This is a genomic window from Bacillus cereus group sp. BceL062 (genome assembly GCF_051780025.1).
Lineage (GTDB): Bacteria > Bacillota > Bacilli > Bacillales > Bacillaceae_G > Bacillus_A > Bacillus_A toyonensis.
Window position 1 is genome coordinate 1 of sequence record NZ_JBPWGY010000022.1, and the last position, 43,893, is coordinate 43,893.

Genomic DNA, 43,893 nt, shown 5'->3' on the forward strand with positions numbered 1-43,893 from the left:
CGTTGGTGGTATTGGTGTTATGAACATTATGCTCGTATCTGTAACAGAACGTACGCGCGAAATTGGAGTACGTAAAGCACTTGGAGCGACGCGTAGTAAAATTTTATTACAATTTTTAATTGAAGCAGTTATGTTAACGCTTCTAGGTGGTTTAATCGGAATTGGTCTTGGCTATGGCGGGGCATATATCGTTTCCACATTTGCGAAGTGGCCACCGCTCGTTTCATGGGAAGTTGTCGTTGGAGGAGTACTATTCTCTATGACACTTGGTATTGTTTTTGGATTAATTCCAGCAAACAAAGCTGCGAAATTAGATCCAATTGAAGCATTACGTTATGAGTAATTAATAGTGTAGTAGAACTACACATTACCGTTCTAGTGGGCGGTTCGTAGCCTCTTACAATGAGGAAGTGAACCGCCCGTTAGAACGGGTTATATAAATAGAAGGAGGCGTTATAATGGAAGCGAATTTGAATACGCAAAAGGTTGGCGGAGAGAAGCCATCATTATTTGGAATGATTACTTCTCCTGGTGTGCAGTTTGAGAGAATGAAGGCGAGCGAGAAAGTTTGGGGTATGTTCTTTTTAGTTGCGTTGTTACAAGGGCTTGTAGGTGGTTTGACAACATATGTTGTGAACACGTCACCTGAAATGGTTAAAATGCAGAAAGAATTAGGTGAACTTGCTGGTAAGGGTTCAATAACATCAGAAGTTATTTATGGAATTGGATCTGGTTTTGTTGGAGCGATGATTGGAGCGCTATTTGTCGCAGCTATTTATAAAGTATTTATGATGTTCTTTGGAAATGATACGTCTTATAAGAAGTTATTAACGATTGTTGTATATACTAATATTATTCTTATTATTGGTGGACTTATTAATGGTATTATAGCCCTAATTTTAGATGGTGGAGCAACCCAGTATACAAGTTTAGGACCATTATTTGATCAAGGTTCACTTGCATATGGAATAGGTAATACAATTGAATTGTTCTATTTATGGAATTTAGTTTTAATTTGGTTAGGATTACAAGTTACAGCTGGATTAAGTAAAGTGAAAGCAGCTATTCCAATTATTGTTTTATTCATTATTAAAGCGGCATTCTTAGCTGCATTTGTTGTGTTAATGGCAAAAATATTACCAAATATTCCTGTATAATATGATCTGACAAAAAAGGTGGCTCTCTAGAGTCACCTTTTTTATTTTTGCCCTTACTTCAAATACCACCAACAAAATTTCAAATACTGCCTAGTGTAATTTCAAATTCCTTCGGTAGTATTTGAAATTACTCACAGTGAAGTCTCTTCTTTATTTTTATATTGTAAAGGTACCGCGGAATAACAAAGAGGTATACCTTTTAGAAATAGGTACTATGTGAAGCCAGCGACTTTTACAGAGACGGTTGTTTTGTATGAGGGAATGATTGTAAATCAAATAAAAAAGTTAAGTATTTATCAAGATCATGAAGAGTATTATCAATGTGGTTTAATTGGTCTTTGGTATGCGTATGAAAGATATGAGGAGGGGAAAGGAAGTTTTCCTGCTTATGCGGTGATAACGGTACGTGGTTATATATTGGAAAGACTAAAGAAAGAATGCGTAATGCAGGAGAGGTATGTGTGCGTCGGAGAGTACGATGAACAATTTGAGTCTGAAGAAACGGGAATGAGAGCACAGGATTTTATGAGTGTGTTAAATAAGAGGGAGAGACACATTATTTCAGAACGATTTTTTGTAGGGAAAAAGATGGGAGAGATAGCCTGTGAAATGGGAATGACATATTATCAAGTGAGGTGGATATACCGGCAGGCACTTGAGAAAATGCGAGATAGTGTAAAAGGATAAAGAGAATAAATAGAATGGAAGATAAGAGAAAGATCACCTTCCATTCTATTTGTTTTAAGATAGTAAATGTGGCATGAGGTTTTATGAGTGTAGTGAATCTTGCATGTTCATTTGGGATAAGACATATCCAGCTTTCCATAATTGCTGACTTAACTTATGGGAACTAATTTGTATCGTTACGGTAAATCCGTTTGAGAAATGAATTTTAGCTTTTTTAGTTTTTTTGAAAAACTCTATTGTATGGATATGCTTGTAGAACAACCAAATACAGTTTGGAAAAGCGCAAATATATTCCTTATGATTAATTGGAATCGGAACGTTTTGTTTGAATTTAAAGTTTGCTTGGACTGCATTACGTCTGCCCTGATAAGTAGAATAAACATCTGTTAGACAAGATTTCTGTATGAGCTGGAGAGCGGTTTGGCGGGAGTAAAGATGCTTCCCGCTACTGTCGATAATTTTTGTACGGTAAGAGGGGTGCTTACATGGCTCTAACATCATTGTAGAACTAGAAATAAAAATATCATTTTCATTGTTCATTAGTATAATGCCTCCCTTGTAATTTTTATTCTGAATATAATTATATATAAATTTTGTAAAGTCACTATTAATATTCTGTTTTATATTGTAAATTTTAGTTATTCGTTTACAATCAACAGATGATAGTCTTTCTAATTTGCATCGCTTGTACATATATATGAAAATAGAAAAGAATAGGCGGTGATATAGCATGAAGAAAAAGTATATTATTATAGTTCTAGCTGTTGTTCTCCTAGTTTATTTAGCGAATAGTAATCCGAGTAAAGGAGAATATACGGATTGGGCAGCGAAGCAGTTTATGAAACGTAATGATGTAAGTAAGAAGCTAGATGAGGTTCAAAAAGAAAATGAAGAGGGTCTTCTTGGCGATTTAGCATCGGCAGGTAAGAAGTTGGCGAAAAAGTATGTTGAGCCACAAGTTGGATTATTAATCGACCATTATACAAAGCGAAATGATTATATTTTCTTCTCAACATATACGACTGATTTCGATTTAGGTGGAGAAAATTATAAATATGTATGCGTCGGTTTTTCAAAGATTTTTATTCCGATTGAAATGCCGAAGAAAAAAGACGAATCTGCAAAATAATGCAGATTCGTCTTTTTCGTTTATTCCGCTGTTTGTGGGCAGTCAGACTCCTATCTCAAAATTCGGCTGGAGAGAAGAAGTTAGTTGGGAGCCTTACTGCCTGTAACTGCCTGATTGGTGAAGGTTAATAATCAGTAGGGATGAACAAAATCCCCACTGATTAAAGTTTTACTTTATAGAGTAATTGGAACTTCGGATACATTTTTTTCTACGAGACGAGCTCCTTTTTTTCGGGTATTTTCATCAATTGATGAAAATACAGATGACGCAAGAATGGTATCCATTACTTGATTTACGACTTGTGCATCGACGGGTGTGATGGGCTTATCGATAGAAAAAACAACTGTTTTTCCATCTTCTTTCGTGAAAATCAATTCGAGTATTTGCATGCTTTATTCCCTCCTTATTATTTATACGTTAGCAAGATCTGAAGTACTTACAAGTTGTACAGCGTGAAGTGATGATTCTTGTAAGGAAGCAAGGGCACGAGCTACGTTGTGTACTTGCTCTAAGTTTGCATTTGTTTTAACGCGTTTAAATTGTTTGTTCTTCAAAGTTGTTTTTCCATTCTTATCTAATCCATTGTTTAATACAAGACGTAGAGTTAAATCCATTACGATTGTTTCAACTGCCATGTTTATCACCCCCTTTCACTTTATAAATAGGGGGCAAATGTCATGTTTTGGCGTGAAATTTTTTCTTTTTTTTGGTACTCTTAAAAGACTAAGAGAGGGGTTTCGGAAGAATGAATCGTAAATGGTTATTTTGGATTCCTGTATTACTATGGATGGGGCTTATCTTCTATTCCTCAGCACAACCATATAAAAAACAGGATATGCGCTCGGATATTGAACAATATGTAAATGTTGAGTTTGTGAAAGAGCATTTTTCATGGGTATCTATCGATTATGGTGGAGGTACACCTGTTAGTATTGCAAATAAAGGTGTGGGCGGATTTGTTGAATTTTTCCTTCGTAAAGGTGCTCATTTTATGGTGTTCTTCATGCTCGGTTCTTTGACGTATTATGCTTTTCATCGATCGGGTTGTTCGAGAAAAAGATGCTTTATATATGCCCTTCTTTTCGTTGCAGGGTATGCAACATTGGATGAAATCCATCAATGGTTTACGGGAGACCGTACACCGATGTGGCAAGATACATTACTTGATACGTGCGGCGGATTGACAGGAATTATAATAAGTAATTGGTTTTGGAATAGAAAAAGGAGCTAATCTCATTTCGAGATTTGCTCCTTTTGTTTATACACCAAGTAATTCTTTTAATTCGTCTGTTGATAGTTCAGTCATCCAACTATCACTTGTAATGACAGCATTGTTTAGTGATTGTTTTCGTTCTAACATTTCATCAATTTTCTCTTCTAATGTTCCTGTTGTAATAAGTTTGTGAACATGAACGAATCGTTTTTGACCAATACGATATGCACGGTCCGTTGCTTGATTTTCTACAGCTGGATTCCACCAACGATCGTAGTGAATGACATGATTAGCGGCAGTTAAGTTTAAGCCTGTTCCGCCAGCTTTTAAGGATAAGATGAAAATGTCATACGTTCCGTTTTGGAACTGTTCGATCATCTTATCACGCTCTTTCTTCGGCACACTGCCGTTTAAGAAGAGGACGCGCTGACCAAATGTTTCCTCTAATATGCTCTTTAGCATGTTTCCCATGCTGATGTATTGGGTAAAGATTAAACAGCTCTCATTCTGATCTTTAATATTTTCGATTAGTTCCATTACCGTTTTTGTTTTCATAGAACGTTCAACGATATCTTTCGGCTCTGTTTCTTTTAAATAAAGAGCAGGGTGATTGCAAATTTGTTTTAGTTTATTCAACATTAGTAATATGAACCCGCGACGTTCAATCCCGCTTAGCCCTTCAACATTTTGTAATGTATCTTGAACAAGTTGCTCGTATAAGGAAGCCTGTTCACCAGTTAGTGGGCAGTAAGCTTTCTGTTCCTGTTTATCTGGTAAGTTTAATGCGACTGTTTGATCTTTCTTCGTTCGACGCAGTAAAAATGGTGAGATAAAGCGTTGGACTTGTTGGATTTTTCTTTCATCACGGTCTTTTTCAATCGGTGTGACGAAGCGGCGCTGGAATTGTCCTAAACTGCCAAGATATCCATGATTAATAAAGTCGAAAATGGACCAAAGCTCGGCAAGTCGGTTTTCCATCGGTGTACCAGTTAAAGCAATTTTATGATTTGCCTGCAAGTTGCGTACTGCTTTCGACTGTTTCGTATGCGGGTTCTTAATATTTTGTGCTTCATCCAAAATAACAGCGTCCCAGCATAACGAAGTAAGTTCTTCCTCGTCAAGTTGAGCTAACGCATAAGACGTTAATACAACATCTGCTGATTGAAGAAAATCTTTAAATGAATCTCCCTTATCGCGGTTACTTCCATAATGTAATTGAACGCGTAAATTTGGTGCAAAACGCTCAAATTCTTTTTGCCAATTTCCAAGAACGGATGTCGGCGCCACGATTAATGCAGGACCTGTTTTGAGCTTGTTTTCTTTTACATATAGTAAGTAAGAGATCGTTTGAATACTTTTCCCAAGTCCCATATCGTCCGCTAATAATGCCCCAAATCCAAGTTGTCGTAAATATAATAACCATTCAATGCCGTGTTGCTGATACGGACGAAGTGTTGCGTTTAGTGAAGTAGGGACATCTACTTTTGGAATATCTCCAATATGGAGCAGCTTTTGGAATAGCTCTTCATAATATCCGTCTAGTTCGATTTCAATATCAGTAAACGGACTATCTTCTTCTACAATTTCTGTTTCAGCAGTGTTTGATAAATGTTGCTGGAGGACATCTTTCATTTCTAGTCCGTATTTATCGGCACGGTTCATTAGTTTTCTTACTTCTTCAATAAAGGCTGGATCCAGTCGCATCCATTGACCATTTATATTGAATAATCGTTTGTTTTGTTCAATGAGTTCGAAAAATTCGCTTTCCGATAAATCAATTCCGTTCGTTGAAATGCGCCAATCAAAATTAACGAGCGTATTCATGCCGAAGAAAGATTGTGTTTGTGCTGTGCTTTGCTTCAGCTGTACACGTAGCTTCGGTTTTGCTGCTTTTAAATTTTGCCACCATGATGGTAATAAAATTGTAATACCAGCTGCAAGTAACTCGTCACTTGCTTCTGTTAAGAAATTCCAAGCTTCCGTTTCAAACAGTTCTTTTCTGAACGTATCCCCTTCTTTTAGCCACGGCACGAGCTTACTAAAGCCTTCTTGCGTTTCCGTAATACGCTCTTCGTAATCGTGCCATCTTTTCGGTAAGGAATCGATGTTTTCATATACATATATGCGATGTGCCCCGCGCTTTGGTGCCACAATCGTTTCAAGCTTCCACATTTCAAATTCCTCTTGTGGTTCTTGCAGTCTTAGTCCAATTGTAAAGGGAAGGTCATCTTCAATGTAACCGATTTTTCGAAGCCAATCTTCTTCATGTAGCGCTGTTTCCAGCTGTCTTTTCGTAAAGTCGTAATGTTCGTATAGTCTCTTTGCATCTTCCCATCCGTCATTTGATCGGTTATCTTGCAATATACTTTCATTTACCGAGGTTGAGAAAAGCGTTGCTAATGTGTCATCTTCGATTGGTGTATTTTGAACTTTCCAAGATGGTTGTTTGGACCAACGTTCCATATCGGGTACGAAGCTACCGCTTACGAAGGCATCCCATAATTCATTTGCATCTTTCGTAAGTGCTGTAATAGGATCGTTCATTTGAATATGTGCAAAGGAGTTCATTGGTTTGTTTGCGATGTATTCAAATGCTTGTGCGTTTGTTAGCATAACACCTTGTTTCCCTTCAAAGGTTGCTTCTTTTAGAAACGTGCCATAGAAGGAAGTGGCGTGCCATGTAAATGCATTTCGTTTCCAACTTGTTACGGATAATGGAGTACCGCTGTCATCTTCGCCCCAAAGGAACCAACCTTGACTAACATGCTGGAGCCTAATTGTTACTTCAGTTTGATTGATCATCGATTAATTTTCCTTTCCGTAATTCCTCTTGTAGTGCACGAAGGCGTGAATGTAGATTGGCGATATGAATAATGAAAGCATCCCATTCATTGGTGCGTTTTAAACGTTTATATAATGTACGTAATTTCTTTAAGTAGCGAACTGCACGTCTATATGATTTACGGTTTCGTTCTTCAATGGCCTCTACAGCAGCAAGATGATAAAGAGGAAGTGCCGCTTCTGGCGCTTCTTTTTCAATATCTTTCAATGGCTCTTTCAATAGTTCAATTGCTTCAAATCCATATAAGAGATGAAGTTCGGACCATGTACGATACTGCTTCTTCGCGAGTACGTATTGTTCGTAGTTTGTGAAACTATACGGTAATAGTTCTTGTAAAATCATTTCGAATCCAGCCTGTTCATTTGTATGCGTTGCATATGTTTCGTACATGATTACAAATAACCGAACGATATCTTTTATGAAGATTGTATCCTCGTGCTCATGTATGGTTTTCTTTACTTGTTTATACGTAAACGAAAGCCAGTTTTTTCCGCGATCCCACTGCATGGCGCTTAATAGCTCTTCTAACCAATAGAAATAAAGACTTACAACAGAAGCAGGCTGTTTTTTTAGTAAGTCCATTGCTAGTAGGTCTTCGTCATTTAAAAAGAATAGATGAGAAGATGCTAATGCTTTGGAAAGTGGATTTATTTTCGTGTCAATTCGTTTTTCTTCTTCTTGCAGTTGATCTTTATTGTTTAACAGTTCACTCCATATGTGACGATAAATGAAAAATCGCTCTTGCGTATAAGAGTCGGTAGAGAAGAATACTTCATGAACGAGACGAGCTGTTTCTTGCAAAATGATTTCAGACTCTGAAGGAATCGCTTCTGATTGTAAGTCCCGAACGATGGATTCCACTTTATCTACAAATAGGCGAACGACGTTAACAGGTTGGTGATAAGAATACGTTTTATTTACTTCGAATGCCTGAATTTCTTCTAATAATTTTTGAAAGCAATAAAGTGCCGCGTGTAGTCTGAACAATTCATGTATTGCAATGATACGCGGAGCTTTCCGCTCGAGTTTCGTATAGAAGTCTGTAAAAATACTCATAAGAAAATACATTTGTTTATAAGTAAGCCGAGCTTGTTCTTTTTTAAATGATTCAAATTCGTTGTCAAAATATGATTGCCAACTTTTATAATCCGTTTCTTCAAAAGCTGATGATTGCAATACTTGTCTTGCAGTTCGAATAGGAGGAAGAGAAGGTTTCGTATTATTTTTAAATAAAGTTAATACATCTCCTACTTGCCCGAAACTAGACGCTGCAGATAGTAACACAGCGAGCATATGCTCACATTGCGTTGGTGCGAAGCAATCGCAATAGCTTTCAGCGACGTTACGAATCGGGATATGAACGCTATATACGCTGCCTTCAGCATCTACAGTTCCTGATAGCGTGTAACCATCAAAGTCAACGTTGTAGACAACACCACTACGATATAGGTGCCGAGCTGTAGCGACATGTTCCTGATCAGCTGTTTGCTGTGGATCTAGTCCTTGAACGAACTCATTCGCAATCATCATAATTTCATCTTTCGTAATTGAGTGTTGCAGCATAATATTCCTCCGTACACATATTTCTTTCCTTTACCATTATAAACAAAAAATGCTCAAAACAGAAAAAATGAAATTTAGATTATCATATTGTAACTGTGAATGGGAAGATGCTGTATCATTCTTTTGGTACAAATAATACGTTGAAACCAGGGGAAGTATCTGGTCCGACTCGTTAACGTAAGAAAGACTATCTCTTGTAATTGAGATAGTCTTTTTGCGGTCAGAAGCGTGTCTGCTTTAATGTCGCTTGTACATACGGATCATTTACTATTTGTTCGACTAGCGGTAGCATTGCTTGTTCGAATGGAATATCGATAGGAAATGGCTTTTGTGAGCCTGGTTTTATCCCGTATTGTACAATTTTGTAATGTATATTTCCTTCATGGCCGAGCACAATTAATTTATAGCGATTGTCATCGCCGGCGAGTGAAAAATCAATGGAAGTAGCATCATATGTTACTTCGTCTTTATATATATAAGGTTTTGGTGTACCAATCCAGTCTACTTTTGCTTGTACATTCATGATAATAGCCTCCTCATAGCTATTATAAATAAATAAAAGCCAGCTCTCAACAAAGAGAACCGGCTGTAATTTAGCAGTCATTGGTTATTTTAAAATTTTCACTTTAACAGTTTTGCGTCCCCATTTTTGGGCAGCGCTATCTGATCCAAGTAGAATGTCGATACGGTTACCTTTAATTGCACCGCCAGTATCTCCAGCGATAGCTTCTCCATAACCTTCAACCCATACTTTAGATCCTAATGGGATTACTTTCGGGTCAACAGCGATCATTTTCATGTTTGGATTCGCAGTTAAATCATGACCCATTGCAGTTAATACACGGCCGCCATATGTGCCACCGTTTTCGCTCGGGTGAGCTGTATATGCTGTAGCTACAACTGTTAACTCACGACCACCAGAAGGTTCGCTAGTTTCAGCAGCTTTCACAGCAGGCTTAGTAGCTGGTTTTGCTTGTGCTACAGGTGCTTGAGCTTTAGCTGGTGCTGCAGCTTTAGCAGGAGCTGGTGTTTCTTGTTTCTCAATAACAGGTGCTGTACCTGTTAAGAAAGGAACATGAACATAAGCTGTTTTCCCGTTATATTCAAATTGTAACCACTCATTTTGTACTTGGTTCGTTGTTTCGATCATATCGTCCTTCTTCAACGTTCCAAGAATTTCTGAGTTTGTGTTCGCTTCAGCACGTACGTTTAATACGTTAGCTGTTACGTAGTAGATGCTTTTTGTGAACTCTGCACTTACGAATGCGTCTTTACCATCTAAAGTGATTTTTGACCATCCGTTCTCTGTATTTAGAACATCTATTTTATTACCGTTTAGTAATTTACCGACAACTTTTGATTCAGTAGTAGGGTTTTCGCGTACGTTTAGTACGTCTGTTGTTACAACAGTTTCTGCATTGGCAGATGATGTGAAAATCCCAAGACCAAAAACTGCTGCTGTTGCTATACCAATTAATTTTTTCATGATAGCCTCCATTGCGTTTGTTTTCGTGTCCTCATTATAGCAACAGATTTTTTCGGATTTGGGGAAAACACACAATTACAAACCATTCGTAATCAGTCGTTAACATCCTGTAATATAACAAAAAATATAGGAAAGCGTTTTTCATTCTATATGATTAGTAGGTTTCTAGTTATATTCAAAATATTTAATACAACATATTTTTTTCGGTGTAAATAAAAATGTTACGACAGTATTACAAAACGTTTACTATACAGTTACATTCCTTGAGTATTTTACCGTTTTATGGGTAATATAGTTATATAAACATAAACATTTCGTTTGTGAAGCTATAAACATGTGCTATATACTAGTAAAAAAACCGCATAATTGTTACAAGAAGAAAAGGTTGCAAGGAAGGAATTTGCCCTTTTTTACATATGTAACACATCCTTTTTTGGGAAAATACATTCCCATCCGCATTTTTCTCGCACAATTTGGCAGCAGTATTTCTACCTTGTAGCTCTTGCAGAGTGAAAAGGTTATACGGAAGGTAAGGCTGTCTATAAGAATTCTAATTGGTGAAGGTGAAAGTAAGAGATTTGAAAGAAAATCACCGCAAAAATTATAGTTTTCTATCCGATTTAACATATCGGAATTTATGTTATTTACAAAAGTGAAACCTACGAAGGGGGATTTGATGAGGAAACTGACAAAGACATTCATCGTTTCATTAACATTATGTATTGCATTTACAATTTGGGGGATTATTCCCGAATCTATTATTGGACAAGGTAGCCTAGGACATGTAACAACTGCAATTCAAACTGCACTAGTTAGTAAGTTTGGATGGTTTTATATTATTTCTGTTTCTATCGTTTTAGGTGTGTCCATCTTTTTAATTGTCTCGAAATACGGTTCTATTCGTTTAGGTAAAGATGATGACGAACCTGATTATAGTTATATGACATGGTTTGCTATGTTATTTAGTGCTGGTATGGGTATCGGTTTAGTTTTCTGGGGTGTTGCGGAACCATTAAACCATTTATACGCACCTCCGTTTGGAGATGGTGCAACTGAGGAAAGTGCGCGTCTTGCACTGCGTTTTTCATTTTTCCATTGGGGATTACATCCTTGGGGACTATATGCGTTTGTAGCGTTATGTATTGCGTACTTCACTTTTAGAAAAGGAAAAGCAAGTACAATTAGTGCGACAGTAGGTCCGTTATTTAAGGGCGGGGAACATGGGCGTATTGCTCATTCATTTGATGTGTTAGCTGTGTTCGCGACTGTGTTTGGTGTTGCGACATCATTAGGTCTTGGGGCAAAACAAATTGCAGGTGGTGTTAGCTATTTAACATCTATCCCTAATTCATTAACGACACAGTTAGTTATTATCGCAATCGTAACAGTTCTTTTCATGTTATCTGCGCAAACCGGTCTTGATAAAGGAATTAAATATTTAAGTAATACGAACATTATTTTGGCATTTGCACTTATGATAATTGTATTATTTGCAGGTCCAACAAACTTTATTATGAATTACTTCACTTCAACGATTGGTTCTTACATTCAGGAATTGCCAGGCATGAGTTTCCGTTTAAGTCCATTGGATGAAGGCGGAAATCAATGGATCCAGTCTTGGACAATTTTCTATTGGGCATGGTGGATTGCATGGTCACCATTCGTAGGTACATTTATTGCTCGTGTGTCACGAGGGCGTACGATTCGTGAGTTTGTTATTGGTGTGTTACTTGTTCCGACCGTAATTGGTGCACTTTGGTTCTCTGTTTTCGGCGGGACTGGTATTCATATGGAGCTGTTTGGTGATGCGCATATCTTCGACAAAGTGAAAGAGATGGGAACAGAAGTAGGATTATTCGCTATGTTCGATCAGATGGGTAGCTTTGGATCAGCTTTATCAGTTTTAGGTATTCTACTTATTGCAACATTCTTTATTACATCAGCAGATTCTGCGACGTTTGTTTTAGGAATGTTAACGACGCATGGTAGTTTAAATCCACCGAACCGCATTAAAATGGTTTGGGGGATCGTTCTAGCCGCGATAGCTTCTACCTTATTATATGTTGGCGGATTAGAAGCATTGCAAACGGCAGCTATTATTGCGGCATTCCCATTCGTCTTTGTTATTTTCTTTATGATGGCAGCATTATTTAAAGAATTGCAAAAAGAAGGACGTATGAAGCAACATAAATAATAGAAGGAAAAGGGCTGATTTCATATCAGCCCTTTTTTATCCCTCTATTTGTGGCAGTAAGACACCCACCTCAAAATTCAGCAAAAGCAAAGAAGTTAAGTGGGGGATGAACAAAGCCCCACTGATTAAAGTTTCATTTTATATAGAAGAGATTTTAAATACAAATCAGGGAAATAAAATACTGTACTATATAAGTAGTATGCCTTTTATACGAAGAAAAAATGATAACTTTCGACAACATTCGATATTTTATGAATTCTTTTCATATTTTTGTCAAAAATATGTCGGAAATGTGTTGTCACTTTTATGTATATGTGCTATATTATTTCCTGTAAGCGATTTCAAATAGTTTTAAAGCGCATTCAAGGGGGACATCTAGAATAATGAAACGTTACGAAAGAAAGTGGAAGCATATTTGTTTGAAACGTGTGGCACATCGAAATGTGCAAGAAAGCACGGAACCTAAGACTGAAACGCGCAAAGATCAGCAAGAGAAGCAATTGGTTCTACAAAAATAGCAATCACTTTTTCGTATATAAATGAAGGTCGATCGTTCGTTGGGGGATGGACGTGAAATTACTTTCAGCTAAGGGGTATTGTCTGATATATAATTTATACGGCAATAAATAAGCACAGAGCATACGGCGCTCTGTGCTTATTTTTATTATTTATCTTTTTTGAATCGAACGGTTTTATCCCAGCCGATGACTTGTTTCTTGCTCTTTGCACGTAAGTATAAGATTAGACTGCGAATAAATAAATACGTGAAGAGCTGTGCGTACGTAAAGTACATGATGACGCTAATAAAAATATTCGTCGGTGTAAAGGTTCGTTCGACGCTCTGGGCACTAAATAATTGCGAAACATATGTAATATATGCAACATACCACATAAATAGTAACGGAATACTATATTGAATCTGGAATATCCCGAGTAGTCCAATGACAAACCAAACGTTTGAAATGATTAAAAATAGCCAAAATACGACATATACTAACACTTGCTGTAAGGAATGGACAAGAAGTTTCCCTTTAAAGAAACTTAATGAAGAAAACATCTTTTCTAAAATATAGAGATTTCCTTGGAGCCAACGTGTACGTTGTTTAATAAGAATTTTTAAATGCTCAGGTTCTTGTTCCCATGTAATCGATTCTGGAACGATTGGTAAGAGATAGCCTTTTTGTGTAATTCGTAATGTTAATTCAGCGTCTTCTGCAATTGCATAAGGATCATAGCCACCAAGCTCTTCTAAGGCAGAGCGACGAAGAAGCATGTTCGTTCCTGTTAGTGAACCTGTTTGGAATAGTAACCAGCGTCCAGATTGCATAAGGAGCTGGAAGATTTGAAACTCTAGTGAAATCATTCGTGTCAGCCAGTTTCTGTTTTCATTGACTGTACGAACGTGTCCAACAGCCCCAACGGCATCTTTGGTTGTTTCAGCATGTTCGACAAGCATTCGCAGAGCATGTGGTTCAGGTTGATTGTCTGCATCGTAAACGCAGAAATATTCACCATTCGAAATACTAAGCCCATAGTTTAATACACGTGATTTTCCTTTTGGTTCACCAGGCGGGACACGAATGTGACGGATATGAGCATAAGCTTTGTCAAAGTCGTCACCAATTTCAGGTGTTTCATCCTGAGAATTATCGTTTAATAAATAAACAGTTAGTTTGCCTGGATATTCAATCTTTGCCATCGCCTCTAATGTATCTTTAATAACGACCCCTTCATTATGGGCGGGTATTAAAATATCAACGCTCGGATAATGTTCTAGCGTACGATCTTTTCGTTTACTATTTCGGTGAATTAAGCCTGCGAGTGTTAAGAAAGAATAATAAACGAGTAAGCCAGAGAATAGAAAGGCTGTAAAAATAAGTACGTATTTAATTGAAAATGCGATGCTAATCCAAAAAACGAGTACACAGAATAAAAGAAATAAAAGGAGTATAACAAGCGTCATCATAATAATGTCGGTCCTTTACTTCCGATTTGCTCTCGCGAAATTTTTATATCTTGAATTGCTTCAGCAGCAAGCCATTGCCCCATTTTTGGCTGTAGGCGGTTCATTACGATGTTAGCACCGGCTTCATTTGTGTTTTGTAGTAAAATAACCAGTGTATTGCTATCGTATTCAGCAGCAAGGTCAAAGTCATTTCTTATCGTTTCAACTAATAATGAAGCTACACGGTCCATGACGCTTTTTTTCGTGTATTTACTAAAGGAAGCGAAATCGAAGTAAATGATAATACCTGATTCATTGCGACGATTCATTGCATTTATTAATAATGCTTGTCTTCTTTCGAATTCTTGTCTCGTTAATAATTTTGATTCTCCAATGTATTGTTCTAGCGTTCTCACACGTTCAGTTAATTCTTTATTCTCATGAATAACTTTCTTTAATAGATGTGTTGAGATATAAACGATGAAGAAGTTTGCTACCATCAGGAAGTGAGTAATAATGTACTCCCATTGATCTGATGTACTCCATAAGTAAAGCCACGCTTGATAGAATAAATAGAATACCGAAATAATGGTTCCCAATATGAAGAAAACAAATGCGGTTTTATCAGGCAAAAATAGAAATAGTACATTAACGATTACATATATAATTGTAAAAATGAGAGCATGCTCATAATGCGTCACATGTACAGTTGTAAAATAAAATAAAATTTGTAAAATCCACATAGAGAAGACTTTATAGAAATTATTTTTCACAAAACTTTCCTCCTTAAAGGTAATTCAGGCAAGGATACTTGTAGTATGCGCAATTAATAAGAATTAGACCATGTAACTGCAATTCTTTTTTAATAGAACAAAATGAAGTAGTATCTCCCTTGCACAAGAAAAAATAAACAGACTTACTAATTATTGTATCATAATGTTTTTATATTTTATCATAAAGTATTTTATATATATAAAAAATACATTTATACATGCAAAAAAATCTCCTCTTTGGAAAGAGGAGATTTGATATAAATTTATAGGAACATCATACCTGCAACTGCTGCGTTTAAGAAGTTCGCTAGTGTACCAGCGATAACTGCTTTAATCCCTAATTGTGCAATTTGTTTACGGCGAGTAGGAGCTAACGTTCCAGTTACACCTAATTGAATTGCAATAGAAGAGAAGTTTGCGAATCCACAGATTGCGAATGTTAAAATCAGATTTGTTTTTGCAGAGAACTCTGCCATATGTGGTCCTAAGTTTGCATATGCAACGAATTCGTTGATTGCAAGTTTTTGACCGATAAAGCTTGCTGCTTGTATAGCTTCACCTGGAGAAACCCCGATTAAGATTGCAAATGGTGATAATAAGTAACCAAAGATTAAATCTAGGCTAAGTTTAATATCGAACCAAGAACCAACCCATCCTAATAATCCATTTAATAAAGCGATTAATGCGATGAAAGCCATTAACATTGCTGCTACGTTAATAACAAGTTGCATACCTTCAGATGCACCACGTGCAGCTGCATCAATAACGTTTGCGTCTTCACGTTCTGTAGAAAGCTCAACGTTATTATCTACTTCTTCTGTTTCTGGCATAATTAATTTTGCAATTAATAAACTTGATGGAGCTGCCATAATTGCTGCTGCTAATAAGTGTTCTAACGGAATTCCCATCGCTGCATAGCCGACAAGAACTGACCCGGCAACAGCCGTCATACCACTTACCATAATAGTGAAGAACTCACTATTTGTTAAGCGTGCTAAGTAAGGTTTGATTAAGATTGGTGCCTCAGTCTGTCCTAAAAATACAGTTGTTACTGAGTTTAAACTTTCTGCTTTAGAAGTTCCAAGAAGTTTACTTAATGCACCACCAACGACACTAACAAATTTCTGCATAATACCGAAATGATATAAGATTGCTACTAATGAACTAATAAATACAATTGGAAGTAGTGCTTGAATAAAGAAGACAAATCCCCAAGGGCCTTTTGCGTTGACTAAATCCCCAGCAACGAACTTAATTCCCTCGTAAGAAAAATTAATTAATCCTTGAACACCATCAGCAGCGTGTTTTAAACCTGCTTTTCCGGCATCCCATCGTAATACGATAAATGAAAATGACATTTGTAATGCTAGCGCGATTAAAATTGTGCGCCAATTAATAGCTTTGCGGTTGGAAGATAGTAAAAAAGCAATTGCTAATACTCCAATCACGCCGCCAATTCCCCATAAAAGATTCATGCAGTGTATGCTCCTTCCTCATAGTAAAAAAGTGTATAAACCAGTTGTCTATACTTTTGCGAATATAACATCTTAAGTAACTTATCATAATGGACATCGGAGGTCAAACGTCTAACGAAAAGTTTAAATAAAAAGAAAATTCTTCAAAAAAACACATATGAAATGAATAGACATGAAATAGGTTATGTTTTTTGTGGGAATATATTCATTGTGATAACGTTTTGAATGATTTTTATAGAATATAGTGTACGAAATAGGGAAATGAACGCATAATTTTTGTGTGGAGAGAGAACGAAAGGGGATTACTATATTGAGTTCTTTAAAAAAGAGCCTTCTAGTAATCTAGAAGGCTCTGAAACTATAACTTAAGGTGCTTTCGTATAACCTAAGAAGTGACTCTTCCAATAAGAGTTACTTAGTGAAGCGATTGCTACCCCTTTATCTCCAGCTTGGATAAATGATCCGCCCCCAAGATAAATACCGATGTGAGAAGGTCCTGCTGTATAAGTATTTTGGAAATAAATTAAGTCACCGGGTTGTGGATTTGAAGTTTCCGGTAAGCTATTCCAATATCCTGCAACATTTGTACGGCTAATTTTATGACCAAATTTCTTATATACGTGGTAGATGTAACCACTGCAGTCAACACCGTTAGCAGAACTACCGCCCCAAACGTATGGTACGCCTTGCATTGATTTTGCATATGCAAGAATGGCAGAAACATCACCGCTATTATTGCCTGTATTGTTGTTATTGCTTGTATTATTGTTATTTTGATTAGTATTGTTGTTAGGCTTATTATCTACTGCGCCACCAACTGGTGTTTTAGATAGGAAACGTGTTCCGATATAACCATTTTGGCCATTGTAGTTAATTTTGCTCCATCCAGAGTTTTCAGAGATTACTTGAACCTTCTGTCCTTGTGGAAGTGCACCTAGGATTCTATAATTTGTACCTTCGCCACTACGTACATTTAGTGCAGAAGCATTAATGTAGTAGTCACCAATTGCACCTTGGTTAGGCTTTTCAGGTTGTTTCGGCTGTTCAGGAGTAGTAGTGCCACCTTTAACGAACTTTACAAATTCGCTACTAACAAAGCCAGTGTTCCCTTGATAGTTTACTTTGAACCATCCGTTTTCAGATCCAACTACGTTTAATGTTGTACCGTTTAACACGCCACCAATTACACTATGGTAAGCTGCAGGGCCTGTACGAACGCGTAAAGATGTTGCGTTAACAACGTAAGTGCCACCAGTTTGAACAGTTACGTTATTGTTTTGATTATTATTTTGGTTGTTGCCTTGTGTAACGTTTTCGTTAGAACCGCCTTTTGTTAAGTAGTCTTTGCTTACGTAAGCAGCTTGCCCTGCATAATTGATTTTGAACCAATCTTGAACTTCGCCAACAACTTGTACTACTTGTCCTTTTGTAATAGAAGCTATAGTTGTGTGAGAAGTGCTAGGACCTGTACGAACACGAAGGGAAGATACATTTACTGTATAGTTTCCGCTTGCTGGTTGTACAGTTTGTTGATTCGTATCGTTTGTAGCTCCTGTATTTGCAGAAACACCTGATACGAATTGGCCACTAACGTAACCAGTTTGTCCATTGTGGTTGATTTTCACCCAACCATTTTCTTGACCAATTACGTTTAATGTTTGTCCTTCATATACACGTCCTGAAACAGAACTAGAAGTGTTAGGAGCTGTACGTACACGTAATACATCGGCAGTAACTTTATTCTTTCCACCTGTTGTACTTACATTAGAATTACTTGCTCCATTTTTTGATACAAATTCGCCACTGACAAAGCCAGTTTTTCCATTATGGTTAATTTTGAACCAACCATTTTCTTCGCCAATCACGTCTAATGATTGACCGTTATAAACACGAGAGATGATATCGTGAGAAGTGCTTGATCCTGCACGAACATGTAATACACTAGTATTTACCGTGTAAGATGAAGTGTTAGATGCAGAAGCTTGTACAGTTTGTGTAGCAGCTTTTTGTGTATTTTGTTCCGGGGCAGCTTGCACGCTATCAAGTGTAGGGGCTGCTCCTCCTGCTACAGACACTGCCGCAAGACCGGCAAGGTATTTTTTCATAGTTTGTCGATTCCTTTCTGTCTGTAATGTAGTGAAGAAAAATTTACCAACTATTAAAAATTCTAAAAGGCATGTCGACTACTGTCAAGACTTATGCGGGAAACTGAATGTGACAAAAAGATTACAAGAAAAAAATCAAGGCATGAATTTCTACCTTGATTTTGATTTAAATACATATATTAACATTAGAGGGGATGGTAATTATTCGTATTTAAGAAGATGGTGTGTTCGATTTTAAAAGGCTTTGAGAAAATGATTTTTGTATTGTTTTTGTAATGGGGCCAACTTGACCATCTTGAATCGCAGCTCCATCAAGGTGAGTCATCGGTAAGATTTCAATCGTCGTGCCTGTAAAGAAACATTCATCGGCTTGGTAAACGTCACGAATGCTAAAAAGTTCTTCTTGTACAGGAATGTGAAGAGTATTAGCTAAAGAAAGGACATACTGACGAATAATTCCGTTTAAAATAAGATGATTGGCTGGATGTGTGTAGAGTGTTCCATTTTTAATTAAAAAGAAGTTGGAACGGCTACCTTCAGTTACAATACCATTTCGTACGAGAAGGGCTTCTTTACAACCTTTGCGTTCAGCTTTCGTAGCAGCTAATACATTTGGTAGTAAATTTAATGATTTAATATCACAGCGAAGCCAGCGAGTATCTGGTTCTGATATAGCACGTACACCATATTCAATCCATAAAGCCGGTCTTTCCTTTTTTGTGATATAGGCATAGATTGTCGGGGGAATGTCATATGAGAATGCATGAGTACGAGCTTGTACACCGCGAGATACTTGCAAATAAATGGTTCCATCTTCGTAGAAATTATTACTTTCAATGAGTTTGTAAAGTAAGGTGATGAGCTCTGCTTTTGAGAAAGGGAGCGATAATTCTATTTCTTCTAGGGAGCGATATAGTCTTGTTATGTGCGGATCTAATAAGTGAAAGTTTCCGTTGTAGAGCCGCATTACCTCGTAGACACCATCTCCAAATTGCAAGCCTCTTTCTTCTAGTTCTATGTATGTTTTTTGTTTTGTTGTATCAATAACTGCATCATTCCAAAGTACAAATCTTTCATATGCCAATTTCCATCCCATCCTTTCGTAAGTACTGAAGTAAGGTGAAACTTTGATTAATCGAGCTTATACGGTTAGACCACCCATATGATTTTTGAATCCGGCCAAATTTTGAAGTGGGATTCCTATTGCTAGTTAACGCGGCATAAAATCGCTATAGTAATTTTTATGTTAGCAATACTCTACATATGACGTATATGTATTTGTAAATAATAGGGAAGTAATAGAGATTTATAGCATTTTGTATATACAAATTCGAAAATAAGAAATAATAATCCTGCCTATAAATAAAAAAAAGCAACATTCATATGGAATGCTGCAAAAGGAGGGTAGCTATCTTTCATAGGGATATCATCTTATTGAAGGTTTTGTACATGAGAACAAAACACTTTAAAAGACAATTAAAAGAAAGTAGAAAACAAACGGTTCGCATATTTCTTTAAGGGATCTTATTGAAGATGAGAGATAAGAAATATGTAGAACCTCGTTTGCATATTTTATTATAGAGATGTTTCGTTAATGTGGTGTGAATATTTGGTAAAGGTTATGTAATTTTAAAGTTAATGAATAGGAGAAGAAGGATAGCGGAAAATAAAAAAGAGGCTGAGATTACTCAGCGCTCTTCTTTTCTTCTTTAATAGCTGTTTTTACTTCACCAGTTTTAATCTTGTTACTTTCAGAGAAGCGAAGTAAGTCACCTTCAATGAGTTTGTCTGACATGTTCAATTCATTTTGGGCACGATCAATGAGTGGTTGAGATTCTTCTTTCGGTAATTGTACAACTTCGCCAGTAGCACGGTCGTAGAATGTACTGTTCGTATACATGTACTTATCTGTAATGAAGCTACCGTCACGAAGAACAACGAATCCTTTATTATCAGGTGAGAATACGTCATGGCCAAATTGAATTTGATTCGTAGAATCTACACCAAGTAAGTTTAGAATAGTTGGTTTAATATCAATTTCACCAGTTGGTTTTGAAATTGTTTTACCTTCTTTTTGACCTGGAACGTGAATAAACATCGGTGTTTTTTGTAAGTTCATATGGTCAAATGCAGTAATTTCTTCTTTTCCTAAGAACTGTGCCATTGCACGGTTATGGTTTTCAGAAATACCATAGTGATCACCGTAGAATACGATCACAGAGTTGTCGTAAATGCCTTCTGCTTTTAGACGCTCAATAAAATGTTTCATTGCTTCGTCTAAATAGCGAGCAGTTACCATGTAACGGTCAAACACGCCATCACCAGAATTATATTCATCAATTAATTTCGTGTTGTCATCATAAGTGAATGGGTAATGGTTCGTTAAAGTAAGGAAGCGAGTATAGAATGGTTGCTTCACTTCTTTTAACATATCAATAGATTGATCGAAGTATTCGATATCTTTTAATCCCCAATTTAATTTTGTTTCTGGCGTAATCTTGTAGTCAAGCTCGTTGTAGTAACGATCATAACCAAGTGCCGGATACATAATGTTACGGTTCCAGAATGTTGCGTTGTTCGCATGGAATACCGATGTGTGGTACCCTTGCTGGCGTAAAATTTCTGGAGTTGCTGTGTATTCGTTGTTACCGTGTGTGAAGAATACAGCACCACGGTCTAGTGGATATAAAGAAGTATCTACTAAGAATTCAGCATCAGATGTTTTACCTTGCCCAGTTTGATGGAAGAAGTTATCAAAGTAATAACTTTCTTTCGTAAATTGGTTTAAGAATGGTGTAACTTCTTGTCCGTTAACTGTTGCGCCAATTAAGAATGTTTGTAATGACTCAAGAGAGACAACAATTACGTTTTTTCCTTTTGCAGTACCGAACATATTTGGATCTGGTTTACTTTGTGTTGTTTTCACATAGTTTTCTGTTTCTTGTAATTTACTACCGTCGGCAAATGCCTTTTGTGAACTTGACTTCGCTTGTAAGCCAAGATCGTATGCTTGGTGTACATATAATCCTAAGTTTTTAACAAGCATAACGCGGTCGAATGAACGTGTTAATAGTTCTGGACGTTCAGCTTCTGCAAACCCTAGGTTTACGAAGAAAATAGCAACTGTTGACACGAAGTATAGAGAACGCATCGGACGTGCTACACGCTCTGTCGGTGCAAAGTTTTTCTTCTTCTTCAATAAGATGAAGAATACGATAATATCCGCAAATGCAAGGATAATTTTGTAGTTAAATAATTCTTTCACACTAGAACCTAAGCTTCCAAAGTTAGAAGTTTGCCCTAGTACTGGTAAAGTAACGAAGTCATTGTAGAATCCGTAGAACATTACGTTACCAACAAGAATGAACGTTAAAACAAAATTAATTCCAAGTGCTATATAGTTACGTTTTTTTCCTTTTGCAAATAATGCAAGTCCCACAAACAGTAATGATGCTGCTAATGGACTAATGAATAAAATGAATTCTTGCATGAAAGATTCAAGTTTTAAATCAAAGCTTGTGCGTGTAATAATGTAGGTTTTCAGCCATACGGCTAAAGCTACGAATAAAGTGAAACGCACATTTTGAAATTGTGATTTCAAGGTTTCTTTCATTCATTTCCACCCTTTCTCTATCAGGCTTGGTCGATTTTGGAGCGAAAAATGTTAAAATAAAAAATACATAGTTTCTTTTGCCATAATTAGAGCTTCTATATTCACCCATATACGACTTTAACTATGCATACCCTTTTTTGGTTTCTTTTGCTGCTCATAAGTATAACGTCATTTCTGTATTATACAACAAAATTCATTTCTGAGAAACACTATAACATTTTACATTTTTTGTATGTGTTTTGTCACTACCAGAGAAAACTTTATCATTCGTTTATATGTCCGTCAACTAGAAAATATAACAAAGATAGAGAAGAATGTTAAGTGAAAGTGAAAATTTTCATGGTTGAGAAATAAGAAATGGAAATATGTAATGGTTTGTCTAGAAAACTATTATATGAAGGAAAGGGTATGAAAATTAACGAACACTTGTTCTTTTTAGGTTTGTTTGTTAAAATAAAAATTCATTGATAGATTATGTGTAATTTTGATGAACTTTTACTGGTAATATATTGTAGCTTATTTCTTTTGAAAAATAGGGGGTCTTTTACATGAAACAAAAATTTTCAGTTGAAGCGTTTTGGAAAAAAGTAAAACATGTTGCAAAGCAAGCCGGACAGTCGGTCATTTATGCCAGTTTATTACTGTTTTACGTTTTGCAAAGACCTGATGTTCCAAAGCGGGTGAAAATTATTGTAATTGGAGCACTTGCTTATTTTATTGCACCGATTGATGCCATCCCAGATTTCATTGCTGGAGTTGGTTATACGGACGATTTAGGGGCATTAACGGCCGCACTAATACAGGCGTCATTATATGTCAATGAAGATGTGAAAGATAAGGCACGAGTGAAGTTGGCAGAATGGTTTGGTTCGGATATAGACACATCATTTATCGATCAGAAATTAGATCAATAGGTGAGAACTGTCATAGAGTGACAGGGCGAACGTAAGCGAGGAAGTGCATTATGCCATCAGGAAAAACGCATACGAAAATAAACTTAATATCCCTTCCGGTTGTTTTGTTTCTGCTCTTTTCGTATGGATTAACAAATTTTGATTTTTTATTAACTTTTGCAATTGGCTTTTTAGTAGGTACTTCATTTTTAACACCTGATTTAGATACGTACAGTAATGCGTATAATAAATGGGGATTCCTGCGTATATTTTGGTATCCGTATAAGAAAGTAATGCCACATCGTTCCTTTCTTACACATACGATTATACTTGGTGATGTAATTCGTATTGCGTACATGTTAATCGTATTTTCTCCGTTTTTATTTCTATTAAATGTAATAGCACTGGACGGGAACTTAATAGAAATTGCGAAAAAACATGAGGTGGAAATTAAAACGTTCCTAATGGGAATTGTTGTGGCGAGCACGCTTCACATTATAGCGGATAAAACGAATACGCGCCGAAAGAAAATGATGAGAAAAAAGAAGAAACGAAGAAGATAAAGTGAAACTGTAATCGGTAGGGGCACCCCCCGCTAATTATTAGCTCACACTAATCGGGAAAAGGACACTTGCAAATTGCAAGTGTCCTTTTTTTAAACAAACGTTTGTTTAAAATTAAGCTTTCAGCACTTTAATTCCTTTTACAATGTTCCAGATGAAGTAGTATAAGCTGATGATTCCGCAAATAGCTAAGACAATCATTGCTCCAATTCCAAGTGTTACATCTGGTTGGTCCGATCCGATGCCCATAATTCCTAAAATGGCTACGCCGATAAATGTAGCTATACTTGGAATAATATGTGTCCATAGAGCACGTTTTGCATGTGGCTTTGTTTCAGCATCCCCCACAATCCAAACGATGATTGGGAATAAGATAGGGGCAAATAGTACACTAAAGTATGATAAAGCAGCTAGTATTTTGTTTCCATTCATATATATCACCTCATAAATAATGTCCGTTGTTATACTATTATTATGCAGTAATTTTTGCAAGCTTACTATCGATGAACATTACAAGAACGTGACGATTTTGTAAGATTTTTTCTTTAAATAATAAAATTTTCAAAAAAATCTTTTTTTATGGAAAATGCTGTGATAAAGTATAAATGGGATCAGATGAAAACGTTTTCTTAAACGTTTTTTATTTTTAGACTTAAAGGTATGATGACCTGATAGTCTATTGATGAGGTTATTCTATTTAAAAGGGGATTCTTTAGGGGGAGAGAACAATGAACACATGGACACAAGTTTATGATCCGTTCGGTAACATTTGGATTTCGGCAGCAGTGGCACTTATTCCAATCATCTTTTTTTTCTTAGCTTTAGCAGTTTTCCGCATGAAGGGGTATGTGGCAGGGTTTATTACAGTTGTACTTACAATTTTAGTAGCGTTATTCGCTTATAAAATGCCGTTTGCGATGGCGATGGCAGCAACCGGATACGGTTTTTTATACGGACTATGGCCAATTGCTTGGATTATCATTATGTCGGTATTTTTGTATAAAATTTCCGTAAAAACAGGTCAATTCGATGTCATTCGTGCATCTGTATTATCTATTACAAACGATCACCGTTTACTCGTTATTCTAATTGGTTTTTCATTCGGAGCATTTTTAGAAGGGGCTGCGGGATTCGGTGCACCAGTAGCAATCACAGCAGCGCTTCTAGCAGGTCTCGGATTAAATCCTTTATATGCGGCTGGTCTTTGTTTAATCGCAAATACTGCACCGGTAGCATTCGGAGCGATGGGAATTCCGATTACAGTTGCTGGGCAAGTAACGGGTATTGATCCACATAAAATCGGACAAATGGCTGGACATCAGTTACCGTTTCTATCATTATTTGTTCCGTTCTTCATCGTATTTTTAATGGATGGATTTAAAGGGGTAAAACAAACGTGGCCTGCGTTACTTGTAGCAGGTAGCTCGTTTGCAATTACACAGTTTATTACAGCAACGTTTCTAGGGCCAGAGCTTCCGGATATTACGTCAGCACTTGTAAGTTTAGTGAGTTTAGCGCTGTTCTTAAAAGTTTGGCAGCCGAAAGAAATCTATCAATCTAAACAAGCAAATAGTGAAGTAGCGGCAACAACGACGACATCTATGCCAACACTCACAATAGGAAAAGTAGTGAAAGCATGGTCTCCGTTCATTATTCTAACGGTTATGGTAGTTGTTTGGAGCCAAAGCTTCTTTAAATCCTTATTTGCTCCAGGAGGTGCTTTAGAAAGTCTTGTATTTAAGTTTGAAGTTCCAGTCTTACACAATTTAGTAATGAAAGCAGAGCCGATAGTAAATAAACTAACGCCTTATGAAGCAATTTTGAAATTAGATGTTTTATCAGCGACTGGAACGGCAATTTTAATTGCTTGTATTATTTCTATCTTTATTTTGAAAATGAGTGCAAAAGATGCAGTAGCGACATTTAAAGAAACGTTAAACGAGCTTAAGATGCCAATTCTATCTATCGGATTCGTATTAGGATTCGCATTTATCGCAAACTATTCTGGTCTATCTTCTACATTAGCGCTAGCGCTAGCAGGAACTGGCGGACTATTCCCGTTCTTCTCACCATTCCTAGGTTGGATTGGTGTATTCTTAACAGGATCTGATACGTCAGCGAACGCACTGTTCTCGAATTTACAAGCAATTACGGCGCAGCAAGTTGGCGTATCTGAAGTACTTCTCGTTGCGGCAAATACAACAGGTGGTGTAACAGGTAAGATGATTTCTCCGCAATCGATAGCAATTGCTTGTGCGGCAGTTGGACTTGCCGGAAAAGAGTCGGATTTGTTCCGTTTTACAGTGAAGCATAGTTTGTTCTTCGTTATTATTGTTGGGATTATGACGTATGTTCAGGCTTATTATTTAACTTGGATGATTCCGTAAGCGGAAAATAAATAAACTTTGCATTTTTCAGATTATCGTGTATGATGGGAAAGTATTGAAAATTAAATCAGTGATAAACTAGGGGTGCCTAACGTATGCGTAGGCTGAGAGAGAAGCGTGTGAACTTCTTAACCCTTTGGACCTGATCTGGCTCGTACCAGCGTAGGGAAGTTAACGGCTTTACATAATGATGTCTTTTATGAGCCAGGTCCTTATTTTTTTATGGACCTGGCTCTTTTTGTTTTGGCATACGCTGGCCATATCTCGTCCTTGTCACGTACAGGGGGGCAACAAAGGTTATGAAACAATCTGTTTCAGCTGAGCAAATTGAATTGAAATCGAGTTTACCAGGAAGTAAGAAAGTGTATGTAGATGGACCACGGGAAGGTATGAAAGTACCGATGCGTGAGATTGCACAAAGCGATACGAATGGTATCCAAAATCCGCCCATCCGTGTGTATGATACGAGTGGACCTTATACAGATCCTGAGTATAAAGTGGAGCTGGAAAAGGGGTTGCAGGCGCCGCGTCATTCTTGGATCATGGAGCGCGGGGATGTAGAGGCATACGAAGGGCGTGAAGTAAAACCAGAGGATGACGGTGTGAAAGTGGCTTCGAAACATACACCTGTTTTCCCGCAAATGGATCGTAAGCCGCTTAGAGCGAAGGAAGGTGCAAATGTTACGCAAATGCACTATGCGCGTAATGGCATTATTACGTCTGAGATGGAGTATGTTGCGATTCGTGAAGGAGTGGAGCCTGAGTTTGTTCGTAAGGAAATTGCAGAAGGTCGTGCGATTTTACCAGCGAATATTAACCATCCGGAAGCAGAACCGATGATTATCGGACGTAACTTTCATGTGAAGGTAAATGCAAATATCGGAAACTCTGCTGTATCTTCTTCTATTGCAGAAGAAGTAGAGAAGATGACATGGGCAACGCGCTGGGGTGCAGATACGATTATGGATTTATCTACAGGTAAAAATATTCATACGACGCGCGAATGGATTATTCGTAATGCTCCTGTACCTGTCGGAACTGTGCCCATTTATCAAGCACTTGAGAAAGTAAACGGAATTGCAGAAGATTTAACGTGGGAAGTGTACCGTGATACGTTAATTGAGCAAGCGGAGCAGGGCGTTGATTACTTTACGATTCACGCTGGTGTATTACTTCGTTACATTCCAATTACTGCAAAACGTACGACAGGTATCGTTTCACGCGGTGGTTCGATTATGGCACAGTGGTGTTTATTCCATCATAAAGAAAACTTCCTATATACTCATTTTGAAGAGATTTGTGAAATTATGAAGCAGTACGATGTTTCATTCTCGCTTGGAGATGGATTACGTCCAGGTTCGATTGCAGATGCAAATGACGAAGCGCAGTTCTCGGAGCTTGAAACGCTTGGTGAATTGACGAAAATCGCTTGGAAACATGATGTGCAAGTTATGATTGAAGGACCTGGACATGTACCGATGCACTTAATTAAAGAAAATATGGAGAAAGAACTTGATATTTGTCAGGGCGCGCCATTTTATACACTTGGGCCGCTAACGACAGATATTGCACCAGGATATGACCATATTACATCCGCAATTGGAGCAGCAATGATCGGCTGGTTTGGAACGGCGATGCTTTGTTATGTAACGCCGAAAGAACATTTAGGTTTACCAAATAAAGATGATGTTCGAGAAGGGGTTATAACGTATAAAATTGCAGCACATGCGGCTGATCTTGCGAAAGGGCATAAAACGGCTCATCAGCGTGATGACGCACTTTCAAAAGCACGTTTTGAATTTCGTTGGCGCGATCAATTTAATTTGTCTTTAGATCCTGAACGTGCGATGGAGTATCACGATGAAACGTTACCAGCAGAAGGAGCGAAAACAGCTCATTTTTGTTCAATGTGTGGACCGAAGTTTTGTAGTATGAGAATTTCACATGATATTCGTGAATATGCGAAAGAAAATGACTTAGAAACGACAGAAGCAATTGAAAAAGGAATGAAAGAGAAGGCGAAAGAATTTAAAGATACTGGTAGTCATTTATACCAATAACACGTTACACCTCTTTACTTGATTGATCACACTGTAGTACCTAACTTAATTATAGAAAAAGCCCCCTTTGCTAAGACGGTAGCAAAGGGGGCTTCTGTTTTCTTTATAAGGCAAAGAAGAGGTGTACCCAGTAGTATAAGAGGAATAATGTGACGACTGTTGTGAGAGGAATAACGATGAGAGATACGCTTAAATAATCTTTCCATTTTACTTTAATTTTGTTTTGTTTCAGAATATACATCCAGATGAGGGAAGCTAGTGTACCGATTGGTAATAATAGTGAACCGATGTCACTACCAATAATATTTGCGAGGTAGATTGTTTTTAATGTGACTGGATCTAGCCCCATTTCTGTTAATGTGATTGTACCAATCATAAGGGCAGGGTGGTTATTGAAGACGTTAGAGAGGATGGATACAAGTCCGCCCATTGCAAAGCTAGCATAGAGTAAATGCTGACTTACAAGTGGCTCGAGCCATTGCACAAGTGCGGCTGTTAATCCTGCGTTGTGAAGCCCGTAAATAATGACGTACATAGAGAAGGCGAAGATTAAAATGTGCCACGGTGTCTTTTTCAAAATATCGACAGGGTTTGTTCGTAAGTAGTACCATCTCCAGATAAGAAGAACGAGGGAACCGAGCACCGCAACGATTTCGATTGGGATAGATAAGAAGGATGCAACGAACAGAAGACAGCGCATAAGGAAGACGAAACCTAATACTTTTAACATGAATTTTGTACGTTTTTGTTTCGTATCAACAGAATTGTTTCCTTTTAACGGATGGAAGTTTTTCGTGAAGAAAATTTCTTCAATATCATATGAAGAAACCGGTAATTTCTCTGGTAATTTTTTCTTTAAAACAGTGTACATGAGCCATGACATAAACAATAATCCTAATGTTGCAGGTACAAACATCATAGCAGTATGCATATAAAGAGTCATATTAACGATATTTAATGCGATTAAGTTTACGATATTACTTACACCGATTGGTGCACTAGAAGCAGTGGCGATTAAAGCACCGCTTAATAAATAAGGAATTTGTTGATGAGGCTTTAATTGAAGATTTTTCAGAAGAAGGATTAGAATTGGGGTTGTAATCAAAATACTACCGTCATTATTAAATAAAAGAGTCATAAGAAAGCATAGTAATTGAATATACCAGTATAGGCGACGTCCAGAACCTTTCGCTAAATTTGCGAGTTTTGCTGCAGCCCAATGGAAGAAGCCGAAGCTTTCTAATATAACTGCCATAACGATGGTCGCCAATATCGTTATGGAAGCGCCTCCGATTTTACTTATAATGTCTATGACATCTGGCCTTGAGACAAGTCCAGTAATGAGGATAATACCAGCGCCAATTCCTGCTGGCCATGCCTCATTTAAGCCACGAGGTCGCCAAAAGATAACAATCATCGTTAAGAAGAATACAATAATAGTAATCCATATCTCAATGCTCATATTTTACCTACCTTTCTATTTTTCCTTGAATCAATGTAGCTTGTCTCAAGGTCTGTATTGGTAGTATATTCGAAAAAGAATAAGAGGAACTAGACGTATAATAGAAGAAAGTGAATATGTGTTTTTCAAGCTATAGGACAAGTATACATACTAGTGAAATAACTATTAGGAGAGGAGTCTAATAAATGAGGGGCATTCTATGTACGAATGCCCCTCATTTATTCCGCTATTTGTGGGCAGTAAGACTCCTACCTCAAAATTCGGCGGGAGCAAAGAAGTTAGGTGGAAGTCCTGCTGCCCGTAAACGCCTGATTGGTGAAGGTTAATAATCAGTGGGGATGAACAAAACCCTTACTGATTAAAGTTTCACTTTGTTATTTTTCCTTCAAAAAAGTTCGATCCTTCAAGAATAAATTCCAGAAGAAAATGAATCCGGGTAGTAAAATTGCAATCCCGATTGCGTAGAGGATAAGAAGCGCATAGAATGTTTCGACTGTTGTAAAGCTTGTAAATACAGTTACGTCCGGGTAAATGATATACGGTAAATGAGCGACGCCGTAAGCGTAGCTTGCAAATGCATATTGAGCGACGACAGCTAAAACTGCAATGCGAGGAAACCCTAGTGTGCTATATTTCTTATTTGTCCACCAAAGGGAGGAATAGCCGATAACAAATAAAATGATAGAGACTGTAAACCATGGGAATTGCTTTATTAATCCTTGCATTAGCCAGTGTGTTTGTGGGTCCATTACAACGAGAGCTATAATTGCCGTAACGAGCGTTGCAGGACCAAGTATGATGGCATTTCTTCTATAAATTCTATATGCATCTTCTGAACCTTGCTCTCTCGCAAAATCCGCGAGAAAGAGAGAAGATAGAAACAGTTCGGAAGTTAGTCCGAATAGCATATAACAATAAATAACAGGACTAGAAAGAAGTTTTCCGTAAAGGAGTACTTCTTTTCCTTCAGCCATTGTAATGTAGGCACCCTCTGTAACAGGTAAAACGGTAATTAATAGGGCTGGAATTAAGAGCCCTGTAATACCTGAAATAATCCGAAGAAGATGTTGGTACTTCGGCAGAGAGTAAGCAAATACCATAAATGTACTACGAATTGCAACGAGTACTAGAATTAGCATGACTGGTACGAACATAACGGTTGCAAGGGTAAAGGCTGCTTTCGGAAAGAAACCAAGGAAAGCGACAACGACAAAGACAAGAAACGTATTTGTTACTTCCCAAGTTGGTGATAAGTATCGATTGGCAAGCTTGGCAGCAAGTGTTGGATGTTTCGCATATACCATGCCCCAAAAACCCGCTCCAAAATCAATGGACCCTAATATACTGTATACGAAAATAAGAGCCCATAAGATGATGATTGCAATGCTTTCCTCATGCACGAGAATCGCCTCCTTGGTGATGTAAATCATTCTTTAGCGGATGTCTCTTAAAGAATGTCCGTAGTACAAAGACTGTTAAAATACCGAGTCCGATATATAAAATAATGAATAGAATAAATAAAGGACCGACGAAATCAGCGCGTGTAGAAGCATCGACTGTACGCTGCATACCATAAATTGTCCACGGCTGACGACCGCTACAGCTGAAAATCCATCCGAATTCAATACCGAGCATCATAACTGGTCCACATGCGGCAGCTCCCAAAAGAAGCCACTTCGGTAACTCGGCTCCTTTTTTTCGGTAAACGAAGTACCAATATAAGAGAGCGATTGCTGCAACTGCAAAGGTAAAGGCAGCGGTGCCGACCATTAAGTTGAACAGCGTATGTGTGTAAAATGGTGGCCATGTTTCTTGTGGGAATTCCTTTAAACCTTTTACGACGGTGCTAGGGTCTAGTCCCACTAATAGGCTAAGCATGTTCGGAATTTCCAGCGCATAGTTTAGTTCAAGTGTGTTAGGATCCACAACCCCGCCAATTGATAAGGGAGCATGTGATGTCGTTTCAAATAAAGCTTCAGCAGATGCAAGTTTTTCAGGTGAATGCTTATGTAAGGCGATTGCTGATTCGTGCCCCGAAAGCCACATCGTAGCACCTGTAATAAATGTCACGACGAGTCCTAACAGTAGTCCCTTTTTATGATAAGCCACTTCACGCTCACTTACATTCTTCTTTAATAATTTAAATCCAGCGATAGAGGCAATGACGGCTGCTCCAGTCGCATAGGCTGTAATAACGACGTGGAATGCGCTTGTGCCAAAGCTCGGATTAAAGAAAGCCTTCCACGGATCAACGTTAAAAACCGATCCATCTGGCCCCATGGAAAAGCCTGCGGGTGTATTCATCCATGTATTTGCTGATGTAATAAGCACGGCGGATGCCGTGGCACCAATCATGACGAAAAAGAGTGAGATTAATCTCATGAATGGAGGTAATTTATCAGCCGCATATACATAAATAGACATGAATAAAGCTTCTAAAAAGAAGGCGAAAATTTCAATTTGAAAGGGAACAGAAATAACTTGCCCAACAATTTTGGCGAAACCAGGCCAAAGAAGTGAGATTTGTACACCAACAATTGTTCCAGTTGGAATTGCTACACCGAGAAGAATAGCAAAAGCCTTTGTCCATCTTTTTGCCATAATGGCATAGTCGGAATCTTTCTTCCAGTGATAGAGTATCTCACTTATAAAAATCATCAAAGATAGCCCGACTCCAAGTGTTGCAAAGATAATGTGGAATGCTAATGAAGAACCAAAAAACGCTCTTGCTAATGTTACGGTATCCATATATATACTCCTCTTCTTTTTTGCCATTATTTTCTGATTGAATTGGAAGATTTATTCAATAAACTGCCAAAAATATATATGTATTTAAAAAGTGAATATGGTAATATGATGTTTGAATATTATAAATAGAAAGAAATTAACGTTTAATAATATTTTGTTTGTTTTTTATCTAGGAATATTTTATAATCTTTTATGCGAACATAAGTTCTGTTTTGTGGTTGGAGAAGTTTATGTGAAATGGAGAGGGTGTTTTATGTATCCTGAAGTCATTAAAAAGATGGCGTTTTCAAAAGAGCATAGAGATTTATTATTGAAGTTGTATAATAAAGAAATTACACGTCGTGAATATGACCGACTTGTGGAATCACTATATAGACCTTCTAAAGAGGTTTGTGAGGGGTAGAAATGCGGGAGACAATCTAATAGATTGTCTTTTTTAATTTACGTATGTTCTGGTAAAATTAAGGTTAGCCTTATTAGGGAGGTGAAAAGATTGCGGAAACGTTTATATATAGGGATTGGAGTTATTCTCTTAATCGCCTTAGGTGGAATTGTATTTTGGTCAGCCTTACAAGGAAACCGTACGGAACATTTTATTTTAAGACATATGGTGAATGAAAATGGGACACTTGCCACCTACCGTTTAGAAGATACAAAGGCAGGTACTGGGGAAGCGAAAGGCCGTGAAGCTTTATCAGAATCGGCAGGGCTATGGCTACAATATACATTGGATAAAGATGATCAAGCGTTATTTGATGAACAAGTAAAGGTCGTTCAAAATAACTTTGTACATAAGGATCGTATCGTTTTATGGAAAGTCTCTGAAAAGGGAGAAATGCAGTCAGCGACAAATGCACTTATAGATGATCTTCGTATTATAGAACAATTATATCGTGCTTATGAAATGTATAAGGAAGATCGTTATAAAAATCTTGCAGATCAATTGAGTGATGCTGTACTTCGTTACAATAAGAAAGATAATTATTACGTTGATTATTATGACGCGGATGCAGGGAAGCAAAGTGGTTTTGCAACAACATCATACATAAATCCGCATGCATTCTCGTACATGAAAAAGTATGGAAAAGTTTCTGCTGAGCAGTATCAAGAAGTGGTTCAATTTCTAGCGAATTATCCAAGGCATGGCTGGGCATTCCCGAAAGAGTATAAGGAAGATGGTACATTTACGTACGATAAAGAAGTGAATCTTATTGACCAATCATACGTTGCTTACCATCGTAGTTTAGGTGGTCTTTCATCAGATGCTTATTTGGAATTTATAAAGAAGAAGTTCCAGAAGGACGGAAAGTTATACGGCCGTTATAATTTAGAAACGGGAAAACAAACTGTGGATTATGAATCACCAGCTGCTTACGGATTAACGATTTTGTACGTACTACAAACAGGTGATACAAAGTTTGCGACGGAATTGTATGAACATATGGCCACATTCCGAAATGATAATGTATTTAGTAGATATTACGGTGGGTACGTAACAGGCGAAAATAATAATACGCATATTTTTGATAATGTACTACCACTTTTAGCTGAAATGGAATTAGAGAAGAGTAAGAAATAGAAGGTGCCATCCTATGGGGGTGGCACCTTCTATTTGTGTCGTTATTTGTTGATAAATCAATATTTCTTGGCGAAACGTCGATATATTTGAAGTTATGATCGATATAATTTTATGACCTAATATTGGAGAAGTAGTCAATCACGAATTCACGGAATTGCTGGGCAGTTTTTGATAGATAGCGTTTCTTTGACCAACTTAAGCCGATGGTTCGTTCGCAATTCGGTTCAATAATACGTAATTTATTTAATGCTAAAGTAGAGTTTTTTAATAAAGTTAAACTTGGGACAAAAGCGATGCCGAGACCTTGCTTAATAAGGTCGCTAATCACGGTTGGTTCATCTACTTCAAAAGCGATATGTGGAGTGAAGCCAGCTTCTTTACAAAATTCATCTGTTAAATGTCGAAATCCATAACCAGTGTTCATACTAATAAACGGTTCGTCCTTTACTTCATGAAGATAGATACTTTCACGTCCTGATAAACGGTGGCCTGAAGGGACGACTAAGAAAATTTCTTCTGTAATAAGTGGTTCCCAAATAATCTCCTCGCCTTCAATTGGCACAGAAGAAATGCAAAAGTCAATTTCTATATTATCTAGTTGTCGTTTCATAGAAGGAGTAGATGCGAGAAACTGTTGGAATCTAACATTAGGATGTTCTAGTAAAAAAGAACCGAGTAGTTCTGGTAATATTCTTGGAATAGAAACGGCCAGAGTAATAGAGCTTTGTTGTAAGTTAGCTAAATCTTTAATTTCTCGTTCGCCTTCACTTAATTCATGAAAAATGCGCTCTACTCGTTTTAAGAATACTTTCCCGAAAGAGTTTAATGTAATTTGTCGACCTTGGCGATCAAATAACGGGACGCCTAAGTCTTTTTCTAGTCTAGCAATTGTTTTGCTGAGCGAAGGCTGTGCGATATGCAATTCTTCAGCGGCTTTTGTCATATGTTCTAATCGTGCAACTGTTTGAAAGTATTTTAGTTGAAGAAGTTCCATTTTGACTCTCCTTTCTATAGACCAAAAGGAATGAATTGATAATTAAAGATGTATTATACAGTATGAAAATGGACGTGTATAGTAAATCTGTTAAACCATTCTAATGGTGTTAAATTCGGAGAAGGAGTATATTTCATGAAGGGAATTCAACTTGTATTTAAAGATTGGAAAGCGATGTGGCACCATAAACATGGGCGTATCGCTTTAATTTTTTTGTTAATCGTTCCTTTAATTTATTCGGGATTCTTTTTAGCTGGATATTGGGATCCATACGGACGATTAGATAAATTACCTGTTGCAGTTGTGAATTTAGATAAAGGTGCTGCAATGGATGAAAAAACAATTCATGCAGGAGACGACTTTGTTAAAAATTTAAAAGTGAATAAGGAACTGGCTTTTCATTTCGTATCAGAAAAAAATGCTGATGAAGGGTTAAAAGAAGATAAGTATTATATGGTTGTTACGATTCCGGAAGATTTCTCTAAAAAAGTAAGTACACTTATGGATGAGAAACCAGAACCGGCACAATTGCAGTACAAAGTAAATCCAGGTAAAAACTTTGTAGCAGCTCAAATTGGAACGACAGCTGTTGAAAATATGAAAACAAAAATCTCAAACAGTATTACGAAATCTTATACAGAAGGTGTCTTTTCAAAGTTTCAAGATTTGGGACAAGGATTGAGTGATGCAAGTAATGGGGCTGAGAAGTTACATGAAGGAACGACCGATGCAAAAAATGGAGCAACTCGGCTTGCGGATGGTATTAATCGTTTAAGTGACGGGACATCGAAATTGAAAGAGGGAAGTGACAAGCTTGCATCCAGTCAATCTGCTTTAACCGGGGGAGCAAATGAGCTAAGTCAAGGAGCGACATCACTTCATAGTGGTTTGGAATTACTAGCGCAAGGTGAAGGAACTTTACAATCAGGAGTTAGTGAATTAAGTGCTGGTACAAATGAATGGGTGAACGGAAGCGAGAAACTTGCTGAGGGACAAGTGAAAGCGGATGATGCGGCAAGTAGTGTGAAGAAGCAATTAGAGGAGTACATGAAAAGTCATCCAGAAGCACAGCAAGATCCTGCTTTTCAAAAAATCGTTGCTACTTCTAATGGGTTAGCTAAAGCAACAAATACTTTAAATAATGGCCAACAACAATTGACACAAGGCGCGAAAAAGCTTGCTGACGGTCAGCGTAAAGTTGAAGAAGGCATGAATACATTCGGAGTTAAGTTAAATGAAGCTACTGCTGGAACGAAAAAGATAGCAGATGGTGCGGCAAATCTAGCTGATGGATTTACGAAGTGGGGCAATGGATTTACATCATTACAAGAAGGTGTAAATCAGCTTGCGAGTGGTGGAACAGAGCTGAATAATGGCGCTGGCAAGTTAGTGAATGGCCTTGTTAAACTTGACGACGGTGCGAAAGAACTTGCTACGAAATTAGGAGAGGGCGCAGAGAAGATAGCGGATGTTCGCAATGATGATGCACGCAATACGATGTTCTCGGAGCCAGTTCAATTAGTGAAGTCAACAGTTTCTGACGTACCTAACTACGGTTCAGGTATTGCACCATATTTCTTATCACTTGCATTTTATGTCGGCGGAATTATGGCATCAAATATTTTACCGCTTGGCCGTAGACAAAATATGAAGGTAAGTGGAACGGTACACTTTATTAATAAACTAGGATTAGTATATTTAATTGGACTCATTCAAGCGCTACTTGTAGATGTGGTTGTACTAGGAGTTATGAAATTAGAAGTTGCAAGTGTACCACTCTTTGTTTTATCAAGTATTGTTATTTCCTTTACGTTCATGACGTTTATTCTTATGTTAGTAACGGTATTTGGTCTTGTTGGGAAATTCGCGGCAGTAACACTTCTCGTCTTGCAATTAGCGACGAGTGGGGGGACTTTCCCAGGAGAATTAAACGTAGCTGTTCTTAGCAAAATCGGACAGTTTCTTCCAATGTCACATTCTCTTAGAGGATTACAAGATGTTATTTCTTTAGGGGATTGGTCGCAATTACGAATGCAAATTTTAATATTGTTATGTTACCTCGTTGTTGCTGGTGGAATTGCTTGGATTACGAGTCATATACAGCATAGAGAAACGAATACAGAACAAGTTTCTTAAAATGAAAGAAGCTATCCGATTTTTTCGGATAGCTTCTTTTTTATTTTCGTTCCATTACCGCAAAGTAATTATTTTCATTATCAGCAAAATTAAATGCTTTACCAGTAGGTAAATTTACAACTTGTCCAACTGTGACATTTTTCTCAGAAAGGTCTTTATATAGACGGTCTAAGTTATTTGAGAAGAACATAAGTGAAGGTGTATTAAGATTTAGTTCAGGTTGCATCTTCGCGATTAACGCTTTATCGTGAAGGACGATGCTTGTTCCTACTTCTTTCGCCGGTGCAATTTCAATCCAGCGGAATCCTTTTCCGTTATTTTCTTCCGCAATAATTTGGAATCCTACTGTCTCAGTCCAAAATTGTACGGCTTCATCTTGATTATTTACATATAACATAATTTGTCCAATTTGATTAATCATAGGTGTATCCTACTTTCTTTTCTTGTATGGAATTCTATTATATCAAAGATATGGTTTGCATACTTTTTCGTGATTTTTCCGAAGTATGATCTTCGCCCACTTTATATTTGTTATAGGAGAAGGTCCTGTAATCCACGTATGAAGTGGTAGTGTACTGCAAATGGCCATTGCTGAAATCGAGATTGTAGCCGTTATTGTAAATAATAATAGGCTATATAATATTGTGTTTTCTTGCAGTGTGAATAAAGAAAGGAATTTTGTACATAGTTGCAAGAAGAAAAAGTGAGCTAAATAAGCACCATACGTGTAATTTCCGATAAATCGTAAAGCTTTATATAAGAAACCGCGTCGCTGTACGATTGTAATAGATAGCACGTACAGTATCATAATTTCACAAACGATATATAAAAACATAGACGGTTTTAAATAAGTAGAAACGGTTAAATGAATAGAGTTTGCTCCGTAAAAACTAAATAACTCATAATTGATGAATAAAAATAAGATGAAAAATAATATTGTGATAAGCGGGATATGTTTCATGACAAATATACGCCAAGTTTTTAATGATACAGCAGCGATTCCGCCCATAACGAAATAGAACGAGTAGAAGAAGAAGGAACGATCTGTATAATGTAAAATGGTTGAACTAGTCAATTTCTCTCCATTAAAAATGTAGTGAGAGGAGTACCACATTAAAAGGAAATATAGACAAGCAAAGATGGTCATATATTTATATATGTCTTTTTTATTTTCTGTTCGTTTTTGAAACCAATAAAATAGTGTGCATAGTAAAGGGAATAATAAATGAATTTGGAACATCATAATAACGTACCAAAGATGCGGTGCGGCTGTTCCGAGTAGTAAACTTTTTATCCCGCCTTGTAATGTCATAATATCGTTTGTTGTTAATAAGTAAAGAATAGACCAAAAGAAATAAGGAATGAGTAAGTGTGTAGCTTTTTCAGAAATATATTCTTTGTATACTAATTGCTTTGTATAGTGACGAATTAGGTGAAACCCAACGATAAATATGAATGCAGGTGCTGAAAACTTTGCGAGATTAAATAGCATACCCATAATGAGGGACTGTTCAAGTAAGACATTTCCTTGATTCATTGTATATAATAAGGAACTTTGCAAAACGACAGCAAGAAATGCAATGCTTTGCAAAACTTTAAATTCCGGTGCGCTTTGTGTCATTGTTTCCATCTCCTTTTCCATACATGATTATAGTACGGAGTAAGGATGAGAGGTGTGGAATATTTGTGAAGATTTTAACAAATTTGTGGCAAGGGGAGATATCAACGATTTTTCGGATATATCTATTATAACTTCAAATATATCAACGATTCTTCGAATATATCTATCATAACTTCAAATATATCAACGATTTTTTCAATATATCGACGTTTCGACAAGGGATATCGACTTATCAACAAATAACGACAAAAAGAGGATGCTCGTTTAGAGCATCCTCTTTTTGTCGTTATTAAGCAAATTTATTTTTAATCCAGTTCTTACCTTCTACAAGGCGAGCTGTCATTACGGCACAAGCATTATCTGCTGTTACGTTTAACATCGTTGCAGGAGGATCAATAATTGTACTAATTGCTGCGATAATTGGCAGTGCTTCTGGCGGGAATCCATATAGAGAAACGATTAACATTTCCCCAATCATACCTCCGCCTGGAATAGCACCCATTACTGTTCCTACTAATAGAGAAACGACAAGTGCGATTGCTAATGTTTTTGGTCCCTCAAATTCCATGTTGAAAATACCGAATAAGAAAGCAATCTTTAATACCCCGCCTAAAACAGAGCCGTCTTTATGAAGTGTAGATCCGAGAAGGACAACTGTTTCACGAACGTCTGAAGAAATACCCATTTTCTTCGTTGCTTCTAAGTTCGCTGGAATACTTGCGGCACTACTACAAGTTGCAAGAGATGTAACTGTAGGAGAGACCATGTTCTTCCAAAATATTTGAACACCTTGTTTGCGACCTGCAAGGTATGCATAGAAAGTGAAGAATACAAAGAAATAAATTAGAGATGCTGGATAGTATACCATTGCTGCTCGGAAGTAAGTTCCAAGAAGTTGTGGTCCGAATTCGCCAACTAATGCTGCGAAGTAAGCAGCAAGTCCGATTGGAGCGTAGTACATAATGAAAGATACGACTTTCATTGAAATTTCTGCACCAGCTTGTAAGAATGTAGCGAATGGTTTTCCTTTTTCACCAACTGCTGAAGTTGCAATCCCCATTAAAATAGAGAAGAAAATAAGAGCTAACATATTTTCACGAGATAGTAACTTCGAGAAGTCAGATACTGTTAGAATACCAACGATTTGATCTGCAACACTAACTGCTTTTTCAGCTTTGTCAGGTTGTGTTAATTCTAATACAACACCTTGTGCTGGCGGGAATACTTTCACGACAATAATCATAAAAATAGCAGCTAAAATACTCGTAAATAAGAAAGTCCCAGCCATACTAGACATAATTTTACCGAAACGTTTTAATCCATCCATATTAGCAATAGATGACGCGATGCTAAAGAACACTAACGGTACAACAATCGTAAACATTAAGTTTAAGAAAATGTCACCAAGCGGCTTTAAAGCAACTGCATCGGCACCCATGAAATAACCAATGAAACCACCAATTAGGATAGAAGATAATAAAATAAGTGGAAAGCGATATGCCTTCATAAATATATCCTCCTATCAATTAAAAAAATCATACTGAATTATTATAGCGAGTTAGAGTCCCCTTTACTAGGAAAATACCGATAGATGGAATAGCGTGAAAACCGAGAAATTTTTGTTTTTAAGCTCGGCATACAGTTAGAAATCTAGACATATATATTTGTAACCTAGTGGTAGCAAGGGATGTACCATAACTTAGGTTTAGAAAAAAGGGGAGGGATGCGGGATGAATATTTTGCTTTGCTGTGCAGCGGGAATGTCTTCCAGTTTGATTGTTACAAAAATGGAGAAAGCAGCACAGGCAAAAGGGATAGAGGTAAAGATTTGGGCTGTATCAGGTTCTGAAGTGAATAGTCACATCGATGAAGCAGATGTACTTTTACTTGGACCGCAAGTACGTTATTTATTACCGAAAATGAAAGAACTATGTAAGGGGAAAGGGATACCTGTTGATGTCATTCAATCCGTCCATTACGGACTTTGTAATGGGGAGGCTATCTTGCAAGCAGCTTTGTCAATGAAACCATGAGGAGAGTGGGATAGATGATACGGTTTTTAGAAAAATATGTAATGCCAATAGCAGGAAAGGTAGCAGAGCAGAGGCATTTGCAAGCTATACGTGATGGAATTATTTTAACGATGCCTTTCTTAATTATTGGATCATTTTTTCTTATTATTAGCGCATTACCAATACCAGGTTATAATGATTTTATGGCAGGGTTGTTTGGTGAGAGTTGGCAGAAAGCTTTGGGGTATCCAGTTAGTGCAACTTTTAATATAATGGCTTTAATAGCTGTTTTTGGAATCGCTTACAGACTTGGAGAGTATTATAAAGTGGATGCTTTAGCATCCGGGGCATTGTCGCTTGTGACATTTTTACTTGCGACTCCATTTCAAGTTGCATATATTATACCAAGCACGAAGGAAAGTGTGATTGTAGATGGAGCAATCCCAGCGGCGTTAATGGGAAGCCAAGGTTTATTTGTAGCGATGATTATTGCAATTATATCTACTGAAATATACCGATTTATTGTACAGAAAAAAATGATTATAAAGATGCCTGAGACAGTTCCACCTGCAGTAACACGTTCATTTGCTGCTCTTATTCCAGGATTTATTGTTGTGACAGTTGTTTGGATCATTAGATTGATTTTTGAACACACAACTTTCGGAAGTATTCATAATGTTGTAGGGAAGCTGCTACAAGAGCCACTTAGTGTACTTGGTGCTAGTCTTTGGGGCGCTGTAATTGCAGTTATTATTGTCCATGTTCTTTGGGCGTGCGGAATTCATGGTGCTGCAATTGTTGGTGGTGTAATGAGCCCGATTTGGTTATCGTTAATGGATCAAAACCGAGTTGCTTTTCAAGCAGGGCAAGATGTACCAAATACGATTACCGCACAGTTTTTTGATTTATGGATTTATATGGGCGGTTCCGGTGCAACACTTGCTTTAGTTGTAGGAATGTTATTGTTTGCACGAAGTCAGCAATTAAAAAGTATTGGTCGATTGTCCATTGCACCTGGTATTTTTAATATTAATGAAATGGTGACGTTCGGCATGCCGATTGTAATGAATCCACTTTTACTTATTCCATTTATATTAGTTCCAGTTGTGTTAACGCTTGTTTCTTACTTTGCGATGGAATGGGGATTAGTTGCTCGTCCGAGCGGAGCGGCTGTACCTTGGACGACACCTATTCTTTTTAGTGGATATTTAGGATCGGGTGGGAAAATTTCAGGGGTTATTTTGCAACTTGTTAACTTTGCACTAGCATTCTTTATTTACTTACCATTCTTAAAAATATGGGATAAACAAAAATTAGCAGAAGAAAAGGGGGAGTAAAGAACTAAAATGGATACGATAGAGACGAAAGCTTTTCATCTAATCTTGCATGGGGGAAATGCAAGAAGTTGTTCAATGGAAGCAATTGATTGCGCGAAGCGTGGGGCGTTTACAGAAGCGGAAGCCAAATTACAAGAAGCACTAGAAGAATTAAAAGAGGCGCATCGTGTACAAACGGAGCTTATACAAAAAGAGGCTGGTGGCGAAAAGACAGAGGTTACCTTACTGATGGTGCACGCGCAAGATCATTTAATGAATGCGATTACAGTAAAGGAATTAGCGAGTGAATTTGTAGAGTTATATAGGAAGATGTCAGTGAATGAATGAACCTTGCGTATGCAAGGTTTTTTTATGTATTTGCCCGCACCATCAGTGGGTGTTCATCCCACTGATGGTAGTTGCAATCCTCCTTTTTACGGATGAGTAAGAGAAATAGTTAATCGATAGTAACAATTTCTCCTATACCACGAATCAATTTTTTTATTTGTATCTGCTCCGGTTTTAATATATTTACGATATAATCAATCGCCATTTGTGGTTCAACAGTTGTACCGCATGTATAGCAATCAATTGCTGCAAAGTTTTTTTCTGGATAAGTGTGAATAGAAAGATGGCTCTCTGATAGTAACACTAATACTGTAACGCCATAAGGATGGAATTCTTTTGTACTTACATTTAAAACATGTGCGCCAGAATGGTCGGCAGCGACAACTAAATGGCGTTCTAAAAAGTGAATATCATCTAAGAGGGAAAAATCCACTCCCCACAAATCTACTATTATATGTTTACCGAAAGTAGAATATTCCATAGGTTAGCACTCCTTACTATAATATCGTCAAAACTCCATTTCCTTTTTGTAACATTGATGTAGGATAAGATTGGATTCTGAGTTTAGAAGAACGAGATTACGGTGATCTAAATGTTCTTCTTTAAATTGAAATAAAGGAAAAAGAAGAGAAGGTAATGTTCGAGGAGTTGGTACTACGTATAATTGCTCAATTTGATCGAGTACATAGGCAGAATTAGCTGCAATATGAAATCCCCAGTCAGTTCCGAAAGAAGGAACAATTATATGATAGCTTTTTACAATTAAGCCGGCATTTTCAATTGTATTACCGATACTCCAATATACAAGAGGTGCATCAGCAGGTGAATTAGATTGGCAGACGAAAGCACCATCTTCTGTTAAGAATGTAGCTATACGAGCAAAAAGTTCGCTTGTATATAAAGTACTTAATAACTCTGTCGCTGGATCAGGGAAATCAATGATGATTACATCGTATAAAGAGGAAGGAGAATTCAAAAACTCTTTTGCATCGCATACGTGTGCATTCACACGATTATCAAAAAATGCGCTTTTATTCAAAGAAACTAATTCAGGAACGTTACGCGCCATATTAATCATTGCCTCGTCTAGATCAACAAGGTCTACATGTAGTACTGTTTCATATTTCAATACCTCTCGTAAGGCAAGACCATCGCCACCGCCTAATATGAGAACACGTTTTGGATCAATTACCTTTGACATAATCGGATGCACAAGTGCTTCATGATAAATTTGCTCATCAACAGAACTAAATTGTAGTTGTTTGTCCAAATAGAGGCGAACATCGCTGACTTGTACTAAATTAATATTTTGATAATTACTTTTTTCTTCAAATAAATTTGTGTGTTCCCCAGCTTGTATTTCTTTTAGAGAAATTTCATCCCATATATCTAAGCTGTGTGAATCTGTGGGTACTATGACTACATTTTCCGATTGTACGTGCTTGTCTTGCTTATCTGGTTTATCCTGTTTATCCTGTTTGTCCTGTTTGTCCTGTTTGTCCTGTTTGTCCTGTTTGTCCTGTTTGTCCTGTTTGTCCTGTTTGTCCTGTTTGTCCTGTTTGTCCTGTTTGTCCTGTTTGTCCTGTTTGTCC

General features: G+C 37.3%; 41 protein-coding genes and 1 riboswitch. Of the genes, 18 read left to right on the top strand and 23 right to left on the bottom strand.

Going from position 1 to position 43,893, the window contains the following annotated elements:
* From ACS2MN_RS29630 to ACS2MN_RS29640, 3 genes are all read left to right on the top strand, one after another.
* Positions 1-343: ABC transporter permease (locus ACS2MN_RS29630; RefSeq protein ID WP_438894895.1), on the top strand; the 343-nt coding region annotated here is incomplete at its 5' end.
* A 115-nt stretch (positions 344-458) separates the two neighbouring features.
* Positions 459-1,157, top strand: coding sequence for a Yip1 family protein (locus tag ACS2MN_RS29635; RefSeq protein WP_346995083.1), 699 nt, complete (start codon positions 459-461; stop codon positions 1,155-1,157).
* A 216-nt stretch (positions 1,158-1,373) separates the two neighbouring features.
* Entirely contained in the window at positions 1,374-1,844 is a 471-nt protein-coding gene (locus ACS2MN_RS29640; RefSeq protein ID WP_000801309.1) for a sigma-70 family RNA polymerase sigma factor, read from the top strand.
* Between the two features lie 81 nt (positions 1,845-1,925).
* On the opposite strand, the gene ACS2MN_RS29645 is transcribed toward ACS2MN_RS29640, so the two are convergent.
* Complete coding sequence (locus ACS2MN_RS29645) at positions 1,926-2,384, bottom strand: competence protein ComK (RefSeq protein WP_438894896.1); 459 nt, start codon at positions 2,382-2,384, stop codon at positions 1,926-1,928.
* A 190-nt stretch (positions 2,385-2,574) separates the two neighbouring features.
* On the opposite strand from ACS2MN_RS29645, the gene ACS2MN_RS29650 reads away from it, so the two are divergent.
* On the top strand, positions 2,575-2,973 hold the full coding sequence (locus tag ACS2MN_RS29650; protein ID WP_000731398.1) for a DUF4359 domain-containing protein: 399 nt from the start codon (positions 2,575-2,577) through the stop codon (positions 2,971-2,973).
* 173 nt (positions 2,974-3,146) lie between these two features.
* On the opposite strand, the gene ACS2MN_RS29655 is transcribed toward ACS2MN_RS29650, so the two are convergent.
* Together ACS2MN_RS29655 and ACS2MN_RS29660 are read right to left on the bottom strand one after the other, a co-directional pair.
* Positions 3,147-3,362: a DUF2922 domain-containing protein gene (locus tag ACS2MN_RS29655; RefSeq protein WP_001166222.1), complete on the bottom strand. Its 216-nt coding sequence runs from the start codon at positions 3,360-3,362 to the stop codon at positions 3,147-3,149.
* A 21-nt stretch (positions 3,363-3,383) separates the two neighbouring features.
* Complete coding sequence (locus tag ACS2MN_RS29660) at positions 3,384-3,608, bottom strand: DUF1659 domain-containing protein (RefSeq protein WP_000257697.1); 225 nt, start codon at positions 3,606-3,608, stop codon at positions 3,384-3,386.
* A 110-nt stretch (positions 3,609-3,718) separates the two neighbouring features.
* Between ACS2MN_RS29660 and ACS2MN_RS29665 the strand changes: the two genes are divergently transcribed.
* Complete coding sequence (locus tag ACS2MN_RS29665) at positions 3,719-4,204, top strand: VanZ family protein (protein WP_001080720.1); 486 nt, start codon at positions 3,719-3,721, stop codon at positions 4,202-4,204.
* A gap of 27 nt (positions 4,205-4,231) precedes the next feature.
* On the opposite strand, the gene ACS2MN_RS29670 is transcribed toward ACS2MN_RS29665, so the two are convergent.
* The 4 genes from ACS2MN_RS29670 to ACS2MN_RS29685 form a co-directional block, all read right to left on the bottom strand.
* Entirely contained in the window at positions 4,232-6,988 is a 2,757-nt protein-coding gene (locus tag ACS2MN_RS29670; RefSeq protein ID WP_098820147.1) for a DEAD/DEAH box helicase, read from the bottom strand.
* Positions 6,972-8,591, bottom strand: coding sequence for an SWIM zinc finger family protein (locus tag ACS2MN_RS29675; RefSeq protein ID WP_098805841.1), 1,620 nt, complete (start codon positions 8,589-8,591; stop codon positions 6,972-6,974). Before ACS2MN_RS29675 ends, ACS2MN_RS29670 begins: the two co-directional genes overlap by 17 nt.
* Positions 8,592-8,811: 220 nt before the next feature.
* A complete protein-coding gene (locus ACS2MN_RS29680; RefSeq protein WP_001102519.1) occupies positions 8,812-9,114 on the bottom strand; it encodes a DUF3910 family protein in 303 nt (100 codons plus the stop codon).
* An 84-nt stretch (positions 9,115-9,198) separates the two neighbouring features.
* Positions 9,199-10,077 carry a cell wall-binding protein EntA gene (locus ACS2MN_RS29685; protein ID WP_098805842.1) on the bottom strand — a complete coding sequence of 293 codons (879 nt, stop codon included), beginning with the start codon at positions 10,075-10,077 and terminating at the stop codon, positions 9,199-9,201.
* A 676-nt stretch (positions 10,078-10,753) separates the two neighbouring features.
* On the opposite strand from ACS2MN_RS29685, the gene opuD reads away from it, so the two are divergent.
* Complete coding sequence (opuD, locus tag ACS2MN_RS29690) at positions 10,754-12,271, top strand: glycine betaine transporter OpuD (protein ID WP_098805843.1); 1,518 nt, start codon at positions 10,754-10,756, stop codon at positions 12,269-12,271.
* 383 nt (positions 12,272-12,654) lie between these two features.
* Entirely contained in the window at positions 12,655-12,789 is a 135-nt protein-coding gene (locus ACS2MN_RS29695) for a hypothetical protein (protein WP_000833064.1), read from the top strand.
* 146 nt (positions 12,790-12,935) lie between these two features.
* Here ACS2MN_RS29695 and ACS2MN_RS29700 read toward each other — a convergent pair whose 3' ends face one another.
* The 6 genes from ACS2MN_RS29700 to ACS2MN_RS29725 form a co-directional block, all read right to left on the bottom strand.
* The gene (locus ACS2MN_RS29700; protein WP_000988738.1) at positions 12,936-14,237 is read right to left on the bottom strand and encodes a glycosyltransferase family 2 protein; all 1,302 of its coding nucleotides are present in this window, start codon (positions 14,235-14,237) and stop codon (positions 12,936-12,938) included.
* Positions 14,234-14,989 carry a GGDEF domain-containing protein gene (locus tag ACS2MN_RS29705; protein ID WP_000794325.1) on the bottom strand — a complete coding sequence of 252 codons (756 nt, stop codon included), beginning with the start codon at positions 14,987-14,989 and terminating at the stop codon, positions 14,234-14,236. The genes ACS2MN_RS29700 and ACS2MN_RS29705 overlap by 4 nt, the downstream gene beginning before the upstream one ends.
* A gap of 263 nt (positions 14,990-15,252) precedes the next feature.
* Entirely contained in the window at positions 15,253-16,464 is a 1,212-nt protein-coding gene (locus ACS2MN_RS29710; RefSeq protein WP_001051017.1) for a NupC/NupG family nucleoside CNT transporter, read from the bottom strand.
* Positions 16,465-16,829: 365 nt separating this feature from the next.
* Complete coding sequence (locus ACS2MN_RS29715; RefSeq protein ID WP_087950881.1) at positions 16,830-18,569, bottom strand: C40 family peptidase; 1,740 nt, start codon at positions 18,567-18,569, stop codon at positions 16,830-16,832.
* 211 nt (positions 18,570-18,780) lie between these two features.
* Entirely contained in the window at positions 18,781-19,665 is an 885-nt protein-coding gene (locus ACS2MN_RS29720) for a D-amino-acid transaminase (protein WP_002060282.1), read from the bottom strand.
* Positions 19,666-20,253: 588 nt separating this feature from the next.
* Complete coding sequence (locus ACS2MN_RS29725; RefSeq protein WP_000665340.1) at positions 20,254-22,182, bottom strand: LTA synthase family protein; 1,929 nt, start codon at positions 22,180-22,182, stop codon at positions 20,254-20,256.
* Positions 22,183-22,730: 548 nt separating this feature from the next.
* On the opposite strand from ACS2MN_RS29725, the gene ACS2MN_RS29730 reads away from it, so the two are divergent.
* Entirely contained in the window at positions 22,731-23,096 is a 366-nt protein-coding gene (locus ACS2MN_RS29730) for a YkvA family protein (protein WP_000810376.1), read from the top strand.
* Positions 23,097-23,146: 50 nt separating this feature from the next.
* On the top strand, positions 23,147-23,638 hold the full coding sequence (locus ACS2MN_RS29735; protein WP_001139015.1) for a metal-binding protein: 492 nt from the start codon (positions 23,147-23,149) through the stop codon (positions 23,636-23,638).
* A 114-nt stretch (positions 23,639-23,752) separates the two neighbouring features.
* On the opposite strand, the gene ACS2MN_RS29740 is transcribed toward ACS2MN_RS29735, so the two are convergent.
* A complete protein-coding gene (locus tag ACS2MN_RS29740) occupies positions 23,753-24,070 on the bottom strand; it encodes a DUF4870 domain-containing protein (protein WP_001014094.1) in 318 nt (105 codons plus the stop codon).
* A 296-nt stretch (positions 24,071-24,366) separates the two neighbouring features.
* On the opposite strand from ACS2MN_RS29740, the gene lldP reads away from it, so the two are divergent.
* Entirely contained in the window at positions 24,367-26,025 is a 1,659-nt protein-coding gene (lldP, locus tag ACS2MN_RS29745) for an L-lactate permease (RefSeq protein ID WP_346995081.1), read from the top strand.
* A gap of 70 nt (positions 26,026-26,095) precedes the next feature.
* Positions 26,096-26,211: riboswitch (TPP riboswitch) on the top strand.
* Between the two features lie 113 nt (positions 26,212-26,324).
* Complete coding sequence (gene thiC, locus ACS2MN_RS29750) at positions 26,325-28,085, top strand: phosphomethylpyrimidine synthase ThiC (protein ID WP_087950882.1); 1,761 nt, start codon at positions 26,325-26,327, stop codon at positions 28,083-28,085.
* Positions 28,086-28,188: 103 nt separating this feature from the next.
* On the opposite strand, the gene ACS2MN_RS29755 is transcribed toward thiC, so the two are convergent.
* Entirely contained in the window at positions 28,189-29,547 is a 1,359-nt protein-coding gene (locus ACS2MN_RS29755; RefSeq protein WP_346995080.1) for an arsenic transporter, read from the bottom strand.
* Positions 29,548-29,732: 185 nt separating this feature from the next.
* Here ACS2MN_RS29755 and ACS2MN_RS29760 point away from each other — a divergent pair, with 185 nt between their 5' ends.
* A complete protein-coding gene (locus ACS2MN_RS29760) occupies positions 29,733-29,873 on the top strand; it encodes a hypothetical protein (protein ID WP_001214071.1) in 141 nt (46 codons plus the stop codon).
* Positions 29,874-29,921: 48 nt separating this feature from the next.
* Here ACS2MN_RS29760 and ACS2MN_RS29765 read toward each other — a convergent pair whose 3' ends face one another.
* Both ACS2MN_RS29765 and cydA read right to left on the bottom strand, forming a co-directional pair.
* Positions 29,922-30,947, bottom strand: a complete 1,026-nt coding sequence (locus ACS2MN_RS29765; protein WP_000544171.1) for a cytochrome d ubiquinol oxidase subunit II — start codon at positions 30,945-30,947, stop codon at positions 29,922-29,924.
* A complete protein-coding gene (gene cydA, locus ACS2MN_RS29770; RefSeq protein ID WP_000381961.1) occupies positions 30,940-32,295 on the bottom strand; it encodes a cytochrome ubiquinol oxidase subunit I in 1,356 nt (451 codons plus the stop codon). The genes ACS2MN_RS29765 and cydA overlap by 8 nt, the downstream gene beginning before the upstream one ends.
* Before the next feature lie 253 nt (positions 32,296-32,548).
* Between cydA and ACS2MN_RS29775 the strand changes: the two genes are divergently transcribed.
* Together ACS2MN_RS29775 and ACS2MN_RS29780 are read left to right on the top strand one after the other, a co-directional pair.
* Positions 32,549-32,698 (top strand): hypothetical protein, encoded by a 150-nt coding sequence (locus ACS2MN_RS29775; protein WP_000283176.1) that lies wholly within the window; start codon positions 32,549-32,551, stop codon positions 32,696-32,698.
* A gap of 90 nt (positions 32,699-32,788) precedes the next feature.
* Entirely contained in the window at positions 32,789-33,874 is a 1,086-nt protein-coding gene (locus ACS2MN_RS29780; RefSeq protein ID WP_001231684.1) for a hypothetical protein, read from the top strand.
* 109 nt (positions 33,875-33,983) lie between these two features.
* On the opposite strand, the gene ACS2MN_RS29785 is transcribed toward ACS2MN_RS29780, so the two are convergent.
* A complete protein-coding gene (locus ACS2MN_RS29785) occupies positions 33,984-34,868 on the bottom strand; it encodes a LysR family transcriptional regulator (protein WP_000421933.1) in 885 nt (294 codons plus the stop codon).
* A 135-nt stretch (positions 34,869-35,003) separates the two neighbouring features.
* Here ACS2MN_RS29785 and ACS2MN_RS29790 point away from each other — a divergent pair, with 135 nt between their 5' ends.
* On the top strand, positions 35,004-37,004 hold the full coding sequence (locus ACS2MN_RS29790) for a YhgE/Pip domain-containing protein (RefSeq protein ID WP_346995079.1): 2,001 nt from the start codon (positions 35,004-35,006) through the stop codon (positions 37,002-37,004).
* Between the two features lie 40 nt (positions 37,005-37,044).
* Here ACS2MN_RS29790 and ACS2MN_RS29795 read toward each other — a convergent pair whose 3' ends face one another.
* From ACS2MN_RS29795 to ACS2MN_RS29805, 3 genes are all read right to left on the bottom strand, one after another.
* Complete coding sequence (locus tag ACS2MN_RS29795; RefSeq protein WP_088055733.1) at positions 37,045-37,425, bottom strand: VOC family protein; 381 nt, start codon at positions 37,423-37,425, stop codon at positions 37,045-37,047.
* A 42-nt stretch (positions 37,426-37,467) separates the two neighbouring features.
* A complete protein-coding gene (locus ACS2MN_RS29800; protein WP_088055732.1) occupies positions 37,468-38,625 on the bottom strand; it encodes an acyltransferase in 1,158 nt (385 codons plus the stop codon).
* 289 nt (positions 38,626-38,914) lie between these two features.
* Positions 38,915-40,132 carry a dicarboxylate/amino acid:cation symporter gene (locus ACS2MN_RS29805; protein WP_000649369.1) on the bottom strand — a complete coding sequence of 406 codons (1,218 nt, stop codon included), beginning with the start codon at positions 40,130-40,132 and terminating at the stop codon, positions 38,915-38,917.
* Positions 40,133-40,355: 223 nt separating this feature from the next.
* On the opposite strand from ACS2MN_RS29805, the gene ACS2MN_RS29810 reads away from it, so the two are divergent.
* Genes ACS2MN_RS29810 through ACS2MN_RS29820 form a run of 3 tightly spaced genes read left to right on the top strand, consistent with a single transcriptional unit; the run spans position 40,356 to position 42,301 of the window.
* Positions 40,356-40,658: a PTS sugar transporter subunit IIB gene (locus ACS2MN_RS29810; protein WP_001023559.1), complete on the top strand. Its 303-nt coding sequence runs from the start codon at positions 40,356-40,358 to the stop codon at positions 40,656-40,658.
* A 14-nt stretch (positions 40,659-40,672) separates the two neighbouring features.
* Positions 40,673-41,974 carry a PTS cellobiose transporter subunit IIC gene (gene celB / locus ACS2MN_RS29815; protein WP_000617765.1) on the top strand — a complete coding sequence of 434 codons (1,302 nt, stop codon included), beginning with the start codon at positions 40,673-40,675 and terminating at the stop codon, positions 41,972-41,974.
* A 9-nt stretch (positions 41,975-41,983) separates the two neighbouring features.
* A complete protein-coding gene (locus ACS2MN_RS29820) occupies positions 41,984-42,301 on the top strand; it encodes a PTS lactose/cellobiose transporter subunit IIA (RefSeq protein ID WP_000379629.1) in 318 nt (105 codons plus the stop codon).
* A 109-nt stretch (positions 42,302-42,410) separates the two neighbouring features.
* On the opposite strand, the gene speD is transcribed toward ACS2MN_RS29820, so the two are convergent.
* Together speD and ACS2MN_RS29830 are read right to left on the bottom strand one after the other, a co-directional pair.
* Positions 42,411-42,782, bottom strand: coding sequence for an adenosylmethionine decarboxylase (gene speD, locus ACS2MN_RS29825; RefSeq protein WP_000456812.1), 372 nt, complete (start codon positions 42,780-42,782; stop codon positions 42,411-42,413).
* A gap of 27 nt (positions 42,783-42,809) precedes the next feature.
* Positions 42,810-43,893, bottom strand: a 1,084-nt coding sequence (locus ACS2MN_RS29830; protein ID WP_438894897.1) for a polyamine aminopropyltransferase, incomplete at its 5' end; no start/stop codon positions are given.

What these genes read in the sequence shown, in the direction of transcription:
- ACS2MN_RS29635 (WP_346995083.1), top strand. Translation starts at nt 459, where the DNA reads ATGGAAGCGAATTTGAATACGCAAAAGGTTGGCGGAGAGAAGCCATCA.
- ACS2MN_RS29645 (WP_438894896.1), bottom strand. Translation starts at nt 2,384, where the DNA reads ATGAACAATGAAAATGATATTTTTATTTCTAGTTCTACAATGATGTTA.
- ACS2MN_RS29650 (WP_000731398.1), top strand. Translation starts at nt 2,575, where the DNA reads ATGAAGAAAAAGTATATTATTATAGTTCTAGCTGTTGTTCTCCTAGTT.
- ACS2MN_RS29655 (WP_001166222.1), bottom strand. Translation starts at nt 3,362, where the DNA reads ATGCAAATACTCGAATTGATTTTCACGAAAGAAGATGGAAAAACAGTT.
- ACS2MN_RS29660 (WP_000257697.1), bottom strand. Translation starts at nt 3,608, where the DNA reads ATGGCAGTTGAAACAATCGTAATGGATTTAACTCTACGTCTTGTATTA.
- ACS2MN_RS29665 (WP_001080720.1), top strand. Translation starts at nt 3,719, where the DNA reads ATGAATCGTAAATGGTTATTTTGGATTCCTGTATTACTATGGATGGGG.
- ACS2MN_RS29670 (WP_098820147.1), bottom strand. Translation starts at nt 6,988, where the DNA reads ATGATCAATCAAACTGAAGTAACAATTAGGCTCCAGCATGTTAGTCAA.
- ACS2MN_RS29675 (WP_098805841.1), bottom strand. Translation starts at nt 8,591, where the DNA reads ATGCTGCAACACTCAATTACGAAAGATGAAATTATGATGATTGCGAAT.
- ACS2MN_RS29680 (WP_001102519.1), bottom strand. Translation starts at nt 9,114, where the DNA reads ATGAATGTACAAGCAAAAGTAGACTGGATTGGTACACCAAAACCTTAT.
- ACS2MN_RS29685 (WP_098805842.1), bottom strand. Translation starts at nt 10,077, where the DNA reads ATGAAAAAATTAATTGGTATAGCAACAGCAGCAGTTTTTGGTCTTGGG.
- opuD (WP_098805843.1), top strand. Translation starts at nt 10,754, where the DNA reads ATGAGGAAACTGACAAAGACATTCATCGTTTCATTAACATTATGTATT.
- ACS2MN_RS29695 (WP_000833064.1), top strand. Translation starts at nt 12,655, where the DNA reads ATGAAACGTTACGAAAGAAAGTGGAAGCATATTTGTTTGAAACGTGTG.
- ACS2MN_RS29700 (WP_000988738.1), bottom strand. Translation starts at nt 14,237, where the DNA reads ATGATGACGCTTGTTATACTCCTTTTATTTCTTTTATTCTGTGTACTC.
- ACS2MN_RS29710 (WP_001051017.1), bottom strand. Translation starts at nt 16,464, where the DNA reads ATGAATCTTTTATGGGGAATTGGCGGCGTGATTGGAGTATTAGCAATT.
- ACS2MN_RS29715 (WP_087950881.1), bottom strand. Translation starts at nt 18,569, where the DNA reads ATGAAAAAATACCTTGCCGGTCTTGCGGCAGTGTCTGTAGCAGGAGGA.
- ACS2MN_RS29720 (WP_002060282.1), bottom strand. Translation starts at nt 19,665, where the DNA reads ATGGGATGGAAATTGGCATATGAAAGATTTGTACTTTGGAATGATGCA.
- ACS2MN_RS29725 (WP_000665340.1), bottom strand. Translation starts at nt 22,182, where the DNA reads ATGAAAGAAACCTTGAAATCACAATTTCAAAATGTGCGTTTCACTTTA.
- ACS2MN_RS29730 (WP_000810376.1), top strand. Translation starts at nt 22,731, where the DNA reads ATGAAACAAAAATTTTCAGTTGAAGCGTTTTGGAAAAAAGTAAAACAT.
- ACS2MN_RS29735 (WP_001139015.1), top strand. Translation starts at nt 23,147, where the DNA reads ATGCCATCAGGAAAAACGCATACGAAAATAAACTTAATATCCCTTCCG.
- ACS2MN_RS29740 (WP_001014094.1), bottom strand. Translation starts at nt 24,070, where the DNA reads ATGAATGGAAACAAAATACTAGCTGCTTTATCATACTTTAGTGTACTA.
- lldP (WP_346995081.1), top strand. Translation starts at nt 24,367, where the DNA reads ATGAACACATGGACACAAGTTTATGATCCGTTCGGTAACATTTGGATT.
- thiC (WP_087950882.1), top strand. Translation starts at nt 26,325, where the DNA reads ATGAAACAATCTGTTTCAGCTGAGCAAATTGAATTGAAATCGAGTTTA.
- ACS2MN_RS29755 (WP_346995080.1), bottom strand. Translation starts at nt 29,547, where the DNA reads ATGAGCATTGAGATATGGATTACTATTATTGTATTCTTCTTAACGATG.
- ACS2MN_RS29760 (WP_001214071.1), top strand. Translation starts at nt 29,733, where the DNA reads ATGAGGGGCATTCTATGTACGAATGCCCCTCATTTATTCCGCTATTTG.
- cydA (WP_000381961.1), bottom strand. Translation starts at nt 32,295, where the DNA reads ATGGATACCGTAACATTAGCAAGAGCGTTTTTTGGTTCTTCATTAGCA.
- ACS2MN_RS29775 (WP_000283176.1), top strand. Translation starts at nt 32,549, where the DNA reads ATGTATCCTGAAGTCATTAAAAAGATGGCGTTTTCAAAAGAGCATAGA.
- ACS2MN_RS29785 (WP_000421933.1), bottom strand. Translation starts at nt 34,868, where the DNA reads ATGGAACTTCTTCAACTAAAATACTTTCAAACAGTTGCACGATTAGAA.
- ACS2MN_RS29790 (WP_346995079.1), top strand. Translation starts at nt 35,004, where the DNA reads ATGAAGGGAATTCAACTTGTATTTAAAGATTGGAAAGCGATGTGGCAC.
- ACS2MN_RS29795 (WP_088055733.1), bottom strand. Translation starts at nt 37,425, where the DNA reads ATGATTAATCAAATTGGACAAATTATGTTATATGTAAATAATCAAGAT.
- ACS2MN_RS29800 (WP_088055732.1), bottom strand. Translation starts at nt 38,625, where the DNA reads ATGACACAAAGCGCACCGGAATTTAAAGTTTTGCAAAGCATTGCATTT.
- ACS2MN_RS29805 (WP_000649369.1), bottom strand. Translation starts at nt 40,132, where the DNA reads ATGAAGGCATATCGCTTTCCACTTATTTTATTATCTTCTATCCTAATT.
- ACS2MN_RS29810 (WP_001023559.1), top strand. Translation starts at nt 40,356, where the DNA reads ATGAATATTTTGCTTTGCTGTGCAGCGGGAATGTCTTCCAGTTTGATT.
- celB (WP_000617765.1), top strand. Translation starts at nt 40,673, where the DNA reads ATGATACGGTTTTTAGAAAAATATGTAATGCCAATAGCAGGAAAGGTA.
- ACS2MN_RS29820 (WP_000379629.1), top strand. Translation starts at nt 41,984, where the DNA reads ATGGATACGATAGAGACGAAAGCTTTTCATCTAATCTTGCATGGGGGA.
- speD (WP_000456812.1), bottom strand. Translation starts at nt 42,782, where the DNA reads ATGGAATATTCTACTTTCGGTAAACATATAATAGTAGATTTGTGGGGA.